The organism is Hyunsoonleella jejuensis, from assembly GCF_900111025.1.
Lineage (GTDB): Bacteria > Bacteroidota > Bacteroidia > Flavobacteriales > Flavobacteriaceae > Jejuia > Jejuia jejuensis.
Genome location: NZ_FOFN01000006.1, coordinates 1 through 49,248, shown reverse-complemented (window position 1 = coordinate 49,248; position 49,248 = coordinate 1). Strand labels below are relative to the sequence as shown.

43 protein-coding genes and 1 other RNA gene are annotated in these 49,248 nt (G+C 33.9%); 16 read left to right on the top strand and 28 right to left on the bottom strand.

Going from position 1 to position 49,248, the window contains the following annotated elements:
- The coding region (locus BMY39_RS15000; RefSeq protein WP_143064788.1) for an HYR domain-containing protein at nucleotides 1-2,772 on the bottom strand (2,772 nt) is incomplete at its 3' end.
- A 577-nt stretch (nucleotides 2,773-3,349) separates the two neighbouring features.
- Between BMY39_RS15000 and BMY39_RS14870 the strand changes: the two genes are divergently transcribed.
- The 4 genes from BMY39_RS14870 (at nucleotide 3,350) to BMY39_RS14855 (ending at nucleotide 7,572) form a co-directional block, all read left to right on the top strand.
- Nucleotides 3,350-3,838 carry a SixA phosphatase family protein gene (locus BMY39_RS14870; protein ID WP_092581117.1) on the top strand — a complete coding sequence of 163 codons (489 nt, stop codon included), beginning with the start codon at nucleotides 3,350-3,352 and terminating at the stop codon, nucleotides 3,836-3,838.
- 135 nt (nucleotides 3,839-3,973) lie between these two features.
- The gene (gene ppk1 / locus BMY39_RS14865) at nucleotides 3,974-6,037 is read left to right on the top strand and encodes a polyphosphate kinase 1 (RefSeq protein WP_092581115.1); all 2,064 of its coding nucleotides are present in this window, start codon (nucleotides 3,974-3,976) and stop codon (nucleotides 6,035-6,037) included.
- A 1-nt stretch (nucleotide 6,038) separates the two neighbouring features.
- Nucleotides 6,039-6,944 carry a Ppx/GppA phosphatase family protein gene (locus tag BMY39_RS14860; RefSeq protein ID WP_092581113.1) on the top strand — a complete coding sequence of 302 codons (906 nt, stop codon included), beginning with the start codon at nucleotides 6,039-6,041 and terminating at the stop codon, nucleotides 6,942-6,944.
- A gap of 100 nt (nucleotides 6,945-7,044) precedes the next feature.
- Nucleotides 7,045-7,572, top strand: coding sequence for a porin family protein (locus tag BMY39_RS14855; RefSeq protein WP_092581111.1), 528 nt, complete (start codon nucleotides 7,045-7,047; stop codon nucleotides 7,570-7,572).
- Here the strand turns inward: BMY39_RS14855 and miaE are convergent.
- From miaE to BMY39_RS14840, 3 genes are read right to left on the bottom strand one after another with little or no spacing between them, the layout of a single operon-like run.
- Nucleotides 7,569-8,150 carry a MiaE family protein gene (gene miaE / locus BMY39_RS14850; protein ID WP_092581109.1) on the bottom strand — a complete coding sequence of 194 codons (582 nt, stop codon included), beginning with the start codon at nucleotides 8,148-8,150 and terminating at the stop codon, nucleotides 7,569-7,571. The genes BMY39_RS14855 and miaE overlap by 4 nt on opposite strands.
- A complete protein-coding gene (locus tag BMY39_RS14845) occupies nucleotides 8,137-8,703 on the bottom strand; it encodes a hypothetical protein (protein ID WP_092581107.1) in 567 nt (188 codons plus the stop codon). Before BMY39_RS14845 ends, miaE begins: the two co-directional genes overlap by 14 nt.
- Nucleotides 8,704-8,705: 2 nt before the next feature.
- Nucleotides 8,706-10,436, bottom strand: coding sequence for a DNA polymerase III subunit gamma/tau (locus tag BMY39_RS14840; RefSeq protein WP_092581105.1), 1,731 nt, complete (start codon nucleotides 10,434-10,436; stop codon nucleotides 8,706-8,708).
- Between the two features lie 205 nt (nucleotides 10,437-10,641).
- Between BMY39_RS14840 and BMY39_RS14835 the strand changes: the two genes are divergently transcribed.
- Both BMY39_RS14835 and rnpB read left to right on the top strand, forming a co-directional pair.
- On the top strand, nucleotides 10,642-11,586 hold the full coding sequence (locus BMY39_RS14835; protein WP_092581103.1) for a hypothetical protein: 945 nt from the start codon (nucleotides 10,642-10,644) through the stop codon (nucleotides 11,584-11,586).
- 329 nt (nucleotides 11,587-11,915) lie between these two features.
- Nucleotides 11,916-12,225, top strand: an RNA gene (gene rnpB / locus BMY39_RS14830) — RNase P RNA component class A.
- Nucleotides 12,226-12,292: 67 nt separating this feature from the next.
- On the opposite strand, the gene BMY39_RS14825 is transcribed toward rnpB, so the two are convergent.
- The 5 genes from BMY39_RS14825 to BMY39_RS14805 form a co-directional block, all read right to left on the bottom strand.
- Nucleotides 12,293-13,042, bottom strand: coding sequence for a hypothetical protein (locus tag BMY39_RS14825; RefSeq protein WP_092581101.1), 750 nt, complete (start codon nucleotides 13,040-13,042; stop codon nucleotides 12,293-12,295).
- A gap of 26 nt (nucleotides 13,043-13,068) precedes the next feature.
- On the bottom strand, nucleotides 13,069-13,980 hold the full coding sequence (locus tag BMY39_RS14995; RefSeq protein WP_143064787.1) for a nuclear transport factor 2 family protein: 912 nt from the start codon (nucleotides 13,978-13,980) through the stop codon (nucleotides 13,069-13,071).
- A gap of 150 nt (nucleotides 13,981-14,130) precedes the next feature.
- Nucleotides 14,131-14,676: a 16S rRNA (guanine(966)-N(2))-methyltransferase RsmD gene (rsmD, locus tag BMY39_RS14815; RefSeq protein WP_092581099.1), complete on the bottom strand. Its 546-nt coding sequence runs from the start codon at nucleotides 14,674-14,676 to the stop codon at nucleotides 14,131-14,133.
- The gene (locus BMY39_RS14810) at nucleotides 14,676-15,530 is read right to left on the bottom strand and encodes a DUF3822 family protein (RefSeq protein WP_245738321.1); all 855 of its coding nucleotides are present in this window, start codon (nucleotides 15,528-15,530) and stop codon (nucleotides 14,676-14,678) included. Before BMY39_RS14810 ends, rsmD begins: the two co-directional genes overlap by 1 nt.
- On the bottom strand, nucleotides 15,475-16,218 hold the full coding sequence (locus BMY39_RS14805; protein WP_092581095.1) for a hypothetical protein: 744 nt from the start codon (nucleotides 16,216-16,218) through the stop codon (nucleotides 15,475-15,477). Before BMY39_RS14805 ends, BMY39_RS14810 begins: the two co-directional genes overlap by 56 nt.
- A 128-nt stretch (nucleotides 16,219-16,346) precedes the next feature.
- On the opposite strand from BMY39_RS14805, the gene BMY39_RS14800 reads away from it, so the two are divergent.
- The 6 genes from BMY39_RS14800 to BMY39_RS14775 all read left to right on the top strand — a co-directional run bounded on the left by BMY39_RS14800 (nucleotide 16,347) and on the right by BMY39_RS14775 (nucleotide 21,554).
- The gene (locus tag BMY39_RS14800) at nucleotides 16,347-17,771 is read left to right on the top strand and encodes an ATP-dependent DNA helicase (RefSeq protein WP_092581093.1); all 1,425 of its coding nucleotides are present in this window, start codon (nucleotides 16,347-16,349) and stop codon (nucleotides 17,769-17,771) included.
- A gap of 12 nt (nucleotides 17,772-17,783) precedes the next feature.
- Nucleotides 17,784-18,359 carry a DUF4126 domain-containing protein gene (locus BMY39_RS14795; protein WP_092581091.1) on the top strand — a complete coding sequence of 192 codons (576 nt, stop codon included), beginning with the start codon at nucleotides 17,784-17,786 and terminating at the stop codon, nucleotides 18,357-18,359.
- 40 nt (nucleotides 18,360-18,399) lie between these two features.
- Nucleotides 18,400-19,128, top strand: coding sequence for a 3-deoxy-manno-octulosonate cytidylyltransferase (kdsB, locus tag BMY39_RS14790; protein ID WP_092581089.1), 729 nt, complete (start codon nucleotides 18,400-18,402; stop codon nucleotides 19,126-19,128).
- The gene (locus BMY39_RS14785; protein ID WP_092581087.1) at nucleotides 19,119-19,823 is read left to right on the top strand and encodes an HAD family hydrolase; all 705 of its coding nucleotides are present in this window, start codon (nucleotides 19,119-19,121) and stop codon (nucleotides 19,821-19,823) included. The genes kdsB and BMY39_RS14785 overlap by 10 nt, the downstream gene beginning before the upstream one ends.
- Nucleotides 19,824-19,918: 95 nt before the next feature.
- On the top strand, nucleotides 19,919-21,001 hold the full coding sequence (locus BMY39_RS14780) for an iron-containing alcohol dehydrogenase family protein (RefSeq protein ID WP_092581085.1): 1,083 nt from the start codon (nucleotides 19,919-19,921) through the stop codon (nucleotides 20,999-21,001).
- Nucleotide 21,002: 1 nt separating this feature from the next.
- On the top strand, nucleotides 21,003-21,554 hold the full coding sequence (locus tag BMY39_RS14775) for a 1-acyl-sn-glycerol-3-phosphate acyltransferase (RefSeq protein ID WP_092581083.1): 552 nt from the start codon (nucleotides 21,003-21,005) through the stop codon (nucleotides 21,552-21,554).
- A 158-nt stretch (nucleotides 21,555-21,712) separates the two neighbouring features.
- Here BMY39_RS14775 and BMY39_RS14770 read toward each other — a convergent pair whose 3' ends face one another.
- The 4 genes from BMY39_RS14770 to BMY39_RS14755 all read right to left on the bottom strand — a co-directional run bounded on the left by BMY39_RS14770 (nucleotide 21,713) and on the right by BMY39_RS14755 (nucleotide 27,222).
- Nucleotides 21,713-24,286: a zinc-dependent metalloprotease gene (locus tag BMY39_RS14770; RefSeq protein WP_092581081.1), complete on the bottom strand. Its 2,574-nt coding sequence runs from the start codon at nucleotides 24,284-24,286 to the stop codon at nucleotides 21,713-21,715.
- 222 nt (nucleotides 24,287-24,508) lie between these two features.
- On the bottom strand, nucleotides 24,509-25,558 hold the full coding sequence (locus tag BMY39_RS14765) for a ThuA domain-containing protein (protein ID WP_092581080.1): 1,050 nt from the start codon (nucleotides 25,556-25,558) through the stop codon (nucleotides 24,509-24,511).
- A 90-nt stretch (nucleotides 25,559-25,648) separates the two neighbouring features.
- Nucleotides 25,649-26,623: a Gfo/Idh/MocA family protein gene (locus BMY39_RS14760; RefSeq protein WP_092581078.1), complete on the bottom strand. Its 975-nt coding sequence runs from the start codon at nucleotides 26,621-26,623 to the stop codon at nucleotides 25,649-25,651.
- 104 nt (nucleotides 26,624-26,727) lie between these two features.
- Complete coding sequence (locus BMY39_RS14755) at nucleotides 26,728-27,222, bottom strand: hypothetical protein (RefSeq protein WP_092581076.1); 495 nt, start codon at nucleotides 27,220-27,222, stop codon at nucleotides 26,728-26,730.
- A 137-nt stretch (nucleotides 27,223-27,359) separates the two neighbouring features.
- Here BMY39_RS14755 and BMY39_RS14750 point away from each other — a divergent pair, with 137 nt between their 5' ends.
- Nucleotides 27,360-30,278 (top strand): FAD-binding and (Fe-S)-binding domain-containing protein, encoded by a 2,919-nt coding sequence (locus BMY39_RS14750; RefSeq protein WP_092581074.1) that lies wholly within the window; start codon nucleotides 27,360-27,362, stop codon nucleotides 30,276-30,278.
- On the opposite strand, the gene BMY39_RS14745 is transcribed toward BMY39_RS14750, so the two are convergent.
- Entirely contained in the window at nucleotides 30,271-31,116 is an 846-nt protein-coding gene (locus tag BMY39_RS14745; protein WP_092581072.1) for a UDP-2,3-diacylglucosamine diphosphatase, read from the bottom strand. The genes BMY39_RS14750 and BMY39_RS14745 overlap by 8 nt on opposite strands.
- 194 nt (nucleotides 31,117-31,310) lie before the next feature.
- Between BMY39_RS14745 and aroC the strand changes: the two genes are divergently transcribed.
- The 3 genes from aroC to BMY39_RS14730 all read left to right on the top strand — a co-directional run bounded on the left by aroC (nucleotide 31,311) and on the right by BMY39_RS14730 (nucleotide 34,833).
- On the top strand, nucleotides 31,311-32,372 hold the full coding sequence (gene aroC / locus BMY39_RS14740) for a chorismate synthase (RefSeq protein WP_092581070.1): 1,062 nt from the start codon (nucleotides 31,311-31,313) through the stop codon (nucleotides 32,370-32,372).
- A gap of 303 nt (nucleotides 32,373-32,675) precedes the next feature.
- A complete protein-coding gene (locus tag BMY39_RS14735; RefSeq protein WP_092581068.1) occupies nucleotides 32,676-33,416 on the top strand; it encodes a phosphatase PAP2 family protein in 741 nt (246 codons plus the stop codon).
- Nucleotides 33,417-33,507: 91 nt separating this feature from the next.
- On the top strand, nucleotides 33,508-34,833 hold the full coding sequence (locus BMY39_RS14730; RefSeq protein WP_092581066.1) for a dicarboxylate/amino acid:cation symporter: 1,326 nt from the start codon (nucleotides 33,508-33,510) through the stop codon (nucleotides 34,831-34,833).
- A gap of 6 nt (nucleotides 34,834-34,839) precedes the next feature.
- Here the strand turns inward: BMY39_RS14730 and arsB are convergent, their stop codons facing one another.
- The 14 genes from arsB to BMY39_RS14660 form a co-directional block, all read right to left on the bottom strand.
- Nucleotides 34,840-35,886 carry an ACR3 family arsenite efflux transporter gene (gene arsB, locus BMY39_RS14725; protein WP_092581064.1) on the bottom strand — a complete coding sequence of 349 codons (1,047 nt, stop codon included), beginning with the start codon at nucleotides 35,884-35,886 and terminating at the stop codon, nucleotides 34,840-34,842.
- A gap of 4 nt (nucleotides 35,887-35,890) precedes the next feature.
- Entirely contained in the window at nucleotides 35,891-36,523 is a 633-nt protein-coding gene (locus BMY39_RS14720) for an arsenate-mycothiol transferase ArsC (RefSeq protein WP_092581062.1), read from the bottom strand.
- A gap of 25 nt (nucleotides 36,524-36,548) precedes the next feature.
- Nucleotides 36,549-37,016, bottom strand: a complete 468-nt coding sequence (locus tag BMY39_RS14715) for a DUF6428 family protein (RefSeq protein WP_092581060.1) — start codon at nucleotides 37,014-37,016, stop codon at nucleotides 36,549-36,551.
- A gap of 48 nt (nucleotides 37,017-37,064) precedes the next feature.
- The gene (locus tag BMY39_RS14710) at nucleotides 37,065-37,397 is read right to left on the bottom strand and encodes an ArsR/SmtB family transcription factor (RefSeq protein WP_092581058.1); all 333 of its coding nucleotides are present in this window, start codon (nucleotides 37,395-37,397) and stop codon (nucleotides 37,065-37,067) included.
- Between the two features lie 389 nt (nucleotides 37,398-37,786).
- Nucleotides 37,787-39,973 (bottom strand): DnaJ-like cysteine-rich domain-containing protein, encoded by a 2,187-nt coding sequence (locus BMY39_RS14705; RefSeq protein WP_092581056.1) that lies wholly within the window; start codon nucleotides 39,971-39,973, stop codon nucleotides 37,787-37,789.
- A gap of 481 nt (nucleotides 39,974-40,454) precedes the next feature.
- On the bottom strand, nucleotides 40,455-41,231 hold the full coding sequence (locus BMY39_RS14700; protein ID WP_092581054.1) for a TlpA disulfide reductase family protein: 777 nt from the start codon (nucleotides 41,229-41,231) through the stop codon (nucleotides 40,455-40,457).
- Between the two features lie 230 nt (nucleotides 41,232-41,461).
- Nucleotides 41,462-41,923: a hypothetical protein gene (locus tag BMY39_RS14695; RefSeq protein WP_092581052.1), complete on the bottom strand. Its 462-nt coding sequence runs from the start codon at nucleotides 41,921-41,923 to the stop codon at nucleotides 41,462-41,464.
- Nucleotides 41,924-42,088: 165 nt separating this feature from the next.
- On the bottom strand, nucleotides 42,089-42,856 hold the full coding sequence (locus BMY39_RS14690; protein ID WP_092581050.1) for a DUF6090 family protein: 768 nt from the start codon (nucleotides 42,854-42,856) through the stop codon (nucleotides 42,089-42,091).
- A 182-nt stretch (nucleotides 42,857-43,038) separates the two neighbouring features.
- Complete coding sequence (locus BMY39_RS14685) at nucleotides 43,039-43,494, bottom strand: cupin domain-containing protein (protein WP_092581048.1); 456 nt, start codon at nucleotides 43,492-43,494, stop codon at nucleotides 43,039-43,041.
- Between the two features lie 203 nt (nucleotides 43,495-43,697).
- A complete protein-coding gene (locus tag BMY39_RS14680) occupies nucleotides 43,698-44,558 on the bottom strand; it encodes a mechanosensitive ion channel family protein (protein ID WP_092581046.1) in 861 nt (286 codons plus the stop codon).
- 137 nt (nucleotides 44,559-44,695) lie between these two features.
- The gene (locus tag BMY39_RS14675) at nucleotides 44,696-45,421 is read right to left on the bottom strand and encodes a DUF6090 family protein (RefSeq protein WP_092581044.1); all 726 of its coding nucleotides are present in this window, start codon (nucleotides 45,419-45,421) and stop codon (nucleotides 44,696-44,698) included.
- Between the two features lie 163 nt (nucleotides 45,422-45,584).
- Nucleotides 45,585-46,574, bottom strand: a complete 990-nt coding sequence (locus BMY39_RS14670; protein ID WP_092581042.1) for a hypothetical protein — start codon at nucleotides 46,572-46,574, stop codon at nucleotides 45,585-45,587.
- A 358-nt stretch (nucleotides 46,575-46,932) separates the two neighbouring features.
- Nucleotides 46,933-47,802 carry an alpha/beta hydrolase gene (locus BMY39_RS14665; protein ID WP_092581040.1) on the bottom strand — a complete coding sequence of 290 codons (870 nt, stop codon included), beginning with the start codon at nucleotides 47,800-47,802 and terminating at the stop codon, nucleotides 46,933-46,935.
- A gap of 98 nt (nucleotides 47,803-47,900) precedes the next feature.
- Nucleotides 47,901-48,854, bottom strand: a complete 954-nt coding sequence (locus BMY39_RS14660; protein WP_092581038.1) for a Fic family protein — start codon at nucleotides 48,852-48,854, stop codon at nucleotides 47,901-47,903.
- Nucleotides 48,855-49,248 lie beyond the last annotated feature (394 nt).

The following is a 49,248-nucleotide window of genomic DNA, read 5'->3' as shown; positions in this document are numbered from 1 at the left end:
CACGTTCGAGCAGTCGAAAGCCGTAGTATCGATAGCCAGTGACTGTATGCCACAGGCATCGTTGGATCCGTTATCAATATCTGCAGCAGCAATGGCTAAATTACCAGTAGCGTCAAGTTGAATGGTTATATCTTGACAAATAGCTACAGGAGGCGTTATATCTTGAACCGTAACGGTAGCAGTACAATCAGAAGCATTGCCATTACCATCTGTTACAGTTAGTGTTACCGTATTAGCGCCAACATTAGAACAATCAAAAGTGTCAACATCGATAGCCAGTGACTGTATGCCACAGGCATCGTTAGACCCATTATCAATTTGAGCAGCTGCAATGGTAGCATTACCAGCAGCATCAAGTTGAATGGTTATATCTTGACAAATAGCTACAGGAGGCGTTATATCTTGAACCGTAACGGTAGCAGTACAATCAGAAGCATTACCATTACCATCTGTTACAGTTAGTGTTACCGTATTAGCGCCAACATTAGAACAATCAAAAGTGTCAACATCGATAGCCAGAGATTGTATACCACAAGCATCGTTAGATCCGTTATCAATATCGGCAGCTGCAATGGATGCATTACCAGCAGCATCAAGTTGAATGGTTATATCTTGACAAATAGCTACAGGAGGCGTTATATCTTGAACCGTAACGGTAGCAGTACAATCAGAAGCATTGCCATTACCATCTGTTACAGTAAGCGTTACCGTATTAGCACCAACATTAGAACAATCAAAAGTGTCAACATCGATAGCCAGGGATTGAATACCACAGGTATCGTTAGACCCATTATCAATTTGAGCAGCAGTAATAGTTGCATTGCCAGTGGCATCCAGCTGTACCGTTATATCCTGACAGATAGCAATCGGATTGATGTTATCTTGAACAGTTACTGTAGCGTTACAAGTAGCGGTATTTCCACTGTTATCTGTTACGGTAAGCACAACAGGGTTGGTTCCTACGTTAGAACAATCAAAAGTGTCTACGTCCAAATCAAGAGAGGCAATACCACAATTATCGGTAGAACCATTATCAATTTGAGCAGCAGTAATAGTAGCATTGCCAGTGGCGTCAAGCTGTACTGTAATATTTTGACATGCCGCTACTGGATCCTCATTATCTATAACCGTAACAGTTTGATTACATTGTGCAGTATTAGTAGCACTATCAGTAACAATCCAAGTCACTGTAGTATCCCCAAGCGGAAATAAGTAAGTAGTAGGGTCGATATCAACACCACCTACTTGCGCTACTACGGAAATAACGGAGCAGTTATCAGAAACGGTCGGCGTACCAATATTGGCTGTGGTAGTACAGTTACCTGTACCATCATCATCAGTATTAGCAGTAATATCTACTGGACAAGTTATAGTAGGAAGCGTGGTATCATCTACTAAGTTAATGGGATTAGAAGATGACGTTCGCTCACAATTATTTGTGTATGTATCTCTTACAACTAAGTTATACGGATTTCCTGCTGGTGATAAGCCAGTGAAATTAACTGAACTTTGATATGTAGTCCCGCCATCTAAAGAATATTCGTATTGCCCAGGGTTCGCTCCCGTATTCAAAGGGCTAGTTACAGTAATTGTTTGATTGGTATTTCCGCCACTACAGTCTTGTGTAAAAGTAGGTTCAGGTGGTAGCGCAACATACATAAGAGTCGCACTTGCTGTTTCACAATTTGTTTGATTTGGAGCTGGAAGACATAGTTCATAATCAAAATTTACATCACCAGTAAAACCAGGAGTAGGCACATATGTATATGTTCCGTCAGTATTTAAGTTGAAAGAAAGACCTGCTGGAGTAGGACCAGAAACTAAATTATAGGTAGATCCTGCTGGTGCGTTGTTTAAAATTGATAAATCTCCGTTATACGTTTCATCCAAGCATTCTATTACTTGTTGGTCTACAGCATATTTTTGTAATATAAAGAATTTACCATCTCCGTGGTCGTTAGTAGATCCCACAAACTCAATTCTTGTTATGCTTGAACCCGTAGGCGCTAATTCATTTAAATAGAATAAAGCAACACCAACGGTTTGCCCGTTGTTGTTACATCTTCCTGACCTCCAATAATCTGAATCGCCAAGTGGTGTTCCAAAAGTACAGGTACCACCTGAATAGTTTTGTCCACCATCTTTAACAAAGGTATCACCTAATAATTGTTCTGGCCCACCACCTGCAGGAATACCGAATACTTCAATATAATAACAGTTGTTTCCTCCGCGTTCTGTAACCGCTAAAATACCGTCTGTATTAGATGGTATTGCTGGAACATAAGAAATAGCTTGATCTTGAGGTGGATTGTTTGGGAAAGGTAATGCCGTAAAATCCTCACAAAAATCTCGTCCATTTGTATTGGATGAAAAATAGTGATTTAAGTTTGTATCCTGAAATGCCGCCAGGGCTATAGGGTTCCATGTTGCAGGATTTGCTGAAGTGGTTGGGACTACAGGACCGCCGTTTAAAATAATTCTATTAGCACCATGACCACCGGGGCCAACTTGTGTTAACGAATATGAGGAAGGCACAACGAAGGTATTATATTCTGTAGTAACCCCTCCAGAAGTCACTTCGATTTTTTCTAGTGTGGCAGGATCTGAGTTATTGGTTTGAGTATCAGACCAAAAAAACTGTACTCCTGTTTTAATAGAGGGTTCTTGAACTCCAATTTGAGCAATTAGAAAACTTGGAATAGCTATAAAGATAGCTATCATCAAATTCTTTATATTAAATGCTCCTAGTTTGTTATGGTATTTATGTCTCATATTACTTTAGATAAGAGTCAATATTATATTATTAGCAACTTGAAAAGTTCAAAGAACTGCAAACTGCAATTAAAACTAATGATTTAAAAAAGGGTGTTTTATTCATTTCCATCACTTAACTACTATATTAATTACATAACATTGAATTAAACAGAAATTAATACCAAAGTGGTTTGGTATAACTTTTAAAGCGCGAAAATCTAAAGTTTTTGAGGGAAAAACAGTAAGAAGAGAAGACAGTATTAAAGCCTTACTACTATTTGAAACTTGATTTGGGGTCATTGTTCTTTAGTTTATAGGTATTACAAATAGACATATATCTATTTTGTTTTTCAAAAAAAAATGTTAAAGCACAATTATATTCGACAAGTAGGCTAGTGTTTTAATATTATCGATGTAATATACCTCTTGTCGATTATTACTAGCGCTAATGCGTCTATATCTCAACTTTTTTTGTTCCATACTTCTTTTTTAACGATTTTAGTCGATATAATTTTAGTTTAATAAAGCAAATAAATTGAATTTTATCGATAAAAACAACATTTTATCGATAAAAATTACTTTTAATCGAATTATAATGAAAACACTTATACTGATACGGCACGCAAAGTCGTCATGGGAATATGATGTTATTGATCATGAAAGACCTTTAAAAAAGCGTGGTATCAATGATGCAAATTTAATAGCTAATAAGCTGAAATCATTAAAACCGAAAATAGATAAGGTTTTAATAAGCGATGCCATGAGAACTAAGTTAACTGCAGAAATTATTTTACCTCAACTTAATATTTCTAGTGATATTATATCCTACAGCTCCAAGCTCTACGATTTTTCTGGTGAGAATTTGGTAAGCGTTATTAAGAGTTGCGACAATAGCATTAACGCTTTATTGGTTTTTGGGCATAACTATGCTATTACTGCTTTTGTTAATGCATATGGTAATGTCTTTATAGATAACGTACCTACCTGTGGTGTTGTGGCTATAAAATTTGATGTAAATAAATGGTCTGAAATTAATTCTGGAACAACAGAATATACCATTTTCCCTAAAGATTTAAAGGTTTAAGCTATAATTTATTAATTTTTTTTACTGTGCATCTATAGCTCATAAATAGTCAAAATCAATCAAATTTTAATGATAAGCAGAATGACTTTTCAGTCTAAATAGAATATATTTGTTGCTTAAAATAGCTTCACAAGAATGACCAAAACAGAGAATACTGAGAATCAATATATCAATAGAGAAATTAGCTGGTTACAGTTTAATGCACGAGTATTACAAGAGGCTACCGATACAAGTGTGCCTCTTATAGAAAGACTTAGATTTCTTGGGATATTTTCAAACAATCTGGACGAATTTTTTAAAGTTAGATACGCTACGGTAAAGCGCATTGTTGAAGCTGGTAAAGGAGGAAAAAACGAGCTTGGTGGTATTAGAGCCAAAGAGTTGCTTGAAATTATTACTCAAATAGTTATAGATCAGCAAGCTGAGAGTTTAAGGGTTTTGGATGAGATAGATAAATCGTTACGGGAAGAGAACATTTTTGTAATAAATGAGTCTCAACTTAATGAGAATCAAAAATCATTTATTAAAGAATACTATTTTCAAAATATTAGTACCGCATTGGTAACCATTATTTTGAATGATTTAGTGGTTTTGCCAAATTTAAAGGATAGTGCCGCTTATTTGGCAGTTAAAATGCTTATGAATGATGGCACCAAGCAGTTTGCACTTGTAGAAATACCTAAAACAGTAGACCGTTTTGTGGTATTGCCAGAAGAAGATGGTAATAATTATATAATCATGGTTGATGATTTATTACGCTATTGTTTAAGTGATATCTTTAATATTTTTGATTACAAGTCTATCTCCGCTCATATGATAAAGATCACGCGAGATGGAGAACTGGATTTTGACAGTGATTTAAGTAAGAGTTTTATAGAAAAAATTTCCGATAGCGTAAAACATAGGGAAGTTGGTGAACCAGTAAGATTTGTTTACGATAAAACCATTGATAACGATACACTAGAATATTTAATGGAGAAAATGGGGATTGATAATACAGATAGTATTATCCCTGGCGGAAGATATCATAATAAAAGAGATTATATGGGTTTCCCAAGTCTGGGAAGAACTAATTTATTGTACAAAAAAATAGTTCCGCTACGAGTAAAAAATTTAAGTTTGGAAACGAGCATTTTTGATGCTATTTCCAAAAAGGATTATATGGTGCATGCACCATATCACACATTTTCGTATGTGGTTAAGTTTTTAAGGGAAGCCGCTTTAGACCCGAAAGTAAAAACGATAAAGATTACTATTTATCGTCTAGCACAAATTTCGCACGTGGCGAGCTCATTGATAAATGCAGCGATTAACGGCAAAACGGTTACTGTTTCTATAGAGCTTAGGGCAAGATTTGATGAGCAAGCAAATATTCGCTATGCGCAGCAAATGAAAAAGGAAGGGGTAAACTTAATTTTTGGTGTACCAGGCCTAAAAGTACACAGTAAAATGTGTGTCATTGAGAGGGAAGAGGGTAAAAAACTAAAACGCTATGGTTTTATCAGTACAGGTAATTTCAACGAATCTACCGCAAAAATTTATACAGATTACACGTTATTCACCTCTAATCAGCCAATTTTAAAAGAAGTCAACAAGATTTTTAATTTTTTCGAAACCAATTATAGAATATATAATTATAAACATCTAATTGTATCTCCTCACTACACTAAAAAATATTTTTTTAATTTAATTGATGAACAAATAAAGGCAAGTAAAAATGGGAAGGGTGGTTATTTAAGACTAAAAATGAATAGCCTTTCTAGTTACGAAATGGTGGATAAGTTGTACGAAGCGAGTAACGCTGGAGTTAAGATTGATATGATTGTTAGAGGGATTTGCTGTTTAATACCTGGGATTAAAGGTATGAGTGAGAATATAAAAGTTATAAGTATAGTAGATAAGTTTTTAGAGCATCCGCGTGTATATATTTTTGGTACAAATGAAAACGCCAAAATATATATTTCTTCAGCGGATTGGATGACTCGGAATATAGAAAATAGGGTAGAGGTAAGTTGTCCTATTTATGATGAAGCGATAAAACAAGAAATAATTGATAATTTCAACATTTGTTGGAGCGATAATGTAAAGGCGCGCCTTATAAATACTAATAACGAAAACGAATATCGTATTGATAATAAGCCTAAAGTGCGATCGCAAATTGCATTATACGATTATTATGTAGATAAACTGAATAACTAGTATGCTCTCAATAAAAAAATATGCAGCTATTGATATAGGTTCCAATGCTGTTAGACTTTTAATTTCCAACGTAATTGAAGAAAAGGGGAAGCCTGTTGTTTTTAAAAAAAATTCATTGGTAAGGGTGCCAATTCGTTTAGGTGCAGATGTATTTATAAAAGGTAGAATTTCAAAAGAAAATACCCAAAGAATGTTGGATACGATGCTAGCTTTTAAACTTCTTATGAAATCCCATAAAGTAGAAAAATACAAAGCTTGTGCCACTTCTGCTATGCGAGAATCAAACAATGGCAATGACGTTGTAAGTGCTGTTTTAGAACATTCTGGGGTAAGTATTGATGTGATTGATGGTGAGGAGGAAGCTGCGATTATAGCTGCAACGGACTTGAACAAGTTTATTGATCCTGAAAAAATATACCTTTATGTTGATGTGGGTGGTGGTAGTACAGAGTTTTCGGTAATAAGTAAAGGTAAGCAGATAGCTTCTCGTTCGTTTAAAATTGGAACGGTTCGCCTTTTGAACGACATGGTAAAAAAAGAATCATGGGCTGAACTTAACCAGTGGATAAAAGATAATACTGGACAATACGAAAAAATAAGTGTTATAGGGTCTGGAGGTAATATTAATAAAATATTTAAGGTGTCTGGAAAGGCATTGGGTAAACCTTTAACCTATTTTTATTTAACATCATATTACAATACGCTTCAAAGCTATTCTTATGAAGAAAGAATAACAGAACTATCACTAAATCAAGATAGGGCAGATGTTATTATTCCAGCAATGCGTATTTATTTATTTGCGATGAAATGGAGTGGTGCAAAACACATCTATGTACCTAAAATTGGGTTGGCCGATGGTATCATAAAAAGTATATATTTCAATACGGTTTCTAGTAATACACAGTAAAATTCTGCAATTCAACTACAATTTCTCCGGTGTTTTAAATTTATAATATATATTCGTGAACGTATATTTATATAAATACATAAACCCAAAACTATTAAAAATGAAAAGATTAGCACTTATAGCTTTTTTACTTAGCCTATCGTTTCAAGCGTTTTCCCAAAAAGGTACTTATGGGGTTCGCGCTGGTTATAACATCTCAAATTTAGATTTTGAAGATGTACCAACTATGACAAACGAACATAGAAACAGTTTTTATATCGGTTTTTATGGTGATTTCAGATTATCAAATGCAATTTCTGTAGTTCCAGAATTACAATTTTCTCCAGAAGGCGCTAAAGCAGAAGTTTTACATTTAGATTTAATTCAAATGCCTGTATTTTTCAAATTTAGGTTAAATCAAAAATGGAGATTGGGAGTAGGGCCACAAGTGGCTTTGAAATCTCATAAAGTTAATGATGGCATGAGAAACTTTCATTATTCTGCTATCGGCGGTTTGGAGTATAAATTCAATCAAATGATTTTTGTAGATTTACGCTACAGCTACGGATTATCTAATATTTTTGACGACAACCAAGGTGTTGAAGCTATTAACACGAATATACAAATAGGGGTTGGTTATCAATTTTAACCGTGTATCGCTTCTGAAGTTCCAAGATTTGACATGATTTTTGCTTCATAATCAAGAAGTTGCTGCCATTTGGCGTCAACTTCTTTTTTATTGCCATATTGTCTTGCAAAGCCTAAAAACATAGTGTAATGGTTTGCTTCACTTACCATTAAATTTCTATAGAAAGTACGCAATTCTTCGTCTTCTAGTTCTTCTGATAATAGTCTGAAACGTTCACAACTTCTAGCTTCTATTAATGCCGCATAGAGCAATCTATGAACCAGTTGTGTAGTTCTGCTGCCACCTTTTGGAAAGAATTTCATGAGTTGAATAACGTATTCATCCTTTCTGTCTCTCCCCAAGGTCCAACCACGTTCAATAATTTTATCATGCACCATTTTAAAATGGCTGATTTCCTCTTTTACCAATGCTGTCATTTCCTGAACCAATTCAGTATATTCAGGAAAGCTTACAATCAAAGAAATTGCTGTACTGGTAGCTTTTTGTTCGCAGAATGCATGATCGGTTAATATTTCTTCAATATTCTTTTCTACAATATTTACCCAACGCGGGTCTGTTGGTAATTTAAGTCCTAACATAATCTATCCTTTTAAAATCGCAATATCCGTTTTCATCTATAATTATCCTAAGCATCATTTTAATATCACCTTTGGGTTTAAAATAAGATGTTTCTAAAACTAATGTATTACTTTCTAGAGAGGCTAATTCATTAACATGTAAGCCATTGTTTAGGTAGCTTTCAAAATCAAATTTTTTTATAACATGCTTCGGTAAATGCTCATTTCTAAACACATTTTGTAAAATCAACCTATCATTTTTATAAACGGTTATTTCAGAATTTATTTGCCTAAAAAAGTGCTTGTAGTTTATATTCTTTCCAGTGAAATAATGCAACACAGCAGTATTCATATTAGTGAAACGTTTTATATTCACTTTATACCCGTTATTTAAAATCGTATCAGTTTCAATTTCTGAATAAACCGTTGGAACGTAAGCTACAATTTCTAATGGTTGCTTTGAATGCATAAATTTGCTGACGGATTCCTTGAGGCTTTCTCTTCTAGAAACCCTTCCATCACAAGCAGAAAACAAAATGAAACAAATAAAGGCTATTAATGAAATATATCTCATGGCTAAATATCTAAATCAAACGTTTTACGAAGAGCATCAATAGCAGGATTTTTTTCTTTCATTTTCTCAAATTTTTCGCGAGTGGTATAGGCGTATTTTTTACTCGCGGTCTCGTTAACCGTTATTGAGAGTTTGATGTCAAAATTATTAAGTGTTTTACGTAAGAACCCCATCAGCTCATATTGTTGGCGTTCTAATTCTACTTTATTGGTTTCATTTGGAAATTCTAAATAGACTGTTGTGCCCTTTACTTTCGGTATATCGATGGCAAGAATAGAGGCCAAATTGTGTTTTCCCTGTTTTTGGATTTTCCTTGTAAATGCATTCCAACAGTCAATAAGTTGGTTTTCTGTGAAATCTTCAGTAGGCAAATCTTTTTCATCGATAACCACCTCCATTTGTTTGATTTGATGTTCTTTTTTAGCCTTGATACTTTTTAAGGATAGTCCCGAAGTACGCTTAGTTTGGGGTGTCAACTCAATCTTGGGAGGGTCTTTTACTTGAAATTTCTCAATAACCTCGGATTTACCAGAAACAGGTGCTTTTTCCTTATCAATGTCTCTTGAAGATGTTTCAACAAGGCTTTCAGTAGGTTTTGTTACTGGAATAGGCGTGATGCCTTTTTTCTGAAAGTAAGACGCTGGAATTATGAAGCGTTTATTGTTTTTTTTTTCTCCATCATAAGTGATAGAGGCAAGCTGCATAAGGCAAAGTTCAACCAGTAACCGTTGGTTTTTACTGGTTTTATACTTTAAATCGCACTCGTTAGCTAATTCTATACCTTTAAGTAAAAACTCGTGAGATGCTTTTTTAGATTGCTCAAGATATTTTTGTTTTATTTGGTCACCTACCTCAAGAAGCTCGATAGTACTTTGCGTTTTACTTACGAGTAAATCCCTAAAATGTGATGCTAACCCTGCAATGTAATGATGTCCATCAAAACCTTTTGATAACGTGTTATTGAACTGTAATAACAGTTCTGGAATTTTATTTTCAAGAATAAAGTCTGTACTGGTAAAATAGGTTTCGTAATCCAGCACATTTAAATTTTCCGTAACAGCTTGCCTGGTTAAATTTTTACCAGAAAAACTTACCACACGGTCAAAAATCGAGAGTGCGTCACGCATAGCGCCATCTGCCTTTTGGGCGATGATATGCAATGCATCATCTTCGGCAGATATACTTTGTTCTTCTGCAATGTATTTTAGATATTCCTTGGCATCCTTTACCGTAATGCGTTTGAAATCAAAAATTTGACAACGTGATAAAATGGTTGGGATTATTTTATGCTTCTCAGTAGTGGCTAAAATGAAAATACAATGTTTTGGCGGTTCTTCTAAAGTTTTTAAAAACGCATTAAAAGCGGCTTGTGAGAGCATGTGTACCTCATCAATGATATATACTTTGTATTTTCCAACCTGTGGAGGAATACGCACTTGGTCGGTGAGGTTTCTAATATCATCTACCGAATTGTTGGAAGCCGCATCTAGCTCAAAAATGTTAAAAGCGAAATCTTCCTCTTCAGTTTCGGTACCATCACTGTTTATCATTTTAGCCAAAATACGGGCGCAGGTAGTTTTACCTACACCACGCGGACCAGTAAACAGTAATGCCTGTGCTAAATGGTTATTTTCAATGGCGTTTAGCAATGTATTAGTAATAGCCTGTTGCCCTACAACATCCTTAAAGGTTTGTGGGCGGTACTTTCTGGCTGATACAACGAAGTGCTCCATTAAATAGGTTTAGAAAACAAATTTAATTATATACATTCAGAATTCAGAATTCAGGATTCAGAATTTGATAGGAGTTATTAACAAATAGAGGTTCTAGACTTCTTGACTTTGTAATAATTTTCAACTACCTTCGTTTACCGGCGGAATAAGCCATTAAAAAATAGCGCATATCCGTCAGCAGGTTTTAAGCAATTAGACCAAATCAATGAAAAAGAATTTAATCTTACTTATTTTAATTTCAAATTTTTGTTTCGGACAATCTGAATCCAGACAAAATTTTGTCATTTCATTAAATGTCCCTGATAATGAAAGGAACAGTAATGAGTCTTTCAAAAAGATAGCTGCTGAAAAAAACATCAAGAGAATTAAGTTTTACGAGGAAAAAGAAATTGTTACGGATCTACTTTTTGACAAAAATGGAAATGTTATTGAGGCCACAGATAAGTCAAACAAAGTTATTAGCAAGACCAAATTTGCGTTTGATAAACAAAATAGATTAACTAAAATTTCATTTTTTACGGCAAATGGAGATTTTAAATATGGTTATAAATACAGATTTGATGGACCATACAGAACAGAGTTCAAAATTGGAGATTCTATTCCTACGAAAAGAACAATCGAATTAAAAGAAGAAAATATTACAATATATTCTGATTTCAATGAAAATAAGGAATGGGAATTAAATAGCGTCATATTTAAAAACGGAGATGAATCATACGATAGAGAATTAAGATATAATGAAAATGGACTTTATTCAGAGTTCAAGTATTTCTTCAACCCAAAAGAAAAAATTGGCGGAACAAAAAAAATCACTTATTTCAACGGTATTAAAATAAGTGAAGAAGATTATTCTGCATACAAAACAGATTCCAAAGGAAATAGAATTGAGAATTTTAATCCTAGAAATTTAGAAATAATTTCTACTCGTAAATACAATGAGCAGAATCAAGTTATCGAAACTAAATATTACACCAAAATGGAATATTTCGAATACGATAAAAATGGAATGGTAAAAACTAAAACCATAGATGACAGAAACGGAATAACAAAACTGAACTTTTTCTATGAAAACTCATTCCTAAGTAAAATAGAGAAAGTTAATGGAGACAATAAATTAACTTTTAAATACGAATACGAATTTTATAAATAAAAACTGCTTAGAACAATGGCTAAAAGGAATTACTCATTCTCGCCCACTTCTAAAAATCCTTTCGGATTTTCAGTTTGATGTGTATTTGCAAAGTTAAGTGCTACACCACGCAACTATTCATAGCCGAGACAGGTAAACGAACACTTCAAATAGGAAACTAATTTATTTTAGAATTAAGCTAGCAAACACGCCCGCGTTAAGGATTGAACGGCATGTTTGAAATCCCCGACGTAGGAGGGATTGAGTAGTGAAAGCCTGACCTGATAGGGGAACGCCCAAATTTTTTTTATTATTTGTGTTTTAAATTTTAGTAGTTGTACTTTTGCCAATAAGTAAATCGCCTTATCGTTACGTCTTTGGCGTAAAGGAAAGTCCGAACACCGTAGTGCAACATAGTGGTTAAAAGCCACCGGCCGAAAGGTTAGGAAAAGTGCAACAGAAAGAATGTACGGGTAGTGCCGTAGTGAAATCAGGTAAACTCTATGTGGTGCAATGCCATGTATACCAGCGTTTGAAAGTGGCACGCTTGATTGCTGGAGGGTAGGCAGCTAAAGTTTGCTGGTAACAGTAAACGCAGATAAATGATAAGGGTCGCGCCTTGGTGCGATACAGAATTCGGCTTATAGATTTGCTTAAATATAACAAACCCTTCCTGTGTTTTACAAGAAGGGTTTATCGTTAAAATTGATTAGTGACTAACAAACAATTATTCTTCTTTTTTCTTGTAGGATAACATTGGTCTTATGTTTCCTGTTATTTCATACATTTCTGCAGCGCTTCCTATTACTTTTTGAAACGTCTCGTAGCGTTCTGGCCCCAATAGTTCATCGTTTGCTTTGTTTTTAGTTGCTGCATCAACCTCATCCTCACTGGACATTGCAACCATATAATAACTATTCATTACCCCAAACCCGCTTCTATAAACACGATAATAATTCTTTGATTCTTTTGATGTAAACATATTTTTAACCGCTTTCATGCCTTCTCTTAACGCCTTTTCATTTTCAGGTGTAAAGTGAATAAAATAGAAATTACGATGGTTTAACCCTTCTTGGGTTTGAGAAATACCATCTGGCATATAGGTTAAACTTTCATCCAGCATAATGATGTAATCGCCGTGAGAATCATAGCATTTATCAAAGTCATCAAACATTTTTCCAAATTCATCTCCCATAGTTTTTGCCATATCTGCAAATGGACGTTTATCTATGTCTGCAAAATTTTCAATTGGAGACACATAAAGATACCTAAAGTCGTCCATAGTTACAGTTAACCAGTTAGCATCCGGTTGATGTTTAAGACATGCTTCATGAAACGTGAGTGCTGCTTTTTCATAATCCACCATTTTTGATGGGTTTACTTTGTCTTCGTGTACCAAGTACATTTTTTGAGCTGAAAGTTGAATGCTAAAAGCACAAATAAATAATAGTAATAAAATTGACTTAATGGTTTTCATATATTAAAGGTATTGGTTTGTTTATTTTAATTTGATGTAGGAGGATTAATTCCTAATTGACTGAATAGCGCCAAGTTATCGAAGTACGCATCTTCGCTAACAAATTTTCCTGAGTTATTTAGCGTCCATACACTAAATCCTTTGGTTTTCACTTTTTTACCAGTTGCTGCATTACCCATAAAATCTCCATTATGTGTTCCTGTTACGGTCCAATTGATGTAAATTTTATCTTTTGCTATATCAACGTTGTCTGCATATACTGTAAAATCGGGAAATGCGGTTATAAATGTTTTCATAAATCCTTCATATTCATCAATGTTTTTTATTTCTGGAGCACCATTGGTTGTTCTTACCAAGTTAGATACAGAAAGCGATTTCAGATTAGCAATATCGTGTGCATTCCAGCCAGCAACCACTTTATTAACGGCGTCCATTTTTGTTTTCTCATCAGCGGACATACTGGTAATTTCTGAAATTGCTGCATTAATTCCAGCGGTATCATAATATGCAAATTCGTTTAAAACTTTACCATCTATAAATTGAAGCGTTAAATGAACGGGTACGCTTAATTTTTTGCCAGTAACTTTAGTTTTTGCATACCAATTACCCCAATAGTTTACCCATGTCTTTCCATCTTTATCAACAACCATTTCGGTTACAACGCCTTCTTTACTAAACCCATAGGTTTCCATGAAGGAGAGCATTTGTTTCATGCTGGCCATCACTTCGTCGGGAGAATTGCCACTATTTGTGTTATGATAAATCTTTGTGGAGTCAGTAAAATTTGCCTTCCAGCTATCCCAATCGCCCGCCTCGTAGGCTTTAATACCGGCTTTTACTGTATCAATTTCTGGTGAGGCATCAAAATAGCGTTGTGGTTTATTTTGGCAAGCCACGAATAACAGAATTGCTAATCCAAGTAGTAATAGTTTTTTCATTTTTATGGTTTTAAAGGTTAGTATTCACAACAAACCATAAACATGCTTTCAAAAAAAGATTTTGAATGTAAGAGAAGTATGTGTAGAGTACGGGACTCTTAAGGAGATTATGAATGTAGCTAAAAAAGATTGATAAAAAATTAACAATTGTTAATTTTCAATATTCTTAAAAAAACTAAAAGCACTACCACCGTAATTTTTTTGATTTGAAAAATTACGAATGTGCGATAAATCTGTATGCTTAGAATGTTCTACGATTAACATGCCTTCATCTAATAACATGCTTTTTTGAAAAACTAATTGCGGTATTTTTGCGAATTGCTCTACCGTAAAATCATAAGGTGGGTCTGCAAATATAATATCTGCTTTTACAGAAGCTTTTTCTAGGAAGCTAAAAACATCACTTTTTACAGTCTGTATTGGCATTTCAAATGTTTCAGCAGTTTGATTGATAAATTTTATGCAACCAAAATTTTGATCTATACAAGTAATTTGCTTTGTACCTCTTGAGGCGAATTCATAACTTATGTTTCCAGTGCCGGCAAATAAATCTAAAACCGAAATCTCGTCAAAATAATAATGGTTGTTTAGGATATTAAAGAGCGATTCTTTTGCCATATCTGTGGTTGGGCGCACAGGTAGGTTTTTTGGTGCTATTATCTTTCTGCTTTTGTATTTACCTGAAATAATCCGCATTAGAAACTATTTGTTATAATGTAATTAGAGTGTTTAGTCTCTGTATCGTGTGGAGCGTTATTGCTAATAGTTTCAATAGTGGTATGCCTAATATATTTATAGGCCATTTTATATACATCATCTTCCTCAGAAATATTTCCAATAAGGGCAATATCAATTTCTTCAGGATCGTAGTTTAACTGTTCTAGTGTAAATAATAGATAGTAAATAAAATCTTCAGAATTATTATATTCAAAAGTGTTGTAAAGTTTTAATTTTCCGTTTTCCAAAGCGATAATTTCAAAATGCTTTTCGCTAATGTGTACATAAGCTTTAGCAGCATTTTTATGGCTTTCCATTTTTAATATGTTGTCGATTAAAATGGTAGAGGCGTGTTTATAGGTAAACTCACCAAAAACATCATAGATATAATTATTAATATTTACATAAGGCACATATACATTTATACTATCATTATACTTTAATGTATCATAACTTAAGTAATCTGATTTTAAAATTTTGGAATTGAATTTTAGGTAATCTGCTAAATAATCTTCGTTAAAAAGTGTTTTTGGCACCAAAGTAGACAAGTCGTTTTGATGAATAATCAAAATGTCATCAAACTGTTCCTGAAGGTAATCCCGTGTATCAAAGTAATGCATTAATCGCTCCAAGGCTTCAAAAGGATTCACCTTTTTTTCAAAAGCGATATGCTCCAGATTTGTAATAGTATTTTTAATTACATTTAGGATACAAAAAGAAAGTCCACTCAAACTAATTTGAATGGACAGTTTTTTATTGGTAATAGTATCTAAATCTTTAGTCTTTCTTAGTGCCATAAGTTTTTGGCCAGTTTCCAATGGTTTTAACTTCATCCATAGAACCAACTTTTATTTCATCCCCATTTACGCCTTCAACGGATACCACCTCGTTTTCTTGCATTACCAACTCTTTAGGTTGATCAAATAATATTACATTTTTCTTAACTGAAGCCTCGAACACAGGAATTTTAATATCGTTCTGCTCCAAAAACCCTGCCTCAAGTTTAAACTTAGCACCAGGTTCTCCTACGGGAACATCCATCATAGTTTTATATCTATCAGAACTTTTAAAAATGGAGTCTTTCACAGATTTAGTTCCTAGTGTATCTATAATAACAATATCCTTAAAAGTTTCTACACCTCCGTATCGTCTTGTTAATTCTTCATCTACAACACTAGAATCTCTGCGTTGTGTTAACGTAAATTGTGCCGTATCTATAAATTTCACTAAGTTATCCCAGTTTCCTGAAAATCTACCAGTAACTGTTCTGTGTGCCAACTGTGCATCTCTAATGTCCTCTAAGCTTTCAATAACCTTGGCGTAACGCTTTTCTTTTTCTTGGTTGAAAAGAATTGGATTGTAAATAGACATAAATGTTTTATAACCTAAAAAGCCTATTAACACCCAAAGTGCAATAGTTAAAACTGGCTTAAATTTGGCAGGTATAAATTTATCAACTAGCTTCACCAAAGCTATGGTAAGCAATATTACACCAACTACAACGAGAATTACTGTTAACATAGTATTTTAATTTGTTATAAGTTTAATAATGGTCTTCCGCAAATCTACAATTTTTTTTTAATGGTTAAAACTATCTTAATAAAAATCATTTCTATATTTGATGAATTTATAAACCGTTTCATGCTTTAATGACTTCAACTGAATTTTATTCTCTTGTTAAGCAACATTTTCCTTTTCAACCTACATTAAAGCAAGACATTGTTTTACAGCAACTTTCACAGTTTATCTTTAGTAAGGCATCTAATTCCATTTATTTATTAAAAGGCTACGCCGGTACAGGTAAAACTACGATTGTAAGTACAATTGTTAACAACTTATGGAAAGCCAAAATGAGTGCCGTTTTGTTAGCACCTACCGGAAGGGCGGCCAAGGTAATAGCTAATTATTCCAAAAAAGAAGCATTTACCATTCATAAAAAAATATACTTTCCAAAAAAGAGTTCAGGAGGCGGGGTTAAGTTTGTATTACAACCCAACAAGCATAAAAACACAATTTTTATAGTAGATGAAGCGTCGATGATTCCTGATACTCCAGGAGATTCTAAACTCTTTGAAAACGGGTCGCTTTTAGACGATTTAATGCAATATGTGTATTCTGGTTTTAAATGTAAATTGCTATTAATTGGAGATACAGCACAATTGCCTCCTGTTAAATTAGATATTAGTCCTGCTTTAGACGAAAATAAGTTAGCCCTAAATTATAATAAGGAAGTGACTAAAATGGAGTTGGATGAAGTAGTAAGGCAACAAGAAGATTCGGGGATTTTGGTAAATGCTACCTTATTGAGGGAAACTTTAGCAAGCAGTATTTTTGACAGTTTTAAGTTTGATTTACATGGATTTAATGATATAGTAAGACTAGTTGATGGTTATGATATTATGGATGCAATTAACGATGCCTACAGCACTTTAGGAAATGAGGAAACAGCAATAATTGTAAGAAGTAATAAACGTGCCAACTTATACAATCAGCAAATACGAAGTAGAATTTTATTTAATGAACATGAACTAACCGCTGGTGATTACCTAATGGTAGTAAAAAATAATTACTTCTGGATAAAGCCAACAACCGAAGCAGGTTTTATTGCAAATGGTGATATAATAGAAGTTTTAGAGATTTTTAAAATTATTGAGTTGTATGGATTTCGCTTTGCGGAAGTAAAGGTACGTATGGTAGATTACCCAAGAATGCGGCCTTTTGAAACCGTACTTCTTTTAGATACTATTCATGCAGAAACACCATCATTATCTTATGATGATTCCAATAGATTATACCAAGAGGTGATGAAGGATTTTGAAAACGAAACCAGTAATTATAAAAAGTTTTTAAAAGTTAAGAATAACAAACATTTTAACGCCTTACAAGTTAAGTTTTCTTATGCCATAACCTGCCATAAATCTCAAGGAGGCCAATGGCACACTGTTTTTGTAGAACAACCGTATTTGCCAAATGGTATAGATGTTGATTATTTAAGATGGTTATACACAGCTGTAACAAGAGCAAAAGAAAAATTGTATCTTATTGGTTTTAAAGATGATTTTTTTGAATCGTAACGATATTTTAAAATGACACCAGAAACAATTCTTAGCATTTGCTTAGGCATAGGCTTATCCGCATCGGTTGGATTTCGCGTTTTTTTACCCTTGTTCGCATTGAGTTTAGCTGCACATTTTGACGTTTGGCAGCTTAATGAATCATGGCAGTGGGTGGGTAGTATGCCGGCACTTATTACATTAGGTGTAGCTACTGTGGTAGAAATTTGTGCCTATTTTATTCCTTATATAGATAATTTATTGGATACTATTGCTGTACCGTTGGCTGCATTGGCAGGAACAGCGGTAATGCTCTCTACAGTTGCCGATTTAAGCCCTGTTACCACTTGGGCACTGGCAATTATTGCAGGTGGCGGAACAGCAGCAGCCATTGCGGGTACATCTAGTACAACGCGGTTAGCTTCCACAGCAACAACAGGGGGTGTTGCAAATCCTGTAGTATCAACTTTAGAAACAGGAACTTCGGTGGTTATGTCGGCACTTTCAATTTTTGTGCCTATTGCAGCCATAGTTCTGGTAGTTATTATGTTAATCATCATTTTTAAACTTTATACCCGTTTCAAAAGGAAAAAGAACACCATTGTATAAATATTTGGTATTTTTGACAGTCATCATTTAGAACGCACAGATGAAAATTATTTCCATGATTCCCGCGCGCTACGGCGCATCTCGATTTCCAGGTAAGCTTATGCAAGATTTGGGCGGAAAAACCGTCATTCTACGAACTTACGAAGCTACCGTAGCCACTAAACTATTTGATGATGTTATAGTAGTAACCGATAGCGACATTATTTATAAAGAGATAGCGAATAATGGGGGCAAGGTAATGATGAGCAAAAAAGAGCACGACTGCGGTAGTGATAGAATAGCCGAAGCAGTAGCGCATTTGGATGTAGATGTGGTAATTAATGTACAAGGCGATGAACCCTTTACTGATGCGGAATCCTTAAAGAAATTAATTGACGTTTTTAAAGAAGACACCAATAAGCAAGTAGATTTGGCATCATTAATGGTGCATATTACTGATGAGGACGAAATTAATAATCCTAATACGGTTAAGGTAGTTATAGACAACGCTAATTTTGCCCTATATTTTTCACGCAGTCCAATTCCTTTCCATCGCGATAAAACAGTCAATGTTAAGTATTACAAGCACAAGGGCGTTTATGCCTTTAGAAAACAGGCTATTTTAGATTTTTATCGTTTGCCAATGCTCACTTTAGAAGCTTCTGAAAAATTAGAACAGTTACGCTATTTAGAATATGGAAGACGAATTAAGATGGTTGAAACAAATGTTGAAGGCGTTGAAATTGATACACCGGAAGATTTAGAACGTGCTAAGCAATTATGGAAATAAACTACAGTGGCATAAAAGTAATTGGTTTTGATGCCGATGATACACTTTGGGTGAATGAAACCTATTTTAGGAAGGCAGAAGAAGAGTTTGCCAAATTATTATCAGAGTTTGAAACCCCAAACAAAATAGACCAGGAATTATTTAAGGTAGAAATAGGCAATTTACCTTTATATGGCTATGGTGTAAAAGCTTTTACGCTCTCTATGGTGCAAAGTGCTTTAGAACTCTCGAATTATACCATACCTAGTAAAACCATCGAAAAAATATTAAATATTGGCAAGAATATGTTGAATGAGCCCGTAGAATTATTGGATGGGGTTGAGGAAGTTCTAGAGGAATTATCAAAAAAATATAGGCTTATTTTAGCAACAAAAGGAGACTTGTTAGACCAAGAGCGGAAATTGGAAAAATCTGGGCTTACTTCTTATTTTCATCATATTGAAGTTTTAAGTGACAAGAAAGAAGCCAATTATTCAAAACTTTTAAATCATTTGGATATCAATCCGTCAGAATTTCTAATGATAGGAAATTCTTTAAAATCGGATGTTTTACCATTAATTAACATTAAAGCAAAGGCAATACATGTGCCATTTCATACCACATGGGCTCACGAAATGGTTACGGAAAAAGAAACCAACGGAAAAGAATATAAAACAATACCATCATTACGGGAACTTTTAAAACTAGTACCTTAACCAAACAATGGTTTACCTTTAAAAGTTTCGAGATAATTAAATAAGAGAAATTAAAATAATACTATTTTTACACTTTGTAAAAGAAAAGACACTGCATGAGTTATAAAAACTTTCCAATGGTGCCAAGAGTAATTTTTGGCAGAGGTAGTTTCAATCAGTTAGGTGAATTGTTATCCCCAAATCGCTTAAATCGTAATGCGCCATTTATATTTTTAGTAGATGATGTATTTAAAACCGAGATAGATGTAACTTCAAGAATACCAATTTCTTATGAAGATAAAGTTGTGTATGTTTCTACCGAGGAAGAGCCTAAAACTTCACAGGTAGATGAATTGGTTGAAAACATTATTTTAACATCAAAAGAACGTCCATCGGGTATTATTGGAATTGGTGGAGGTTCAATGTTAGACCTAGCAAAAGCAGTGGCTATAATGCTTACCAATGAAGGGAGTGCAGAAGATTATCAAGGTTGGGACTTAGTAAAAAACAAAGCGCTTTACCATGTTGGTATTCCTACTATTTCAGGAACTGGCGCTGAGGTTTCTAGAACAACCGTTTTAACTGGATCTACTAAAAAATTAGGGATCAATTCAGATTACACACCGTTTGATCAAGTAGTTTTAGATCCCGAATTAACCAATGGCGTACCAAAAGATCAGTGGTTTTACACGGGTATGGATTGTTTTATTCATAGTGTTGAATCATTAAACGGCACGTATCTCAATGCATTCAGTAAAACCTATGGAGATATGGCTTACAGCATTTGTAAAGAAATATATCTTGATGGAAAACTATCGAAAAAGGATGCGCAAGATAAGTTAATGATGGCGTCATGGCACGGGGGTATGAGTATTGCTTATTCCCAAGTGGGGGTTGCTCACGCCATGAGCTATGGTTTATCTTATTTATTGGGTACCAAACATGGTATAGGTAATTGCATCGTTTTTAATCATTTAGAAGAGTTTTATCCTAAGGACGTAAAGCTTTTTAAGGATATGATAGCAAAACATAAAATCACTTTACCTACAAACGTTTGTTCAGATTTAAGTGAAAAGGATTTAGATACTATGATTTCAATTGCGTTAAGCTTAGAACCGTTATGGGAAAATGCTATTGGGAAAAATTGGAAAAAAAGGATTACTCCGAAAAAGCTTAAGGAACTTTATTTAAAAATGTAGTATGAGACAATGGCTTGCTAAATTCATTTATTTTAAAGTATTGGGTTGGCAGGTTGATGGTAACTACAAAACGCTTCAAACCGACATTAAAAAAGCAGTCATTATTGCGGCACCTCATACGAGTTGGCACGATTTCTATATTGGTGTTTTAGTACGTGGAGTTTTAGGTGTAAAGGTTAATTTTATTGGAAAAAAGGAGCTTTTTGTGTTTCCCTTCGGATATTTCTTTAGAGTGTTGGGAGGTAGACCAATAGATAGACAAAACAACCAAAATAAAGTAGAAGCTATCGCAAAGTTATTCGCAGAGAATGACACGTTCCGAATAGCGTTAGCACCTGAAGGCACTAGGAAAAAAGTAGAGAAATGGCGCACGGGCTTTTATTATATTGCTAAAGCAGCCAAAGTTCCTATAGTGATGTTTACACTAGATTTTGAAAATAAACGAAATACGTTTTCTAAACCTTTTTATCCTACTGATGATGTTGAGGCTGATTTTAAACATTTGAAATCATTTTATAAAGGTGTAAAGGGTAAAATCCCTAAATATTCTTAAATGATTATAAAAAATGGCATAGGTTTTGCTCTTTTATAAGTGTAGGTTAATGAAACATAAAGTAAACAATTCATTGTCCCTAAAAAGAAACATCAACCACATAATAAAAAAGCCACTTCATTTGAAGTAGCTTTTTTAGTTTCTAAGGAAAACGTTTATTATTTCAATTCCTTTAATCCATTATCAATTAAAGTTCTTAAATGTTCTTTATGTGCCCTAGAGGCTATATTGCCAGATGGAGCAGCCATTGTTCTAATACGTTTTAGGTTATACAAGGCCATAGATTTTGCATTATGAGTATATCTCGAACTTGTCTTGCCAGTAAGCATCTCTAACAACATTTCAGTATATTCTAATTGTAAATTTTGTCTAAATGAATTTACACTACCAGAAATATCAGCTTTAAATATGGCATTGTTCAAGTCCGTCATCATGGTAGATAAGTTGTAGTCATTCCCATATAACTCAGAATCTGTAATTCTTTGTAATGTGTTATAATGCAATAGGTGACTTAACACTCGTTTTTGATACCCCAATACTTGATTGTGGATTTTTGGGTCTTCTGAACTTCTAAAATTGAAACCTCTACGCTGGCTTGCCAAATAGTTATATAAATCGTCTGGCGCATCAAATGCATTTGGCGCAAAAACATATTGGCGCAAAGCATCCATTGCCTTTTTTTGATCTTCCAAACTTACTGGAGTATAAGGTTGTTTAGCACCATGTTGTCCAGCTGCAGCTCTTTCAACATAAACACCACCAATAAACCTTGAAATGGTATTTGCAGCACTTGCCTTTTGTCCTGATAGTACGTTATATACACGTTTTAATTCTTCATAAAAATCACCTTCTTTTGTAAAATTATTTTTTACTTCTTTTAAAAGCTGATCGGACAATTGCATTCTATCGATAGACCAGTCTATTTGCTCATTTGATTGGTCTGACACATTTACTCTAGGGTCAATAGCCTTTCCAGGGCTGCGCATATCATCAGCATCATTACCAAAAATATGTTCAGGCTTAGTAGATTCGCTCAATAGCGCTTGTCGTTCACTTTCAGATTTAAAAGGTGTATATCCTAGTCGTATAGCCCAAACATCATAAGGGCCAACAGCAACATCATCATATTGCCCTTGTTTGCTTCTGTCTTTTGTAACATTTAAAGCGGCATAATCCATAACTGAAGCTGTTAAACATTTACCTTCGATAAAATCAGCATCGTTTAATTGTTCTCTTGAGAAAAGTTGGCTGGCTTTCATGTTATGATTTAATCCTAAAGTATGCCCAACTTCGTGCATTATTAAGGCAGTCATCGACTCCTTTTTAATGCGTTCCATTTCTAAATCCGAAGCGCCTGTAGCCGAAACCACCGCATTAGCAAACATAAGTTCTTGGTGTATTTCATGTCCAAGACTACAATACTTGAAGTCTTCTTCTAAATCCTTACCTACATTATTATAAATTTTATCGTAAAGCACTCTGTTGGTAAAGTGTACATATTCCAACATAATATCTGCGCCCAATATTTGCCCTGTTCTGGGATTAACAAAACTAGGCCCATAGCCACCAAAAGGAGGTTGGGGAGAAGACGTCCAACGCAACACATTATATCTAATATCTCCAGCATCCCAATCAGCATCATCAGGTTGTACTTTAACAACCATAGCATTTTTAAATCCAGCTTTTTCAAAAGCTTTGTTCCACTGTAAAACAGCATTTTTTATAGTTTCTCTCCATTCTACAGGGGTGGTGTTTTCAATCCACCATGTTATGGGCGTTACAGGTTCTGATAATGCAGCATTAGGGTCTTTTTTCTTAAGATGCCATCTATGGATTAAATCTCTGTAAGGTGTAGAACTCGTACTTGTTTGGTCATCAACCTGTTGCGTAAAATACCCAACTCTTGGGTCATCAAACCTCACTTCATAGTCATTTTCGGGCATCGCCATAAGGCTATGGTTCATCTTTATACTTACATTTCGTCCATCTGTAACGGCATTGGAACCACCATTTAGTATAGAAGGGTTAGAATATACATACTCTGCAGTAATGTTTACATTATCAGGGTAATTTTTAATAGTATTTATTTTTGTTTTATTCTTATCCAAATTACCCAATGAGAACGACGTTGGAGAGCTTCCCGGAAATCTAGGACGTTTTATTTGTCCGAAGGTTTCTTTTAAGAACAAATCACCAGCTTTTATAAGGTATAGTCCTTTTTCATCATCATGCGCCTCAATTTTTACACTAGCTATATTGCCACTTGAGATATTCGCATCCTTAGCTTTAGAAAGCGGATTATCAGGATCAAAATAAAATGATGTGTTTTGCTTTATAAATTCTATTTTGTCGAAGTGTTTTGTAATCTTAATCACTTGAGTAGGGCCGTAGGAACCTCTAAATTTACCAGCTTCCATAACACCATCTGCAACTTGTGCAAAATGGATAAACTCTTTATCTATATCATCTTCGGAAATAAGCATTTGCAACGATCCAGTGATGGTATCTTGATAGAGCGTGAACAAACCATCCATTTTTTTACTGGATTTTGTCAACGAAGCAATAGTTTTTTTCTTAGTTTCCTTTTTTACTGCTGCTGTTGCTGCTTCGGTTTTGTCTTTCTTTTTCTTATCCTTTCTTCTATTTTGCGCATCAAAATTTAAAGGCATTACAAAAAAAGCAATTAAAAGCGCCGAAACTGCTTTTAAACGCCAAGCGGAATTTGTTTTCATAAAATTGTTTTGAAATTAATGGATTCTTCGATATTTAAATTAGCGTCGCTAAAGTTAAGTATTATAATGAATTAAATTTCAGTTCAAAATGTTAAATGAAGTTAAATATGAAAAAGTTAAACTCTGATGAATGAAATACTTATCTTGTGTAAGGTAAAAATAGTGTTTCAATTAAATAATGAAATATTGAAAATACTGCTCTATAATAGTTGAAAACAAGAATTAATCTAAGTTCCAATTTCTAGTGCTAGTGCTTGCAGCGCTTGGAAAGTCTGAGGGAATCTTTTGAGTAACCTTCCCTGTTGCAGCCCATTCTGCACCTCGTTGAAATGTAGTAATAAAGCCAACACATTCCATAGAATAGTCCATATGCCCAAGAGCAGAATGAAACACCCGGCCTTTACCATATTCTACGGCAATTAATAGTGGTTCGTGCCTATTTGTACCTTTCACAGCTTTATTCCAGGGTGGTGCGTTACCTTCCTCGTCTGAAAAAGCCGTAGCAAGAATGGTCATGTTTTCTCCAGGGCCTCTCATTCTATCGTAAAGTTCATCTTTGGTATGCAACCAAACTTTTGGTAAATCTTTCATAATTGGATGTTCTGGAGCTCGTGTAGTTAATTGGTATTCGTATTGCTTGCCATGAGACGCACAAATACCTTCTCCAAAGTCTTTCTCTATATTGCCATTATCATTGTAAAAGATATAAGGACCAGTGGAAGCGTTTCTGTCTCCCCAAGCACCTAAACCAATCATTTTATTATACGCATCCCAATTGCCCCAAGCATTATTTGCAGCGTGAATTACCACAAGACCTCCACCATTTTTCATGTAGTTTATAAAGTTTGTTTTGGTGGTTTTTGGCCATTCAGAAGATTTCCAACCTAAATTATTTATTACCACATCGTATTTATTAAAATCTGGATTAAAATCAGAATCAAATTTTGTGGAGTCAACGGTAATTCTATTCACACCATCATCTAGTGGATAAAGGTCCAATAATTGTTCGATACTATCCAAATCTGTTACGTTGTGATGAGGCCCAACCCAATTGTACTTTTTTCTAGCAATGTCTACTTCAAACAAACCAGTTTCTTCAAGAAAACTTTTCATCATAAATGTACTCTTGGGCCAAATACCATGATTGTTTTCCCCATCAATAATTAGGGCTTTAAGTTTAAGTGACTTTTCGATAGGTTTTGCTGTTTTATTTATACAACCTATAAAGAGTGTAGCACAGAGTAAATAAATAATATAATGCGTTGATTTCATAAAGATTAGCTAAAAAATAATATTTGTGTTAAGATAAATAATTCTATATAAAATTTTAAACCATAAATATCTTTAACACTGAATTATTTATCACAGTTGCCCCAGAATTTTATCCGTAACCCAACTGGTATGAACTGCAGTTGCACCCGTAGACGGATGTTTAAAATTATTGATTATTAGTGCGTCTCTTATCCCTTCAACATGATATTGTTGAATATGTTTTGGATTATCAATAACTAAGGATTCTTTAAAATCTTTCGTTTTTAATTGTATGGCGTTATCTTGAAAAATTGAAAACGTAATTGTACCCTTACTACCAATTATAGTCACATTATCAATACGTTCGTTGCTACCAAAATTCCAACTTCCTGTTCCGGTTACACCATTTTCATGAATCCATGTTGCAGATATAGTATCATAGGCATCATACAGGTGCTGCTGGTTTGCACATATTCCTTTGGCATCTTTGAATTCTCCCAAATAAAATGCCAGTAAATCCAAGCCGTGGCTTGCCAAATCATCAAAATACCCCCCTGGAGCAATTTTAGCATCGGTGCGCCAGTTGTAGGTTTTATTTAAATCTAAATTATTTGGGGGTTTGCAGAACAGCCAATTTACATGACGAATTTCTCCAATTTTATGGTCATCTAACCAAGACTTTACTTTTAAAAACCTTGGAAGTGAACGCCTGTAATATGCTACAAAAAGTGGAATATTAGCACTTTGAAAAGCATTTAGAATTGCTGAGCTGTCTTGATAGTTCGGGGTTATTGGTTTTTCTATACAACAAGGTTTTCCTGCCTTAGCTACTTTCAAGGCGTAGGTTTTATGACTGTCTGGCGGTGTTGCAATATATATAGCATCTACATTTTCATCATTTATAAGCGCATCAGCATCATTATAGAATGTATTGATATTATGTCGTTTTGCGTAGTCTTTAGCTTTTTCTATATTCCTTCGCATTACAGCAACAACTTCAAAACCTTCTGTTAACTGATAGGCAGGTCCGCTTTTTACTTCGGTTACACTACCGCAACCTATAAATCCCCATTTTATGGTTTTCATTTTTAAAAATTTATATAATTCAAATATAACCTTCTTAGTAGTAATTAGTATAATAAAAAAGCACCCTTCTTAGGGTGCTTTTTAGAATATGTTTCTATCATATATTAGAATCGATATCTGATACCTAATGCGATATCAAAATCTAGGTCGTCACTGCCATACGCTTCATCTCCAAAACCTATTTCTGGTCTAAAATCTAAAGATAATTGAAGCGGTATATCAAAATTATATTCAATACCAATGTCACCTGCTGCAAAAATAAAAGTTTCGCTGTCATCAAAACCTTGAGGTACATTATCAAAACTATAAGAAGCTATACCGGCACCAACACCCGCATACCAATTAAAGTCACCGTCTAATAACCATACCCATTGGTATAAACCAGCCAATTTGAAACCATCAAAGTTATTACCAGATCTAAGGCCTAAATCTAGCTCTAGTCTGTTGTTCTCCCCCAATGCGCGCTGATACGAAATTTCTGCTCCAAAGCCATCACTATCTCCTAAGCGAAGTCCGATAGCATTATCCGAAATGGTTTGAGCACTTGTGTTAAAGGCAAATCCTAAGGCTACAATTGCTAATAAAAATAATTTTTTCATAAGTTTTTAGTTTTTATTCATTAATAATTTGTGATCTTTTTTTTAATTAGAGATCAAATTTATGATTTTATAAACCAGAACAAAAATAATGCTAAAATTGTATATATATTTACGCATATGCAAGATTTATTAACACAATGCCGTTAAAACTCTTAAAATCAAAGCTTTCGGGAGAACTACTTTACGATAGTTTAATGACAGCTTTGTATGCCACAGATGCTTCAGTTTATAGAATGTTGCCGTTGGCCGTGGCTTATCCAAAAAATAGTACTGATATACAGGAGTTAATTAGGTATGCAAAAGAAAATAAAACCTCATTAATTCCAAGAACCGCGGGTACATCTCTTGCAGGACAATGTGTGGGTAAGGGTATTGTGGTGGATGTTTCAAAATATTTTACCAAAATTATAAGTGTTGATACATCCGCAAGAACAGTCACCGTACAACCAGGAGTTGTTAGGGATGTACTGAATAATTTTTTAAAGCCACATGGTCTTTTTTTTGGTCCAAATACCTCCACGTCTAATCGATGTATGATTGGAGGAATGGTAGGCAACAATTCGTCTGGAACAACTTCTATAAAATATGGTGTTACTCGCGATAAGGTTTTAGAGCTTGTAACTATTTTGAGCGATGGAAGCAAAGTCACTTTTGGCGAAATATCCTCAGAAGAATTTATACAAAAAACCAAATTGGATTCGCTCGAAGGGCAGATCTATCGAACAGTTTATCATGAACTTAAAGATAGTAAGGTTCAAAACGAAATAAATGAACATTTTCCAAAACCCGAAATTCACAGAAGAAATACGGGTTATGCTATTGATGAGTTGATTAAAACTGAAATCTTCTCTAATAGTTCTGAGAAGTTTAATATGTGTAAGTTGCTTGCAGGAAGTGAAGGCACATTAGCATTTACTACACAAATTACATTAAAATTAGACGAATTACCTCCAGAATATAGAATTATGGTGCCAGCACATTTTGATTCTATTGAAAAATGTTTGAATGCCGTAGTGCCAGTTATGAAGCACAATTTGTTCACTTGCGAAATGATGGACAAAACCATTTTAGATTGCACTAAGCGTAATAAAATGCAACAAGAAAACAGGCGGTTTTTAGTAGGAGACCCTGAAGCAATATTAATGTGCGAGGTAAGATCAACAACTTTAAAGGACGCTCGAATAAAGGCTAATGCATTGATTAAAACCTTAGAATTAGGTGCTTTAAGTTACGCTAATCCCATTTTAGAAGGCGACGCAATTGATAAAGCCAATAACTTAAGAAGCGCAGGTTTAGGCTTGCTGGGAAATATTATTGGAGATGAAAAATCGGCAGCATGTATTGAGGACACTGCAGTGGCTCTTCCGGATTTAACAAGTTATATTTCAGATTTCACCTTATTAATGAAGGCCTACAACCAGAAGGCTATCTATTATGCACATGCAGGAGCAGGGGAGTTGCATTTGCGACCAATTTTAAATTTAAAGCAAAAGGAAGGTGTAACGCTGTTTAGAAAAATTACTACCGATGTAGCACATTTAGTAAAAAAATACCAAGGATCTTTTAGCGGTGAACATGGCGACGGTATTGTACGTGCAGAGTTTATTCCCTTGATGATTGGTGATAATAATTATCAAATTTTAAAACGCATAAAGTCTACTTTTGACCCTGATAATATTTTCAATCCCGGTAAAATTGTAGATGCGTTTCCTATGGATATATCGTTAAGATATGAAGCTGATAGGGAAGAACCAGAAATAGAAACATTTTTAGATTTTTCTAAATCTGAAGGTATTCTAAGAGAAGCCGAAAAGTGCAATGGTTCGGGAGATTGTAGAAAACTTCCAGAATTTGGCGGTACGATGTGCCCAAGTTACAGAGCCACTAGAAATGAAAAAGATACCACAAGGGCAAGAGCCAACGCCTTGCGCGAATTTCTAACCCATTCCAACAAGTCTAATAAATTCAACCACGAGGAATTAAAAGAAGTGTTTGCTTTGTGTTTAAGCTGTAAAGCTTGCGGCAGTGAATGCCCAAGCAGCGTGGACGTTGCAAGTTTAAAGGCTGAATTTCAGTACCAATATCAAAAAGCAAATGGTTTTAAGTTCAAGGACAAATTCTTTGCGAAGTCAACCAAATACAATAAAATAGCTTCTAGGGCACCAAAATTATTCAACAAACTTTTTCAAAATAAGTTTACGTCATCGATAATTAAAAATGCTTTAGGAATACATTTAAACAGAAGTTTACCGCGAGTAACTAAGCCTTTTTCGTCTCTAAACAATACTCCTAGTTGGATTGAGGAAAGCGATGACCACCACATTAAGTCAATAAAAACCGTATATCTGTATGTGGATGAGTTTATCAATTATTTGGAATCGAATATTGCTGTAGATTGTGTTGTTTTACTCCAAACACTAGGATATAAAGTAATCCCAATATGCCATTTGGAATCTGCACGTTCATTTCTGTCAAAAGGTTTTTTAGACCAAGCCAAAGCCATTGCAAATGAAAACATATCATATTGTAAAGATTTAATTTCAGAAGGAACCCCACTTATCGGTATTGAGCCCTCAGCAATTCTAAGCTTTAAAGACGAATACTTAAAATTGGCAGATGACAAAACTTCCGCAGAAGCCGTCGCAAAACATGCATTTTTGATTGAAGAGTTTTTGCATAAAGAAATAGAATTAGGGCATATTACACCCAAACAATTCACCTCAGAAGAAAAACACGTAAAATTCCACGGACATTGTCATCAAAAAGCAATGGGCAACCAATTATCAAGTTTTTCTATATTAAATCTTCCGGAGCATTATAAAGTTACAATTATACCAAGTGGTTGCTGCGGTATGGCAGGTAGTTTTGGTTATGAAAAGGATCATTATGAGGTGAGCATGCAAATTGGTGAGCAAACTTTATTTCCTGCAGTTAGAAAAGCTTCTGAGAATGCAATTATTGCAGCAAATGGTACCAGCTGCAGGCATCAAATTAAGGATGGTACAGGTAGCGCTGCAAAACATCCAATAACTATTTTAAAAGAAGCGCTTATTTAGCCTTTGCATTTTTATCAACTATAGTAATAGCGGCAATCAAATCCTTTATTTCCATTTCTTTAATATCTTCATCGGCAAAGAAAGGAGATAACTTATCATGGTTATAGGCATAAATTTTCCAACGTTTAAATTGGTACTCTAGAGCCGTAAAGTTTTCCACCCAATCTCCTGAATTTAAATACATGGTTTTTCCATATTTGTTTTCTCTTATTTCCATTTTAGGTTGATGTATATGTCCGCAAACCACATAATCATAGCCGTTATCAATAGCTAAATCGGTAATTACGTTTTCATAGTCAGCAATAAATTTTACGGCGCCTTTTACACTATTTTTAATTTTTTTTGAAAGCGAGTACCGCTCTTTTCCTTGTTTGGCTAAGATCCAGTTTGTAAATCTGTTTAGGAGAATAAGCACATCATAACCATAGCCGCCCAATTTAGCAAGCCATTTTGCATTTTGAATAGAAATATCAAACACATCACCATGAAAAAACCATGCTTTCTTACCATCTAAATCCAAAACAAGTTTATCAACAATTGAAATATTTCCAATGCTAGTGTCACTAAACTTTCGTAACATTTCGTCATGGTTTCCTGTAATGTAAAATACTTCAACGCCATCCGCAGCAAAATCCATTATTTTTTTTATCACTTTTAAATGTGATTTTGGGAAATAACGCTTGTTAAATTGCCAAATATCTATAATATCCCCATTTAATATCAATTTCTTAGGGTTGATGCTATTTAAATAGGTTAGTAGTGCTTTAGCATGACAGCCGTATGTACCTAAATGCACATCTGAAATTACAGCTATTTCTACTTTACGCTTGGTTTTCAATGGAATTGCAGGTTATAATAATGTTGTATTAGTTCCATGCAAATAACATCTTTTAGTATTACGTGAAGATTATTAATTAATTAACTAATTATCAGGATATCGTTAGATAAATGTTATCAAATAGTTGTTTTTGATTGTATTGAAAAATTAGCGTAATTGAAGGCTATAGTTTATTTTAGCGAAAAATTTTAGACATGGCAGGAAATTCCTTTGGAAAACTTTTTAATATTACAACATATGGTGAATCTCACGGGCCTGCATTAGGTGGCGTAATTGATGGTTGCCCTCCAGGAATTGAATTGGATATGGAGGCCATTCAAAACGAATTAAACCGGAGAAAACCAGGACAATCTGCTATTGTAACCCAACGCAAAGAACCCGACGGCGTAAAGTTTTATTCTGGTATTTTTGAAGGAAAGACTACAGGAACACCTATAGGTTTTGTTATTGAAAATACCAATCAAAAATCTCATGATTATTCTCATATAAAAGATAGTTACCGTCCAAGTCATGCAGATTATACCTACGATAAAAAGTATGGTATTCGCGATTACAGAGGAGGCGGCCGCAGTTCAGCAAGAGAAACCGCTTGTCGTGTTGTAGCAGGGGCCATAGCAAAACAAGTACTTAAAGACGTAGAGATTTATGCGTATGTTTCTAGTGTGGGCACTATTAAACTTGATAAGCCTTATACCGATATTGATTTATCGCAAATTGAATCGAACATAGTACGCTGCCCAGACCAACAGATGGCTGCCAAAATGGAGCAATATATTAAGGAAGTGCGCAGTAAAGGAGATACCGTTGGCGGTATTATTAGTTGTGTAATTAAAAATGTACCCGTTGGTCTCGGCGAGCCAGTTTTTGATAAATTACATGCCGAATTAGGTAAGGCCATGCTCTCTATAAATGCCGTAAAAGGTTTTGAATATGGTAGTGGTTTCAACGGTAGCACTATGTATGGAAGCGAACATAACGATGCTTTTAATGCAGATGGTAGTACAAAAACCAATTATTCTGGAGGTGTTCAAGGCGGAATTAGTAATGGTATGGATATATACTTTAATGTAGCTTTCAAACCGGTAGCAACCTTAATTCAGAAATACGAAACTATCGATAAAAAAGGTGACATTGTAGAAATGCAAGGTAAGGGACGTCACGACCCTTGTGTGGTGCCTAGAGCTGTTCCAATTGTGGAGGCTATGGCAGCATTAGTGTTAGCCGATTTTTATTTAATCAATAAAATATATTCATAGTGTTTTCAGGAGCTATTTCCCGCTTTCCGCTATATCTTTTTTATTCATTATAATAACTAGCGTTCTTGCTGTTTTATAATGGTTGTTTAAAAATTTAAACTATTAGTCTATTTTGGTAGTATAAAAAAGGATGCCGCTTCAATCGGGGCTAAAATATTTGTAAAATTCATTTTTTTGCATAGCAATAACTTTGTTTACAGATATTCAAATTTTTAAAACAGATTAAAATTGATGGCGTTTCCGCACGGTCTTTCCATAAAATGATGCTAATTTTAGAATTACAAACATTAAATAGCGCTATCTATGATTAAGATTCTTTTGATATTCATTCGAAGATTAAGAGTTTTTTTAAGAAATAAGCTCCATCGTTATGATGTAACATTACCTTATGTAATAGTTCTTGTTTTTACATTACTACTTGTTGTATTAGGCATAAATGTTTTTATTGAACTTACCGATACACTTTCTACGGAAACACTTGCTGCGTATGATAAGACAATTACCGATAAAGTGCTTTCATATCGGTCGCCGACCCTAACTAATTATTTTGTTGCTGTTACGCATATTGGAGATGCATATGGTTATCTTGTTGTTCTTATTCTGGCCACAATAGTTTCTCTTATGGTGTTTAAACGAAGAAAATATGTAATTCAAATCACAGTAGTGTTATTTTTATCAGCACTTTCAAATGTTATATTAAAGCGGGCAATTAATAGAGCAAGACCAGAAATTGAGCACTTAGTAACCGTAGAAACCTTAAGTTATCCTAGTGGACACGCTATGGCGGCAATGGCTTTCTATGGTTTTTTAATATACTTGTTTTATAAATTTAATATGCATTTGCTTATTAAAATATCTGCTATAGTGTTGTTTACGTTACTTATAATAAGCATTGGCATTAGTAGAATTTATTTAGGAGTGCATTTCCCATCCGATATAGCAGGAGGTTTTATCGCCGGCGCCATATGGGTAATTTTTTGTATTATGCTGTTTAATCTTATCGAAGTTTTTAGAAGAGATCCAGAAACGCCAAACGCCATCTAATAAGGTTTTCAGTAAATACTCAAAATACGTATCTTGTCACCTCAATTTTTTTAATAAATAATCCTTTCTGTAGAGAGGCATAATAAAACCTATGAAAAAACTAGCATTACATTGGAAGATTATAATAGGCATGGTTCTCGGAATCATTTTTGGTTTTATTATGAATGGTATTGAAGGCGGGAAAGGTTTTGTAAGCGATTGGATTTCTCCTTTCGGAACCATATTTATTAATCTTCTAAAACTTATTGCCGTTCCTTTAATTTTGGCTTCACTTATAAAAGGTATTTCAGATTTAAAAGATATATCAAAAATAAAATCGATGGGGTTGCGCACTATCGGTATTTACATTTTTACCACCTTAGTGGCTATAGTAATTGGTTTAAGTATTGTTAATATTATTAAACCGGGTGAAGGTATGCCTCAGGATACTATTGAAAAAATAAAGATGAAGTACGAAAATGATGCTGGTGTTACAGATAAACTTGCCAAGGCAGCGGCTCAAAAAGATGCAGGTCCGCTGCAGGCTTTAGTAGATATTTTTCCAAGTAATATTTTTAAGTCCTTTTCTGAAGCATCAATGCTACAAGTAATTTTCTTCGCGTTGTTCGTTGGTATTTGTTTGCTGTTAATTGGTGAAAAACAAGCGGAACCCTTAGTGAAGTTTTTTGATTCACTAAACGAGGTCGTCATGAAAATGGTAGATTTAATAATGTTATTTGCACCTTATGCGGTTTTCGCTTTATTAGCGAATGTAATTATTGCTTTTGATGATACCGAAATACTTATTAAGCTATTGTTTTACGCCTTCTGTGTAGTTGGAGGACTAATACTCATGATTGGTTTCTATTTGTTGCTAGTGCGTGTTTATGCAAAAAAATCACCAATGTGGTTTTTAAAAGAAATAAGTCCCGCGCAACTTTTGGCATTTTCTACAAGTAGTAGTGCTGCGACGTTGCCTGTAACCATGGAGCGTGTAGAAGAACATTTAGGGGTAGATAAGGAAGTATCTGGATTCGTGTTGCCTGTTGGCGCTACTGTAAATATGGACGGCACAAGTTTATATCAAGGTATTGCTGCTGTATTTATTATGCAGGTAATTTGGCCAGAAGGATTAACATTTACCAACCAACTTGTAATTGTTTTAACAGCCCTATTGGCATCAATTGGTAGTGCAGCAGTGCCAAGTGCGGGCATGGTAATGCTAGTTATTGTTTTAGAATCTATAGGGTTTCCTGCTGAATTGTTACCTATAGGACTCGCCTTAATTTTTGCTGTAGACAGACCGTTAGATATGTGCAGAACCGTTGTAAATGTTACTGGAGATGCCACAGTATCTATGTTAGTAGCAAAGTCTTTAGATAAATTACACGATCCGCATCCTAAAGAATGGGACGACCATTACCATGAGGTGAAATAAACAACTTTAAGCCTTTGATTTTTCATAATATTTACGCTTTAGCCAAAAGGAAACTCGCACCAATAAAATTAAAGCAGGAACTTCAACTAATGGGCCAATAACCCCTGCAAAGGCTTGTCCTGAATTTAAACCGAAAACTGCAATGGCAACTGCAATGGCTAGCTCAAAATTGTTTCCTGCTGCTGTAAAAGCTACCGAAGCTGTTTTGTCATATTCAGCTCCTGTTGCTTTTGTAAAGAAAAACCCAATGATAAACATGAGCGTAAAATAGATAAGTAAAGGAACTGCAATAATCACAACGTCCATTGGAATTTCTACGATCAGTTCACCTTTTAAAGAAAACATCACCACAATTGTAAATAAAAGTGCAATTAAGGTCATTGGCGAAATGGCAGGAATAAATGTAGTGGTGTACCAATGTTCACCTTTTAGTTTTACCAAAATAAGTCTGCTTAAAATTCCCATTACAAATGGAATACCTAAATAAATAGCAACACTTTCAGCAATTGTGCCGATTGAGATATCTACAATTGCTCCTTCAAACCCAAAGTAGGGTGGAAGTACAGTTATAAAAATCCAAGCATAAAAGCTATAAGCAAACACTTGAAAAATACTGTTTAAGGCTACCAACCCAGCACCATATTCACTACTGCCTTCTGCTAGATCGTTCCATACCAAAACCATTGCGATACAACGAGCCAAACCAATTAAAATGAGCCCAACCATATATTCTGGATAATCTTGTAGAAATATTAGTGCTAAAACAAACATTAAAACAGGACCTATAATCCAATTAAGGATAAGTGAAATAGATAGTATTTTGGTGTTTTTAAAAACCTTTGGCAACAAAGCATAATTAACTTTTGCCAATGGCGGGTACATCATTAAAATCAACCCGATGGCTATGGGAATATTAGTCGTGCCACGACTAAATGAGTTTATAATATTTGGGAATGTTGGAATAAAATAACCAAGACCCACCCCAAAAGCCATTGCAACAAATATCCAAAGTGTTAGATTTCTATCAAGAAAACTTAATTTTTTTAAAGCCATTTTTTTATGGGTTTATTTGGGAAAAAACGTAAAATAGCTCCGTTGCTATTTGCAGACTTCGTTCGTTGTACTTTTTAGCTTGTTGCGGTGTATGATCAAATGCCTTTGGATCATCAAAAGTAATTGGAATACGCTTTTCTGCTCCTGCAACAAATGGACATGCTTCATTTGCTGAGTCGCAAGTCATAATTGCTGCAAAATTTGACTTGGGATTAAAATCGTCATCTAGCTTTTTTGAAAATCCGATGATAGGATGTTCATTATCTGCATATTTAATGCTATAAACAGGATTCTCATTTTTTGAAATGCTGTTTATTTGAAACCCTGAATTTTGCAAAGTTTTTGCAACCATTGGGAAAAGTGCTGTTGCCTCTGTTCCTCCTGAATAACAGAATACGTTTTTAATATTGAAGTAATGTGCCATTGTTTGAGCCCAAACTTGTGATAAATGACTTCTTCGTGAATTGTGAGTACATATAAAGTTAATTCTAATGTCCTCGTTTTCTGAAACTTTTGATTGCATAAAATCAGTTAGCGGTTGTAAGACTGCTTTACGTTCGCTTATGATAGTTTCAGGCTTTAATTCTTTTATATATTTGTCTATATCTGAATATAGGGTTGGTTTTGTCGTGGTCATTTTATTTTAAAATTTGGATTGTTATTTAGCAACAGTTGCCATCTGGTGAACAACAAGGTTCATCATGTAGGGTTGATAATTCTACTTTAGTTTTCTCTACTGGAATACCACATTTGTCTTTTGCTAAACAGTCGGTTTGTTTATTGGTTAGCAAGAAATGTTGTCCGTCAAATTCAAGTCCGAATTTTCCAATGGTATCTGCTTGATATTCTACTTCAATTTCTAAATCATCTATATTCAAAGCCTTTTCTGAAAGTTCAATAATATTAAGGAGCTTTTCAGGATGCAATCTATGGTCGTAGTCGTTTGCATTCCAAAGCTGAAAGTTTACAACTTCTTCGTTTCTTACGGTTCCACCACAATCGATAAAATGTTTTGTAATTTTACCAACTTCTGTAACGTGAAAGTGGTTTGGTACTAATTCTCCATTCGGTAATTGAAAAGCAATAGTTTCCAATTCTTTTAAAACTGACTTTACTTGTGATAATTTCATAATTAAATTTGTTTATTGCGATATTACGATTAACTGATTCAAATTTTTTTAACAACAATCTTTTTTTTGTGTTACGTCTTGGTCTAAAAATTCGGTTATTACAGCTTTCATTGCCGTCCAATTTTCTTTATGTATGCAGTAGCAAACGCTCGTTCCTTCAACATTTCCTTTAATTAAGCCCAAATGTTTAAGTTCTTTTAAGTGTTGCGATATTGTTGGTTGTGCCAGCCCAATTTCGTTAACGAGGTCACCACAAACACAAGCGTCAATTTTAAATAAGTGCTGTAGGATCGCCACCCTTGCAGGATGTCCTAATACTTTTGCAAAAAGAGAAATATTGTTTTGTTGCTCGGTAAAGATTTCGGTTTTTGTTAATCCCATTTTTACTTTATTTATTTATTGCAATATTACGATTAATATTTAATTACACAAATTATTTTTATTAGAATAGGTAACAAATACATCCTTTATTTCTAGTTTAAAATAGTATTTAAAAAATATATAGGCCAATAATAAGGTTGGTTTCATTTTTTAGTGAAACAACAAATTGTTCATAAACACTACAAAATGAATTAAAGACATCATAATTACCTAGAGGACATAAATTAAATTCTAACTAAATTTGAAAGGAATTTTCATAAGTAGGTGAGAACAAGCAGTTGCTTCTAGCCAATGTTACATTAACTTTAGTTTCTATTGTTTTTTAAATTTTAGAGGATTTGGTTTGATTGAAGAACCTAAAAATTCATAATATAATTATTTGCTTTTCCTTAAAATAAAACGATGGGTACTGGAAAAATTCCAGTAGACCTTTGGCCTCCAGGCTTAGCAACTAGATCGACTTCTTCGAAAGTAAAAATACCTAATTGATTTTTACCATATGTACGTATGCTATTGTATTTATTCTTCATAAACACTATCTCATCAAATGTAAAACTCGAACTATTTCTAAGCTGTTCTCTTCTGCCATCATTATGCACTTCTACGATGTGATATTTACCTGATTTTTCATTTTTATATGGCAGTAACAGTGTGTTTCTGCTAATAAACGCTGGGCAGGTAAAACCTGTCTTTTTGGAATAAATAAAATTTTTACCGTCAACCTTGTATAATATATATTTATAACCACTGTTGTAAGTTATCAGTTTTTGATAAGAATTATTATTATAGGGTTCTATTTTAGTGATATCCTTTACGTTAATTCCTGGAATGTTTGGAAAAGATTCAGGGTGTTCTATACCTGCTTCATAAACATTAATTAAGTGGGTGTATTTATTATAATCTTTTAGAGTGTGTTTGAATCTTTCTAATCTACTTACCTCTGATTTATGAACAGAATATTTTGAACTGTATTTTTGTATATAATGCCAAATGCCTTCCTCTTTTACAAGAACTCTATTTCCTGTAGGCGCAAGAACTTTTTCATATTGGGCTTTTTCAAAATGGCTAGAACCATCTCTAAATGCTTTAATATAAAAGCCATATTCTCCATCCATATTTTCAAAAACCACCACATTGTCATGATAAATTTTAATACTCTTATATTTTGGCTTAAAATCCTTTTGTTTTCCACTCCAATTAACATGACCACCTATTTTACCATTCTTTACGTAAGTTGCAAGAGCATTATTTTCCTCATTTGATTTATGAGTTAAAGCAGATTCTGCTTCCGTGACTTTTTCATAATCTTCATTTTCATTATAGTAGTCCTTGAGTCTTTTATTTCCTTTATAAGCTATCGCAGAATTTTTATTAATAATAAATTCCTTATTTTCATTAAAAAGCAACTTAAAGCTAGCCCATCCAGATTGATCGAAATCACTCATATCTACGAATCCTCTCCCATTTAATCGAGCAATTTTCGAATTTATTTTTGTTACTTTTATTGGCTTTATGTTATTGATTGATGGATGCTGGACGGTTGCTGGGATATGGTTTAAATCCAATTCGATGCAGTTAAATAGCTCGCCACAATTCTTTTGTCTTGGTTCTGTCGACAAAATAAGCTGTCCCTTAGGAGAAATAATATTGATAAACCTTTGTTTATCGATAAAATATAGATAGCCAGATTCTTGGTCTATACCTATAAATGTTTGTCCCTTAGGCCCAATATACTCCCCATTTTGGTTTACGATACTGGTTTTATCCTTATAGTTCAAATCAATATATCCATATTTTTCAAAAAACTTACCGTAACGAGATGATTCATCTATATTATACGTTTTAGTAAGTTTTTTTAAGTTTGGGAATGAATGTAAGGCGTAGCCTTTATGTGTTTCGACAGGTTTCCATATCATGTTAGCACCTGTGCCGTAGGCTTTTCCCATAAAATCAGCAACGAATTTCCCGTTCTTGTCATAAATGGTTGTAAGCAACTGTTCTATAGTATAACCATTATTTTCAACTTTCTCGCGAGTAATAATCGCTATTCCTATATCACTATTTTCCCCTCTTAATATCTTTGCCTTAAAAAAATTCTCCTTATCTGCTAGAATGGAAAACTGATTTCCCTTTCTGTAAATATACTCGGTATAGTAGTTTCCAGATTTAAATTTAACTTTATAAATATTTGCTATACTTGTTGCTTCTATTTGAACAGGGATTCCCCTTAAATATTTTGTTTCATAATGGTGTTTCACCTTTCCTCTAAAATCACTTGGAATCGGTTGAATTTCTCTTTTATAAGTATTTCTACTTTTTATATATCCTGTACCGTTACATCTTCCACAGGTTTCATAGCTGCCCTCTGTAGAATATGTCTTTTCTGTATTTTTATATATATAAATTTCACTTTCGCTATAAGTAGTATTATAGCCATTATGTACTTTTCGTTCTACATAAACACTGCCACTACCTTTACAGGTTACACAACTACGCCCTTGAGAAAAGCCAATAGAAACCGAAAATATTGATAGCGTAAAAATGAAAACATTTGTTATTAATTTTGAGTTTGTCATAGGTTATGTTGCTTTTTATATTTACCTCCTTACAGTAAAAAATATATATCTACTTAGTTTATTTCTTGTTTTTAGAATGCAGGAAACCTGTTTTGTTTATGATTAGTGCGTATTTAAGCTCTTAATTTAAAAAAATAAGAACTAAATAGAAAATATTTGAAAGTTTTTGAAAGCAGGCATGAACAAGTTTGTAATTAAACCCGTGATTAGTGGGTGGTTAGTCTTTCTTTTTCTCTATCAATAAACTCGGGCAATGTAGTCGGGATTTTCCCTGTCAACTTTTGATAATTATTAAAAATTTTAGATTCAACTTGATGCCTAGGAAAAAAGTGCAGCAATAATTTTATTTTCATTTAGTGCATTTCATTTTTACAAATCAGAAATAAATAATCTGAAGCGTTCATAAGGTTAACTAGGGGATAGGATAGTTTTATGTTTCAAGATACGTTTAAAGGAATACGTTCTTTTAAAAGCTAGCTATTTATTCTTTTAAAAGCCGCTCTATTGCTGCTTTAATATTATCCATGTCACTCGCACACATGGCATGAAGCTCTGAACCGTTGTCTTCGTGATATTCCATACCAGGATGCACGAATTGTACGACTCCAGACTTGTCCAGAATAAACGTCACAGAAGTACCAGGGCGCTTTGTGCCTGTGAACCACCAATCTTTGAGTGTGCCGTGGCGCCAATCCCAATCAATAGCGATTGGAAATTTAAAATCTCTAGCTTCCACCACACGCTCTACGCGAGATATATCCAATGCATCATCTCTTCCCGCTTTCGGATGGAAAACCCCAATCATTTTAAAGTTGTTATTATTGTATTCTTGATACAATTGATTAAGTGCGGGAGTACTACTCGCACAGAACGGACAGGTGTCAGTAAACCAGCGAACCAATACTACATTGCCTTTAAGATCATCTAAGGTAAGTGGATCAGAGTTTAGCCATCCATCAAACCTAAAAGCTGGCGGTTCTACACCTATGCGATCATTACCGGCAGTACGATCCATGGCTGCAAATTGCCTTAAATAACTAGTAACGAGAGAATCTGCTTCAGCAGGCGTTCTTCCTTTTGCAATGTAAATTTCACGCTGGTGATCCCAAGACTTCATTATTACATAATTTGTAATAGAATCTACTTTAGCTCTTGGCGTGTCATGGTTTTCATGAGGGTTTTGAGCAGCACATGGTAGCATTGCAACACAGAGTACGGTTAGCAAAATTTGATAACATATATTTAGTGGCTTGTTCATTCTGTTTTTCTTTTAAAAATCATTAGTTATTAATCAAGTTCACACTGCCTGTCTTGACTATGGCTGCCGCCTTACATGTAAATTCACTACGATTTTTCCCTGAAAATCGAAGATAGTAAATTTGAGAGGATTTCCTGAACGGAAATTTTGTTTATGGTATTTTATTAATCGGATTAATTCTGAGGAACAGAGTTGCAAGCACTGGGCAAAACCTTAATGTTTCATTATCGTTACTTCCCAAATTTAGATTCCGCAAATATTTTATTCATCCATTTAAAAAAATCTTCAGAAAAAGCAAAACCTACATCATTCCAATAGCCTTCAAAACCAGGTGAGTCTAAAGCGGCAACAATAAATTTTGCATAATTTTTCCAATGGTTATTAGGCATAAGTTTTAACTTATAGTGATGATAATAAGTTTCTGCATGAAGCAAAAGCATCATATGATTCCAGTTTCTAAATTCTATATCACCCGAAGTTAGGTTTTTCTCGTGCATTACTTTTACCCAACGGTCAGAGTGCTCTGCTCTAAATTTTGTTAATTCCAATGCAAATTCAGATAATGAATGTCTTGAGGCTGCTCGATTTACTCGAGTACTTTGTTTTACTTGTTTTGCTAAATAAACCAGTGTGGCAACAACGGCAATTGAGGCGAATAATTCACTCACCAATACTATATTTTCTAAATTCATCTTTTATATTGAGTTTTGGTTGGTTATAATAAAGCACATCGTATGTATGATTTTGATGCGTGTTTAAGCAACTAAATTAGAAAATACAAACCGAATAAAAAATCCAAGAAGATTTCGTAATTAGGCGAGTAATAGCATTAAATTCTAAACGTTGTTATGTTTTCTTTATTTATTTAGTTCTTGATCAATAGATTTTAAAACAACACTGCATTTTTTTATTAATTCCTGTCGGTAGTAATTATTTGCCTTTTGATAAAAGGCCACTGAAGCCATAGCTCTTACAAACAATTTAAACTCTGGACTTTCCTTTTTGTTTAAAAAAGCAAAATCATTTTCATTGAACATTTCTGGAGTCGTGTATATATCAGAAACGGCACTGCCAAATTTTATAAAATCAGTTTCAGAATCCATATAGGAAGCAATCCCAATCATCCATTCACCGATAGACAATAATAATGCTTTGGTTTGATCATATTCGCTATATAAATCTAGTATTTCATCTTTTAATTCCGCGTTTTTAATAAGTCCTAGGGTTCCTGAACTTAACATACTTCGATACGTATTGTCGTTTGGTGAAAAAGCTTGATCTAACATTTGATCCCACGTTTCACTGAAGTTCCTTACCTCATTCATATCATCAATTCCATTGTAGAGTTCTACAAGCAACTCTTTAAGATCTTCTCTTAACACATCGTTATGTTTAATAACATTTTTGAAGTCAATAGTATCTTTTACCAAATCGCTATGTATTCTAACCAATAAATCATCAGCTATACGATGGTCTCTATTTTCTTGATTCCAATTGTTAACACCTAATGCAATTAAAATTCCAATTACCACAAGAATAATTTCTCCAATAGCATAAAGTAAGTACTTACTGAATTTATTTTCAGTTAGTAGTTTTTTTCTAATTTTTCTAAAGAATTTTATCATTGGCTATTGTTTAGTCATAATGAAACATATCGTTATCGGCTATAAGTGCTTTTGTGTTGAAGTTACAAGGTTTGCAGGTACAAGTTAAACTGAAAATCTGCAAGGATTTTCAGAAGAAGGCAGAGCATAAGTGATTATTTATAGCTATCGTTGTACGTTCGTGTTTTTCCGTTATAAAAGCTCTATTGCTTCATTTCTACCCTAATTAGCCGTATTGGTTTAGTCTCACTTAAATTCTCCACCGAATGTGGTGCCTCTGGATTTTTATACATCGTCATTGGAAAAACAAGAGGTTCAGGTATTTGACGAGTGTCCATAATTACATTCCCTTCTCCATCACGGTCAATAAAATCTCCTGCTTCCATAATATAGAGTACACTTGGCCACTGATGATGATGTACAGGTTCTAATTCTTTAGGTGCAAGAGTTACTTCCAAAACTCTTACTTTGTCATTTTCTAATAAAATTTTATGATTATTTGGAGCAGACACAACAGCGTCTTGGTCTTTAGGCCAATCGGCCGGATTTCCAGTTTTGTACAAAAGCTTTTGTTCATTAGTTGTTTGTCCTAAAACAGAAATAGTGGAAAATGTTGTAAAACAAATCACGGAAATTAAAAATTTAAACGTTGATTTCATATTTGGTTAGTTTTAGTTTAAGGTGCTTACTCTAATCGGTTTTCAGCTTTCCCGTTTTTCGTTGCTACTATCGTTCAGCATATAACAAACATCGTTTAGGTTATAATGAGTTCCAAGGAGAAATTCCAAGTAGGAGTGAAGCCATGTAAATTTACATAAACTTTTGTTGAAATGCCATACCAAGCCATAGATTATAGCCAGTGTTATGTTTCATCCTTCTTTGATATTTCGGGATTATTTGATTTTACATGCAAATCCATTTGAGGAAAAGGAATAGAGATATTGTTACTAGCAAATTTCCGACTAATAGTTCTTCGTATATCGCTTTTTACTTTATTTATTCGGAATATATTTTTACTAAAAAACAAAACTTGAAAATCTAATGATGAATTTCCAAAATTCACTAATCGTGCTTCAGTCGATCCGCGGTCTGATATATCTGGGTGCTCAAAGGCACTTTCTTCCAAAATTTTTATAACTAAGTCGATATCGCTCCCATAAGCAACACCAACATCAATTCTAAAGCGCGTCTTCATGGTCTGGTGGCTCCAGTTTATAACTTTATTTGTTGTAATTAACGAATTTGGAATAATAATAGAAACATCATCTGTATTTAATGCCTTGGATGTTCGTAATCCAATACTTTGAATCTTTACGATATCACCATCAATATCCAAGACATCATCAATTTTTATAGACTGTTCTGAAAGTAAAATTATTCCTGATATCACATCGTTAAATGTTTGCTGCAGTCCTAATCCTACTCCAACGAGCAAAGCAGCAGAACCGGCTATTAGTACAGTTACTTTAACGCCAACCGTCTCTAAAATAAACCCTACTGCAATTACCCATATCACATAATTAATAATTTGAAACAAGGCATAAGCACTCCCTTTATCAAGTTTTTTAAACTTTCGTTTTCGAATAAGGGTATTTTTAATTACCCATAATATGAATTTGGTAATTAGAAAAATTATTAAGACGGTCATTAATGTATAAACCCGTATTTTATAATCTCCGACACTAATAAGTTCAAACTCCAAAAATTCCCTTATGGTTTCCATGTTGTGCGTTTAATGCCACATTACGTTTTCGTATATGGTTTGTAGCGTGTTAAAGTAACTAATTTAACAATAAATCAAGGATAGCATGTTCGTTAGGCGTAAGTGACCTAGCAACTAACTATACATCGTGTTATGCTTTACTGTTTTTTTTCCTTAAGTTCTAATTCAATTGCCTTGATAAGTTCAGTGATTGTTTTTTCTATGTCTTTATATATTGTGATTATATAATTTCTCATATCACAATTTAATTTAATAACCGACTTGAATTCATTATTCTTTGATAACTCATCAACATTAATTGGTTCATATAAATTTTCAGACCTTAACCTTAAGTGTTTGGTAATTTGAGGTATAATTTGCTCATATTGAAACTTCTCATCTCTTACTTGTTCTATAAACCTTATGTATTCATATCGTGTAGAATATAAATTTGTGATTTTTATTCGCAAACTATCGTTTTTTATGATGTCTAGTCCAAAAGACTCTAAATTTTTAAAGGCCGAAGTATTTTTAACAAAAACAGTATTTCCTTTTATCCATGAATAGTATAGATCTAAAGAATCGTGATAAATGCCATTTTGTAAACTTTTAAGTACAATTTGGTTGGCTTTTAACAGTTTTTCATTTTTATTAATATCCCACCTTAGACCTTCAATATCCGACTCTAAATTCGATTTCATTTCAATTAAAAGCGTTATTTCCTTCGTTGTAAGATTATTTGCGTCATTCCAATTATTTATTCCTAGAGCGATAAGAATTCCAATAACCACAAGTATAATTTCTCCAACAGCATAAATTAGATATTTGCTGAATTTATTTTCAGAAAGTAGTTTTTGCCGAATTTTTCTAAAGAATTTTATCATTGGTTAGCGGTTGGTCATAATTAAACAGAACGGTTTTGTATATGATTAGTTGCGTGCTTTAGCACTTAACTTTTCAAGTACACACCAAACTGAAAATCCGCGAGGATTTTCAGAAGTAGGCGAGAACCAGCAATTACTTATAGCCATTGTTGGCGGTAGTACTTTATATTTCCTCAATACATTTCCTCAAATTTAGATTAGAGCTTCTATAACTCACAATTCTTATATCTAACGGGACATTTTTAAACTTTCTAATCGCTTTTTGCATAGATTCTAAAATCCAATATTCTTCGTTTCCAAACGCTCCACCACCAACCAAAGTAAGAAAAATTTTATTTGATTTATTATTTTCCATATTTAATACTCCTGCAAGTAGAGTTGACTCATAAGTTGCTTCCAAAATCACTCTCGCAAAGTATTCCCAATAAAAAGATTCTATGTGACTATATGCAACTGGAAGTGCTGAACAGTATATTTGAGAAACTATTTGCTTTTTAGCTGATTTGGTAACCTCTGTATTCCATTGAATTCCTGTTTTAAGTTTCTCTTTTAGCTCTTCTCTTTCAATTTCAGTTAGTTCAGCAATTCTTTTATTAATAGCTAAAAGTCCGTTTTGATTTACTAAAGCATAACCATTCTGCATTTTCCATAAATTCAATTTTTCATTATTCAATTCTTTTCCTATTAAATCTAAACAATCAATTTGGTTATTTACAGTTTGTCCAATTTGTTCATTTACTTCTACAAAATAATTCCTGTAGATAGTTCCAGCTCCACAAGAAATTGCACAAGCTGGTCCTTGAGTATAGTCAAACTCATATCTGTCAATTCCTTGTTCTGGTGTTATAGTTGGGCTAACCATTTCAAGTAAATTAAATTGTGAGGCAGCTTGAAATAGAGCGTTTGAGTTTTCTTTCTGACAATGTAATTCTTGAACATCAGCGACTATTTCAGTTACTTTAATTTTCTCGTTATAATCTTTAATGTTCTTGTTTAATTTTTTAAGTTCGGCTAAAGTCAGAATATCTAACTTTCCGAATAAAAAACTGCGAGAATTTATCAGTGAAACAATTTCGTTTCCTTTAATCTCAATATTATTTCTCACATTTTCAGGTGATTCTTCTTTAAATCCTGTTAATTGTTCAAACCACATAGTTTTGTTCATATTACCGCCAACGGTCAGGGATTATGCTCTGTGGATGCGCAGCATACACGTTAAGAGCATTAGCTGCGCATCTATAGAGTATATCCTCATGTTGTGTGCTGTAGTGCAAGTTAAGAAAAAAAGCTAGCAGAAAGTCTTAAAGCTAATTGATGCGTAGTTATTCCCTGACCGTTGAGGGTTATAGAGTGTTATGGGAGTCGTAAAAAAACCAGCTGTTTTCAAGAGTGCTGATTTTTTTGCAGCGTAGTAACACGTCAGTTGTGCTATAACCCTCAACGTTGGGTTGGCTATGCGCAGTAAACCATAGGGTATTGCGTGTAGGTTTTGTTGATAAACGTTTTTAGGGTCACTTTTTATTTATCCAATCAATTACAAAAGGCAAAAGATGTTTAGGGACGATATGACCTCCATCAAATGTTTTGTAGGTAACTTCATATCCATTCTTAATCAGAAGATCACGTGCTGCTTCTGCATATTTAAATGGTACAGCCGTGTCTTTTTCACCTTGAATAATCAGAGTTCTTACACCCTTGCCGTTTTGAATATCATCTGTACCCAGCCAATCTTCATCAACTACAGATCCGAATATGATCATACCGTCAATTTTGTCATGATGATGGATTCCACTTAGGTAGGTGATAATGCCACCTTGTGACATGCCTGCAAAATAAATTTCCCCAATGTTGTACTGCGCTTTTAAATCTTCAATAACCTTATTCATCTGCTTTTCAGTGGTCACACGCATAGCAGATATTTCTAATTCGGATGCAGGTCTTTCTAGCATGATATAGGACGAAATATCATACAGAAACCACTCATATCCTATAGCCCCGTCTTTTCTTAAGTAGCTGTATGGTGCTTCGGGTGTTGCAAAAATAAATCCAGCATCGGTAAATGGTTTGCTTAAACTTTGAAAACTTTCAGCTGTACTTCCAAACCCATGAAGTCCTATTACCAGAGTATAGTTTTTTGTTGAATCGAAGCTATTTGGCAGCGTAACGATCGTAGGGGTAATGGCTTCAATCTTGTTCCAAATAACCGTAGAGTTACTAGTAGTGTCGTTTTGTGCATAAACAAAGCTGCACACCGCATGTAAAAATAATATGAGGGTAATCAATTTAAAGTTTGCTACCATATTTCGCCTGTTAATTGCAGCCATTATTATTAGTTTATGTTTGCCAACGTTTCTGTATAAGCTTTGTTGCGGTTTTGTCAAGCTAAAAGTAAGTAAATAATTACGGATTAGAAAGTTCGCGAGAACTTTCCCAAGTTTGCAATTAGCTAGCAATACAGCTTATACCTTGTTGTGCCCAGTTATTTTAATCTATAAATTGTTTTATTTCTTTCACCAATTTTCTCAAACAATTCAAATTCAACTCCTTTTTTTAAATCTCTACTTGCTGTTGCAGAAGATATATCTTTAAAAATATTCATATAATCTTTACGAGTAAATTCAATTTTATTCAATGAAATAAAGTATTCTAATCTTTCCTTCTCGCTTAAGGTTCTATCATTGAAATTAAGTAATTGACTGATTGAAATGTCAATTACATTAAGCATATATTCAATAAAATTTGTTGAATTTCCAGATTTATCACTTTCAGCTAAAGCTTTGTAATATTTTTCTTGGTCTTCGCTGATTAAAGTTTCAAAAGGCAAAAATTCAAATAAAGGATATTTTTCCATAAGAATTAAAGTTTGCCATAATCTTCCCATTCTTCCATTTCCGTCTAAAAATGGATGAATAAATTCCATCTCATAATGAAAAACACAACTTTTTATTAATTCAATTTCATTTGAAGTTTTTAAGTAGTCAAAAAGATCTTTCATTAAGAAAGGGACATTTTCAAAAGGAGGTGCAAGATGTTCTACTTTTGAACCTTTTACTATTCCAACTCCTTGATTTCTGTACTTTCCTGATTTTTCAACTAAACCTTCCATTAAGTCTTTGTGGGCTTTTAAGAAAGATTTTTCATTCGATGGTTTATATTTTTCTAAATTCTCATAAATTTTGATAGCATTTAATACTTCAAGTACATCTTTTTTTGGACCAAGAACTCTTTTGTTCTCTAGCAATGCTGTTATTTGTTCTTCAGTTAAAGTGTTTCCCTCAATTTTTAGAGAGGAATGAATAGTTTTAATTTTATTCTGCTTTCGCAATTTAGGTGAAGGTCTGTTTAATAAACTTGCATTAACTTCTCCAATTTTTTCAGAAATAGAAGTTATTAACTTTAATATTGATGATGTTATTTCGTAAGGTGGTTTCATTCTTGATACTATCATTTGATAGTATCAAATATAATATCATTTTCCTGAATTTCCTTTGTTTAAGTGACTTTTTTAATTGGGCACAACGTTTATGTGTATGGAAAGTTGCGTGCTTGTGTGCGAGGATTTTCCGAAGGAAAATCAGATGCAAGCAAGCAAAGCAACTAACATTGGTTTAGCTAAAAATAGCAATTTTTTATACACGGCTTAAGTTTACAATTCAATAAATTAGACTATTAATCAGAAAGAACAAAAGAGAGAAATAAGGTTAGTATACACGGTGAAGCTTTGGACTTCATCAACATTGGTAACCCTCTCTCTTTTACTACTAAGATTTCGTTCAGTTCTTTGAGTATAAAAACTCGATTTCAAGTTGTTGAAACGTCAGTAGCTC

Excerpts from the sequence above, each read along its gene's own strand:
- BMY39_RS14870 (WP_092581117.1), top strand. The coding sequence starts at position 3,350 with ATGAAAACACTTATACTGATACGGCACGCAAAGTCGTCATGGGAATAT.
- ppk1 (WP_092581115.1), top strand. The coding sequence starts at position 3,974 with ATGACCAAAACAGAGAATACTGAGAATCAATATATCAATAGAGAAATT.
- BMY39_RS14860 (WP_092581113.1), top strand. The coding sequence starts at position 6,039 with ATGCTCTCAATAAAAAAATATGCAGCTATTGATATAGGTTCCAATGCT.
- BMY39_RS14855 (WP_092581111.1), top strand. The coding sequence starts at position 7,045 with ATGAAAAGATTAGCACTTATAGCTTTTTTACTTAGCCTATCGTTTCAA.
- miaE (WP_092581109.1), bottom strand. The coding sequence starts at position 8,150 with ATGTTAGGACTTAAATTACCAACAGACCCGCGTTGGGTAAATATTGTA.
- BMY39_RS14845 (WP_092581107.1), bottom strand. The coding sequence starts at position 8,703 with ATGAGATATATTTCATTAATAGCCTTTATTTGTTTCATTTTGTTTTCT.
- BMY39_RS14840 (WP_092581105.1), bottom strand. The coding sequence starts at position 10,436 with ATGGAGCACTTCGTTGTATCAGCCAGAAAGTACCGCCCACAAACCTTT.
- BMY39_RS14835 (WP_092581103.1), top strand. The coding sequence starts at position 10,642 with ATGAAAAAGAATTTAATCTTACTTATTTTAATTTCAAATTTTTGTTTC.
- BMY39_RS14825 (WP_092581101.1), bottom strand. The coding sequence starts at position 13,042 with ATGAAAACCATTAAGTCAATTTTATTACTATTATTTATTTGTGCTTTT.
- BMY39_RS14995 (WP_143064787.1), bottom strand. The coding sequence starts at position 13,980 with ATGAAAAAACTATTACTACTTGGATTAGCAATTCTGTTATTCGTGGCT.
- rsmD (WP_092581099.1), bottom strand. The coding sequence starts at position 14,676 with ATGCGGATTATTTCAGGTAAATACAAAAGCAGAAAGATAATAGCACCA.
- BMY39_RS14810 (WP_245738321.1), bottom strand. The coding sequence starts at position 15,530 with ATGAAGTTAAAACCATTGGAAACTGGCCAAAAACTTATGGCACTAAGA.
- BMY39_RS14805 (WP_092581095.1), bottom strand. The coding sequence starts at position 16,218 with ATGTTAACAGTAATTCTCGTTGTAGTTGGTGTAATATTGCTTACCATA.
- BMY39_RS14800 (WP_092581093.1), top strand. The coding sequence starts at position 16,347 with ATGACTTCAACTGAATTTTATTCTCTTGTTAAGCAACATTTTCCTTTT.
- BMY39_RS14795 (WP_092581091.1), top strand. The coding sequence starts at position 17,784 with ATGACACCAGAAACAATTCTTAGCATTTGCTTAGGCATAGGCTTATCC.
- kdsB (WP_092581089.1), top strand. The coding sequence starts at position 18,400 with ATGAAAATTATTTCCATGATTCCCGCGCGCTACGGCGCATCTCGATTT.
- BMY39_RS14785 (WP_092581087.1), top strand. The coding sequence starts at position 19,119 with ATGGAAATAAACTACAGTGGCATAAAAGTAATTGGTTTTGATGCCGAT.
- BMY39_RS14780 (WP_092581085.1), top strand. The coding sequence starts at position 19,919 with ATGAGTTATAAAAACTTTCCAATGGTGCCAAGAGTAATTTTTGGCAGA.
- BMY39_RS14775 (WP_092581083.1), top strand. The coding sequence starts at position 21,003 with ATGAGACAATGGCTTGCTAAATTCATTTATTTTAAAGTATTGGGTTGG.
- BMY39_RS14770 (WP_092581081.1), bottom strand. The coding sequence starts at position 24,286 with ATGAAAACAAATTCCGCTTGGCGTTTAAAAGCAGTTTCGGCGCTTTTA.
- BMY39_RS14765 (WP_092581080.1), bottom strand. The coding sequence starts at position 25,558 with ATGAAATCAACGCATTATATTATTTATTTACTCTGTGCTACACTCTTT.
- BMY39_RS14760 (WP_092581078.1), bottom strand. The coding sequence starts at position 26,623 with ATGAAAACCATAAAATGGGGATTTATAGGTTGCGGTAGTGTAACCGAA.
- BMY39_RS14755 (WP_092581076.1), bottom strand. The coding sequence starts at position 27,222 with ATGAAAAAATTATTTTTATTAGCAATTGTAGCCTTAGGATTTGCCTTT.
- BMY39_RS14750 (WP_092581074.1), top strand. The coding sequence starts at position 27,360 with ATGCCGTTAAAACTCTTAAAATCAAAGCTTTCGGGAGAACTACTTTAC.
- aroC (WP_092581070.1), top strand. The coding sequence starts at position 31,311 with ATGGCAGGAAATTCCTTTGGAAAACTTTTTAATATTACAACATATGGT.
- BMY39_RS14735 (WP_092581068.1), top strand. The coding sequence starts at position 32,676 with ATGATTAAGATTCTTTTGATATTCATTCGAAGATTAAGAGTTTTTTTA.
- BMY39_RS14730 (WP_092581066.1), top strand. The coding sequence starts at position 33,508 with ATGAAAAAACTAGCATTACATTGGAAGATTATAATAGGCATGGTTCTC.
- arsB (WP_092581064.1), bottom strand. The coding sequence starts at position 35,886 with ATGGCTTTAAAAAAATTAAGTTTTCTTGATAGAAATCTAACACTTTGG.
- BMY39_RS14720 (WP_092581062.1), bottom strand. The coding sequence starts at position 36,523 with ATGACCACGACAAAACCAACCCTATATTCAGATATAGACAAATATATA.
- BMY39_RS14715 (WP_092581060.1), bottom strand. The coding sequence starts at position 37,016 with ATGAAATTATCACAAGTAAAGTCAGTTTTAAAAGAATTGGAAACTATT.
- BMY39_RS14710 (WP_092581058.1), bottom strand. The coding sequence starts at position 37,397 with ATGGGATTAACAAAAACCGAAATCTTTACCGAGCAACAAAACAATATT.
- BMY39_RS14705 (WP_092581056.1), bottom strand. The coding sequence starts at position 39,973 with ATGACAAACTCAAAATTAATAACAAATGTTTTCATTTTTACGCTATCA.
- BMY39_RS14700 (WP_092581054.1), bottom strand. The coding sequence starts at position 41,231 with ATGAACAAGCCACTAAATATATGTTATCAAATTTTGCTAACCGTACTC.
- BMY39_RS14695 (WP_092581052.1), bottom strand. The coding sequence starts at position 41,923 with ATGAATTTAGAAAATATAGTATTGGTGAGTGAATTATTCGCCTCAATT.
- BMY39_RS14690 (WP_092581050.1), bottom strand. The coding sequence starts at position 42,856 with ATGATAAAATTCTTTAGAAAAATTAGAAAAAAACTACTAACTGAAAAT.
- BMY39_RS14685 (WP_092581048.1), bottom strand. The coding sequence starts at position 43,494 with ATGAAATCAACGTTTAAATTTTTAATTTCCGTGATTTGTTTTACAACA.
- BMY39_RS14680 (WP_092581046.1), bottom strand. The coding sequence starts at position 44,558 with ATGGAAACCATAAGGGAATTTTTGGAGTTTGAACTTATTAGTGTCGGA.
- BMY39_RS14675 (WP_092581044.1), bottom strand. The coding sequence starts at position 45,421 with ATGATAAAATTCTTTAGAAAAATTCGGCAAAAACTACTTTCTGAAAAT.
- BMY39_RS14670 (WP_092581042.1), bottom strand. The coding sequence starts at position 46,574 with ATGTGGTTTGAACAATTAACAGGATTTAAAGAAGAATCACCTGAAAAT.
- BMY39_RS14660 (WP_092581038.1), bottom strand. The coding sequence starts at position 48,854 with ATGAAACCACCTTACGAAATAACATCATCAATATTAAAGTTAATAACT.